This is a genomic window from Mesobacillus maritimus (assembly GCF_023715205.1).
In the GTDB taxonomy this organism is placed as follows: domain Bacteria; phylum Bacillota; class Bacilli; order Bacillales; family Cytobacillaceae; genus Mesobacillus_B; species Mesobacillus_B maritimus_C.
Map to the genome: position 1 here is coordinate 57,672 of NZ_JAMBNR010000007.1, position 56,860 is coordinate 114,531.

The following is a 56,860-nucleotide window of genomic DNA, read 5'->3' on the forward strand; positions in this document are numbered from 1 at the left end:
CTTAATGGACTTTTCCATCGGACAATATGATACGTATACTCCAATGCAACTTGCTCAATATGTTTCGACGATTGCTAATGGTGGAAACCGAATTCAACCTAGAATGGTTAAGGAAATTCGCGAGCCTGCCTTGGACAGTGATGACCCAAGCTCCGTTCTAAAATCTTTTGAGCCTGTCGTGCTAAACACAATTGATTTGGAGGACGGCTGGATTGGGCGTGTTCAAGAAGGGTTCCGTCGGGTAATGCAAGAGCCAGGTGGTACAGCATATGGCACCTTCGGTAGTGCCAAATATAAACCGGCTGGTAAAACAGGAACTGCACAGTCCTTTTATGATGGTCCTGATCGTCATAAATTTGAAGAGGCCCCACCAGTAATGAATTTAAGTTTGGTTGGATATGCACCTTATGATAATCCAGAGGTTGCCATGTCTGTTATGGTACCTTGGGCATATGAGGGGAATAGTGGTCACACAGCCAATAGTACAATTGGCCGAAGAGTATTCGACACTTATTTTGAATTAAAGAAAGAACGTCTAACCAATCAAGAAAACGAAGAAAAAACTCAGTCTGATGCAGAATCAGAATAAGTAATAGTGATGTCCTCGAAGTTGTGCTTCGAGGACATCTTTTTTTGTCTCCTCTAAAAGCCTATGTTCGGTGAGTTTTTATTTATTTTGGAATTCCCTAAATATCTTTACTTAATTCGACAAATATACCTAAATTTCGTGTGAATTTACAAAACCTTTACATTCCTTTTATACAAGGTTAAAAAAAGGTCTGTATTCTTTTACTTGTAGGACAAAACAACGAATACTTTAGGGGGAATACGGAAATGAAATCTCTAAAAAAATTTAGTTTACTCGCTTTACTTGCTGCACTAATGATGTTTATCGCAGCTTGTGGAGGTGGAGAAGAGTCAGGTGGAAATGAAAACAGTGAAGGTGGATCGGATACTGAAGAATCTACAGAATTAGAAGGTAGTGTCGTAGTTGACGGATCCGGTACTGTTTACCCATTCATGGCGAAAATGGCAGAAAATTATATGACTAATGAACAAGAAAATGTTTCCGTTGAAGTAAGTCGTGCAGGTACTTCTGCTGGATTCCAAAAGTTCCTTGCTGAAGATGGGACAGACTTTAATGATGCATCTCGTTCTATTAAGGAAGAGGAATTGGCGAAAGCGGATGAATTAGGAATTGAAGTACAAGAATTAAAAGTTGCATTAGATGGATTAACTTTCGTAATCAATAAAGAAAATGATTGGGCAACAGAATTAACACAAGAAGAAATCATTGACATCTTCCTTGCAAGTGGTGAAAAGCAAAAGTGGTCTGACGTTCGTGCTGATTTCCCAGATGAAGAAATCAAAACTTACGGTCCAAATGAAAACCATGGAACTTATGAATTTATGTTTGAAAATATTCTTGAAGAACAAGATTTAGTTGATGGAATCAACCTGCAACAAGATTACTCTGTCCTTGTTGATCTTGTATCAAAAGATAAGAACGCAATTGCATTTTTTGGATATGGCTACTATGCGAGCAACACTGATAAGTTAACAGCTGTGAAAGTTGACTTTGGAAATGGTCCAGTTGAACCATCTGTTGATACAATTGCTGAAGATGGGGATTATGCACCATTTACTCGCCCGGTATTCACATATTTAAATGTGAATCATGCAAAAGAAAAGCCACAAGTATTAGATTACGCAATTTACACGATGGAGAACGCGAATGCAGTTGCTGAGGAAACAGGCTTTGCTCCACTTCCTGAGGAGGAAATTAAAGCAACAGTCGATACTTTGAATGGATTGAAATAAGTAGCATCAATCCATTGAAGGATGAGAAGTCTTCACTTCTCATCTTTTCCCTTTTATGAAAAATGATTTCAAATCCCCCTTCTTTTTATAGAAAAATTGAAAGGAGAAACAACCTTGCATAAACAAAATACAGCAGGTCAAATAAACACAAATGTTCGTGATTTAATTGCTGAAAAGAAAAAGAAAAAGAGTGTTGGAAATATCATGGAAAAGCTAGTGCCAGGCACATTATTAGCTATAGCTACTGTTTCCATCCTTACGACAATTGGGATTTTATTAACACTGATTACTGAAACTTTCCTCTTCTTTAAAGAGGTTTCAATAGTAGATTTCTTTACAGGTACGGAATTAAAGCCATTAGGAGATAATGCCGTCTTTGGGGTTTTGCCCTTATTAACAGGGACGTTAATCTCCACTGTGATAGCTATGCTTGTTGCGATTCCTATCGGGTTAATGACAGCTATCTATTTGAGTGAATATGCATCTGAGAAAGCACGCCGGATTTTAAAGCCACTTCTTGAAATACTTGCCGGGATTCCAACGATTGTTTACGGTTTTTTTGCATTTACTTTTGTCACACCATTATTAAGATCTTTTATTCCTGGATTAGAACCGACGAATATCTTGAGCCCAGGGATTGTAATGGGGATCATGATTATCCCAATGGTTGCCTCATTATCTGAAGATGCGATGAGTTCAGTTCCTAATTCAATGCGAGAAGGTGCGTTGGCATTAGGTTCAACGAAACTAGAGGTTACATTCAAAGTAGTTCTTCCAGCGGCGATATCTGGAATTATTGCATCTTTTGTCCTAGGGATTTCTCGAGCGATAGGTGAAACGATGATTGTAACCATTGCAAGTGGAAGTTCAAAAAATTTCACTTTTGATGTCACACAATCAATGCAAACAATGACAGCTTATATTGTTGAAGTTTCGGGTGGGGAAGCAGCAGCAGGGACAACTTTATACCATAGCCTTTATGCTGTTGCGTTTACGTTATTTGTCTTCACTCTGATTATGAATATGCTTGCGCAATATATTTCTCGTAGATTTAGGGAGGAATATTAATATGAAATCGATTGACCATAACCTAGTTCAGAAAAAAATGGGTTCACGATTACTCCGTAATAAAATGGCTAAGCTCTTATTTATGCTTGCAACATTATTTGGACTTTTAGTATTAATTGTTTTGATTTATCGAGTAATTCGTGATGGTGCAGCTTGGATTGACTTTGACTTTATTAATAATAAATTATCAACTGATCCGGAGAGAGCTGGTATTATGGGGGCCATCCTTGGAACGTTTTGGCTCATGCTTGTTGTGGCACCAGTAACAATGATTTTGGGGATCGGGACAGCTATTTACCTGGAGGAGTACGCAAAGAAAGGAAAATTACAAACAATTATCCAAACAAATATTTCTAATTTAGCTGGAGTACCATCTGTTGTGTTCGGTCTTCTAGGTTTAACGGTGTTTGTTCGTGGAATGGATCTAGGAAATATCGTCTTAGCTGGTGGGTTAACAATGGCCCTGCTTGTTCTCCCAGTTGTTGTTGTAGCAGCACAAGAAGCAATTCGAGCAGTTCCTGGATTTTTAAGGGAAGCTTCGTATGGTATGGGAGCAACCAAATGGCAAACGATTAAAAATGTTGTATTACCAGCGTCCTTACCAGGTATTTTAACGGGGACGATTTTAGCCCTTTCTCGTGCAATTGGGGAAACAGCACCGCTTGTTGTAATTGGAATCCCTGCTTTATTGATTCCACTTCCAGATGGGATTTTTGATAAGTTTACGATTTTACCAGTCCAAATCTATTATTGGACACTCGATTCGGCTTTAGTAGCTGAGTATACGAACTTGGCTGCGGCTACGATTGTCATTTTATTGGTCGTCTTGTTCCTAATGAACTCCGTTGCGATTTTCATTCGAAATAAATTTCAACAAAGATATTAATTCGGGAGGTTCGATATTATGTCTGTATTAGCTAAGAACAAAGGTTTTCAAGTTGTGACTTCTATGGAGGAGGCAAAAAATCCGATGTCTTCTAAAAAGATTGTTTATGATACCAAAGATTTAAATCTTTGGTACGGGGAAGATCATGCGTTAAAGAATATCAATCTGTCAATCTATGAAAATGAAGTGACTGCTATTATTGGGCCTTCTGGTTGTGGGAAATCCACTTATATTAAAACATTAAACCGAATGGTTGAATTGATTCCGGTAGTTCGGATTTCAGGAGAAATAATGTATCGTGAACGAAATATTCTCGACCATTCGTTTAAGGTAGAGGATTTACGAACAAGGGTTGGAATGGTGTTCCAGAAGCCAAATCCTTTTCCAAAATCTATCTATGAAAATGTTGCTTACGGACCAAAAATTCATGGAATTCGGGATAAAAAAACACTTGATGAGATTGTCGAGAAAAGCCTGAAAGGGGCAGCCATCTGGGACGAAGTTAAAGATCGTCTAAATGAAAATGCTTATGGTCTATCAGGCGGCCAACAACAGCGCTTATGTATCGCCCGAGCATTGGCGATTGAACCCGATGTCATTTTGATGGACGAACCAACCTCTGCACTTGACCCAATTTCTACCTTGAAAGTTGAAGAACTAGTTCAAGAGTTAAAAAAGGATTTCAGTATTATTATTGTGACTCATAATATGCAGCAGGCGGCCCGTATTTCGGATAAAACAGCCTTTTTCTTAAGTGGTGAAGTAGTAGAGTTTGGCAAGACGGACCAAATCTTCTCTACCCCTTTTGATAAGCGAACAGAAGATTATATCACAGGACGTTTTGGTTAAGACAATTCCTTTAAAAATATCCTATCGTGAGGTTAACAGGGGGTACAGGTATGGTAGTCAGAGAGAAATTTGAAGAAGAATTAAATCAGTTACAAACGAAGTTGATGGAACTTGGAAACTTTGCAGCAGCAGCACTTACTAAAGCATTAGAAGCTCTTGAAACAGGAAATGTCGAGTTAGCACTAAAAATCATTGAGGATGATGCATTAGCTAATATTCAAGAGGAAGAGATTAATGATCTAGCGATTCTTCTCATCGCTAAACAATCTCCTGTTGCAGTCGATTTACGCAGAATTATTGTAGCGATCAAAATTGCAAATGATATTGAAAGAATTGCAGATTTTGCCGAGAATATTGCCAAATCTGCCATTCGCATCGGGAAAGAACCTTTAGTCAAACCAATTGAACACATAAGACAAATGTACAACTTAACAACTAGAATGTTAGCTATGTCCTTAGAGGCGTTTGGTGAGGAAGATCTATCTAAAGCAAAACAAATTGCTGAATTGGATGACCAGGTAGACGATTTATATGGGCAAACCATCGTTGACTTATTGCAGCTAAATGCTACAAATCCACATCAGTCGCCGCAAATCACTCAGCTGCTATTTATCTGTCGATACCTTGAGAGAGCTGCAGACCATACAACGAATATTGCGGAGAATGTTTTTTATCTAGTTAAAGGCAAACGATATGATTTAAATAATTAAAAACATACTAGCATTTCACTTTGAAAAGTGCTATTATAGAAAAGTCGTATGAATGAAACAGGTTATGTTTGGAGGGAAATTAAATGCGTGTAAATATTACGTTAGCGTGCACAGAGTGCGGAGACCGTAACTATATTTCTAAAAAGAATAAGCGTAATAACCCAGATCGTCTTGAGCTGAAGAAATACTGCCCAAGAGAAAAGCGTGCAACTGTACATCGCGAAACAAAATAAGCAGCAGCGGGAATCTTCCCGGCTGCTTTTTTTATTGCCTTTTTTCGAAACTCTTTTCTTAAACTTATTGCTAATGTTTTGGCTTAATTTTAGACTGTAAATAGCAAACACCCACATATTTATTAATTTATTTTCACATTATAATGGTTTTCAAATTTACAACACTCTTTACGAGATGCAGTTTTTCGTAAAGAGTGTTGTAAAAACCTATAGCCGATTATAACGAAGTGGTATCCATTTCGTATGTCTAAAACTTGATTAGGGGGTTACATTAACAATGGATGGAAAATTGGAAATACGAGAAAAACTAAAGTCGGAATTAGCGAAGCTTGATTTACCGATTTATGAAGATTTATCCTACCAGATTGCTTTAAATCTATTTAATGATCTTGGTTGGAAGCAAGCAAAAACAATTGGAATTACTGTTTCAAGACCACCAGAAGTTGACACATTTCAAATTATCCGCAAAGCTTGGGAACAAGGAAAACAAGTAGTGATTCCAAAATGTTTACCAAAAACAAAAGAAATGGAATTTCGAATCCTTGAAAAGTTTAGTCAACTTGAAAGGGTTTATTTTAACCTGTATGAACCTATTGTAGATAAAACGAAAAAAGTGGATCCTAATCAGATTGATTTATTAATAGTGCCAGGTTTAGCTTTTAATTCAAGTGGTTACAGACTTGGGTTTGGCGGGGGGTATTATGATCGTTTTCTCAAGCATTATAATAATGAAACAGTTAGCTTAGCTTTCCCACAGCAACTGGTTGAAGAGATTCCAGTTGAAGCACATGATTTACCAGTTGGGAAAATTATCACTTCACAAGGAGTGTTCGTATGTGGAAGCTAGTTTAGGTTTAATATTCCTTGTTCTGATAGCGACTATGCTTGCTGTCAAATCTTCGTTTTTGAGCTGGTCAGGTGCTGCAATGGCTTTTCTTGTGGGTCTCTGTACAGCACTTGGCTTTGGAATAAAGGGGCTGTTGCTAATGGGGGCCTTTTTTCTAAGTTCTAGCCTTTTTTCAAAATATAAAAAGATAAACATGGTAGAGTTCCAACATATACATGAAAAAGGTTCAACTAGAGACTGGGCGCAAGTATTAGCGAATGGAGGTTTAGCAGCTTTAGCTGGTATTTGCTCCATTTTATCGTCAGATTCTATTTATTTAATGGCTTTTGGGATTGCATTAGCTAGTTCAAATTCGGATACTTGGGCTTCTGAATTAGGTTCATTAAGTAAGAAACAACCAATCTCAGTTAGGGGATTTAAAGTAGTAGCTTCGGGGACTTCTGGTGCAATTTCCTTTGTTGGAACAATGGCAGGTTTATTGGGTGCATTGTTTATTGCTGTACTTTCACTTCTTCTATTTGAAACCAATACTAAAATGTTTTTCTTTATTGTTGGTTTTGGATTTATTGGCATGTTAATTGATACTTTATTGGGTGCTTTTCTTCAGGCAGAGTATCGATGTGCTAGATGCGGCTGTAGAACAGAAAAATTACTTCATTGCCATCAAGAGACAACCTTATCCAAAGGAAAAGCGTGGATGAACAATGATGTAGTAAACTTACTCTCTGGGTTACTGGCTGTTTTACTAGGAACGGCTCTTTATTAGCTCTAGACACCAGTCATGAAAACTTTTATGAAGGGGAAAAGATAATACTAAAAGGAGGAAATATATGAAAAACCGCGTGAATCGAGTTGTTTTAATTGGCACAGGGTTTGTTGGATCGAGCTATGCTTTTGCCATGCTGAATCAAGGTGTGGCAGAGGAATTCGTTATGATTGACCTAAATAAAGAAAAATCAGAAGGGGATGCAATGGATTTAAACCATGGTATGCCTTTTGCTCCAGCGCCTACGAAAATTTGGTTTGGAGGCTATAATGAATGTAAACATGCTGATATTGTCGTCATTTGCGCAGGTGCCAATCAAAAACCGGGAGAAACAAGACTTGATTTAGTAGAAAAGAATACAAAAATTTTCAAGGGGATTGTGCATGATGTGATGGAAAGTGGGTTTGATGGCATCTTTATCGTCGCAACGAACCCTGTCGATATCCTTACATATGCAGTTTGGAAGTATTCAGGATTGCCAAAAGAACGGGTGATTGGTTCAGGAACCATTCTAGACACCGCTCGTTTGCGTTTTTTATTAGGTGATTACTTTCAGATTGATACTAGAAATGTTCATGCTTATATTATTGGAGAACATGGTGATACGGAATTACCGGTATGGAGCCATGCAGATATTGGCGGAAAACCAGTAAATACGATTATTAATGAACAAGAAGAATATATGCAAGCGGATTTGGATCAGATTTTTATAAATGTCCGTGATGCGGCTTATCATATAATTGAACGCAAAGGTGCAACCTATTATGGGATTGCTATGGGGCTTGTTCGACTTACAAAAGCAATCTTGCAGAATGAAAACTCTATATTAACTGTATCCGCATACATCGATGGAGAGTACAATCAAGAGGATTTGTACATTGGTGTACCGGCAATTGTGAATCGAAGTGGAATTAGGGAAGTTGTGGAATTGACATTATCGGATGACGAAATGAGCAAGTTCCGCCATTCTGCCGAGGTTCTTAGGGAAATAAAAAATTCGGTTTTTCCTTCATAATTGAGTCATCTTTGTTCAAGGCACTTTCTCAACCATGTTGCTTCTGAAGGAAAAAGACCACTAATTGAAATAGGGGATAAAAAAAAGCTAATTTTTTAAAAATGAGCTTCCAAACCCCGTTTGATCCAAAGAAACAGCTATTATTGCGTTAAAATCTGCTTAAGAATTTTAATAACCGTTTTTCCGGAAACAGCCTTCAAGAATAAAACATGAAATGGATAAAATATTAATTCTTTCCACAAAATAGTTGTGGAGGGATGAAAATAATGAAAAAAATGGTCTCGATTTTTCTTTTAAGCTTTGCAGGATATTTTATCTATCAAAACCGTTATAAGGTCATGAATAGCATCCTAGGGAACGCTTTAATTAGGAGGTTTGCAATTGGCTCTCTATTAGGAATCCCAGGGATACGACAGAAAATATTTCAAACAGTCTTTTCAGGACCAACTGAGTTTAGATAATGCAGTTATAAACGATTGTTGAATCACAAAGTTAAAATTGTTAGTGAACAGTTTCTGTAGCAAAATAACCTAATATAAGAGTTTAACTTAAGGAAAAGGCCTATTTGGGTCTTTTTCTTTGGAGTTTTTTTCAAACTTTGTTGCTAATTTTAAACATACAGAATCGCTAGTATATCGTTAAAATCGGCTTAAGGATTTTAACAACAATCTTTACGAAACAACCTTTTCTTTTATCTTTGTTTCGCTTAACGGTTCTTTCCTATTTAGTTTATAATAAGATTTAATTGAAGCGTACTGAGAAGAAGAAGGAGGGGAAAAGTTGAATTTAGAAACCGAAAAGCTATTCTGGCAGGCAGTCCACTTCTTAATCGTGAAAAAGCATTATCGAATCCTACAAATCTCAAAGAATCACCAAGAGGTCTGGTTGGAAAAAACAGAAAATAAAGAATCCCCGATTATACGGCTTTTACATACCGATCTGGATTGGAGCAATAGGCTTAAAACTGATATTGAAATGGTTGCATTAAATGGTGAGAGATTAAGAAAACGGTTGGTAAGAGGGCAACTGAACATTACGAATATATATTTTGTCCCACTCCCTCCCGTGGATGATTATGAACACTTATTAACAAATCCTTATATCCCCGCAGGAAAGCGTAAAATTAAAGTGACAAGCTTTATAGTGGATGAAGCGAAGCGGCACATTTCTTTAAATCACTTACGTTCTGTGTTCGGCAAAGAGCTAGTCTTTGATGAAAACCTTAATAACGATATTGAGATTGAAATACATAGGTTGAGGCATGAGGCAATTTCTATTGCTGCAACGCGTGCAAAGGCTGAAGAATCTGTTTTTGAATCTGGGAAACCTCTACTCACATATTTTTTTATTATCGTCCAGGTCATCATTTTTGCCTTAATGGAATTACAAGGTGGAAGTACACAAACTTCAACATTAATTCAGTTTGGGGCGAAATTTAATCCGTTGATCATCGAAGGTGAATGGTGGCGGTTTTTGACGCCGATGTTTTTACATATAGGTTTTTTACATTTATTAATGAATTCAATGGCTCTGTATTATTTAGGTCCTTTGGTTGAACGAATCTATGGGAATATTCGATTTTTGTTCATTTATATATTTGCTGGTTTTGCCGGTGTTTTAGGTAGCTTTATTTTTAGTACGAATCTTTCCGCTGGTGCGAGTGGAGCAATATTTGGTTGTTTTGGTGCGTTGCTTTATTTTGGTGTCGTTTTTCCTAGATTATTTTTTCGTACTTTGGGAGTAAATATATTAATTGTCCTCGCGATAAACTTGATGTTTGGCTTTACAGTGCCAGGGATTGATAATGCTGGCCATATTGGGGGATTAATCGGGGGCTTTGCCGCAGCTGGAATCCTACGCTTTCCTAAAAAAAGAAAGTATGGTACACAAATTCTTTATTTTGTTGGGACCGCTGTAATTGTAATGGCTATGCTTCAATATGGATTTAGCGGCTCTGCTTCCGTGGTTGATAAACAATCTATCATAATCTTGGCTCAAGACTATATTCAAGGGGAAGAGTACGATAAAGCTCATAAAGTTTTAAGTGAGTTTCATGAGGTAGAAGAGGATTCAACTGAAATCTTATTTCTCCTATCATTCACAGAGATTAAACGAAATAATCTTGATGATGCGAAGGATCAACTTCATCGAGTCATTGAGTTAGATCCTAATTTTCATGAAGCTCATTATAATTTAGCTTTAGTCTATCTAGAGGAAAATTCGTTGGAGAACGCGAAAACCTACGCTGAGAATGCAGTTAAGATAGAACCGAAACGTGATGATTACCAGGAACTTGTTGAAAATATTGATGCTTTTATTCAAGTGAATCAGGGAAATTAGGGAAAACAGGAGCAAAGACTGTCATATCTAGACACTCTTAGTTCCTGTTTTTTTGGTTTTTTATTAGCGATACTCATTTCTGTCAAGCTTCCATCTAGTCCAGTTCGAGAAGTATGTTTTTATTTCTGTGTGGCTATGATGGGAAAGGAGCATGGAAAAATTTAGTTAATGCTAGATAAATGAGACTCGAGGTGGATTATGGAACAAAAAAATAAACATCCTGTTCACGCGGATATCAAAAAAAATGTCGAGTTTTTAAAAGAATCACTAGGGGTAGATAAAAGCTTTGATATGATTCAACTCGATGTTAATTATGCGGATACGGATATGTCCTTATTTATGGTGGATGGCTTTGCAAAAGACGATATTATGCACTTATTAATGAAGTTCTTGGCCAAGTTAGAGCCTGGAGATTTAGATAATGATACTTTATATAAGCTTTTACATAGGTATATTCCGTATATTGAGCTTGAAACTTCTGACGATTTAGATGCGATTACAGATAAAGTATTAGCGGGACCTACCGTTCTCCTTGTTGATGGTCTGACTAAAGCTATTATCATTGATGCTCGAACATATCCTGTCAGAGGTCCTGAAGAACCGGATACGGAAAGAGTTGTCAGAGGCGCGCGCGACGGATATGTGGAAACCATTGTGTTTAATACAGCTTTAACAAGAAGAAGAGTACGTGACCGAACATTACGGATGGAATATATGCAGGTAGGTCGACGCTCCAAAACAGATATCGTGGTTTGTTATATTGAAGATATTGCCGATCCCGAAATGGTTCAGCAGGTTAAAGATTCGATTGGAAAAATTGATACAGATGGATTACCAATGGCAGAGAAAACAATTGAAGAGTATATTTCTGGTCGTCATTGGAATCCTTTTCCAACCGTTCGATATACAGAGAGACCTGATACAGCAGCGGTTCACCTTTATGAGGGACATGTTTGCATTATTACCGATGGCTCACCCAGTGTAATGATTACGCCAACAACTTATTGGCATCATATGCAACATGTTGAAGAGTATCGAAATAAACCATTTGTAGGTGCTTACTTACGGATGGTCCGTTATATGCTTGTATGGGCATCTGTTTTCCTATTGCCTTTATGGTACTTACTCGCTTCAAACCCCAATTTATTGCCTGAGCAATTTTCATATATTGGGATAAATGATCCTGGGAAAATTCCAATGTTTGTGCAATTTATGATTATAGAGATAGGTTTAGATGGTTTAAGGATGGCTGCTATCCATACACCGACCGCCCTTGCTACTGCGCTAGGTCTTGTTGCCGCATTAATGATTGGTCAAGTGGCTGTAGAGGTGGGTTTACTCACTAACGAAGTGATTTTATATTTCTCGGTCGCTGCAATTGGTACATTTGCGACCCCAAGTTATGAAATGAGTCTAGCGAATAGACTTGCAAGGATGTTTTTGTTAATTACTACAGCAGCCTTTGGAGTGGGTGGGTTTGTTGTAGGAGTTTTATTATTTATCATTTATTTAGTCCGAATGAATTCTTTCGGCATTCCATATTTATGGCCTTTTATGCCATTTAATTGGAAATCCTTCCGAGATGTTATTATTCGCGCACCAATCCCTTTGAAGAAGGGGAGACCAAAAGTTTTACACCCTAAAGACCCTGACCGTTAAAAACCCATCACTCTAGTTTCCTTACTTGAGAAGAAGGCTGGTATCGATTATACTTATTAAATGTAAAATTGTTCACAAGATGAGAGGAATGAACGTGAAGACAATCTACGATATCCAGCAACTTTTAAAAAGATTTGGTACTTTTATTTATATTGGAGACCGAATTGCAGACTTGGAACTTATGGAAGCGGAACTAAAAGAATTGTACAACTCACAATTAATTGAAACAGCTGATTTTCAGTCGGCCATAATGTTATTACGACATGAGATTCGATTGGAAAGAGAAAAACGACAAACAAGGAACTAGGTGGGCAAAATGACGGAAAAATGGTTAATTGGTGTGGATTTAGGCGGAACGACGATAAAAATGGCGTTTATCAATTTTTATGGAGAGATTTTGCATAAATGGGAAATACCGACGGATGTTTCCAATGAAGGAAAAAACATTACCACGGATATCGCCAATTCCATCGATGAAAAATTATCTGAGGTAGGTAAGACAAAGAGTCAGGTTCTTGGAATTGGAATTGGTGCACCTGGCCCAGTGAACTTGGATAACGGAAATATTTACGAAGCCGTTAATCTTGGGTGGAAAGAAGAATATCCTTTAAAATCCCTACTTGAAAGTGAAACTACATTACCAGTTGTTGTCGATAATGATGCCAATTGTGCTGCCTTGGGTGAAATGTGGACAGGGGCCGGAAATGGTGCTGGCGACATTGTTTGCGTGACACTTGGTACAGGCGTAGGTGGAGGAGTTATCACGAATGGAGATATCGTCCATGGAAAGAGCGGTGCGGCTGGTGAAATTGGCCATATCACTTCTATTGCCGATGGAGGTGCGCCATGTAATTGTGGGAAAACTGGTTGCCTTGAAACCATTGCATCAGCTACGGGCATTGTCAGAATGGCAATGGAAGAATTAAAACAGTCAAAATTAAATGGACGCTTGCGCTCGATTTTTAATGAAGAAGGGAAAGTTTCAGCAAAAGATATCTTTGATGCTGCAAGAGATGGTGACCAGCTTGCGAGTACTGTTGTTGATAAGGTCGCTTTCCATCTAGGGATGGCGCTGGCTAACATCGCGAACACTTTAAATCCTGAAAAAATCGTTCTAGGTGGTGGTGTATCTAGAGCAGGTTCAATTTTACTTGATGCTGTAACGGAGAACTTCCAGCGATTCTCTTTCCCGCGAGTGGCCAAATCAACAGAAATCTCAATCGCAATATTAGGAAATGATGCTGGTGTGATTGGATCTGCTTGGTTAGTGAAAAATAGAATAGCCGAATGATTCGACTATTAGAGTGTCCTTATTGGACACTTTTTTTGTGATGATACAAATATTGTTTTTGTAATCCGTGAGATAATTTCACTGTTAATAAAAGAAGATATATCTTAGCAAAATATTTTTTTGGAAACTTGAAACATTATTAACTTGTATACGTTATATATAAGTAATGGGAAAAAGGGAGGGGGACTGTTTGATTGAGCATTTAAATCGCCTCAACATAAAGGAAACTAGACGCTCTATATATTTTCTATGTTTGTTCTTAATGATAGGTATTTTAGTAGGATGTGAAAAAGAAAAAATAACGCACCCTCATGTAGAGTCTAGTCATCTTCCTTTTTCAAAGGTTAATCCAGGTCCCGCTTTTTTGGGGAAAGAGGTTATTCCAATTCAAACTTTAGAAGGTACTTTCTCTGAAATTGTTGGGTGGCTCTCAAATCAAAGTATTTTGTACATAACAAATTTGGGTCAAGAATCTTACTTATATGCTTATGATTTATCAACTGGTAAGAGTTCATTGGTTTATCAGACTGAATTTCCAATTGTAACTGCTGATATAAGTCCTCAAAGGAAAAAAATCCTCATTCATACTGCCCCTTCTAGTTATACAGGAAAATTGACAGTGATTGAGACTGATGGCAAGCTTTTATATGAAACGGACATAGAATCAATTGAATTATCTTTTTCATGGAATGGTGAAAGCGAGCAGAAACTTCTTGTTACAGCTTTCTACGAAGATTGGAGTTATCGTACATTTATTTTGGATACTGAGATCAAAGAGATCAGTGAAATCGATTTGCCACAACCGTTTTTAGAATGGCCTAAAGATAATGAGATTCTCTATTTGGATTGGGAGGAAGAAAATATCAGCTTGACCGCTCCCCTTGTTAAAAAGAATATAATTACTGGCAAGGAAGAAGTCGTCTTAGCAGCCGGACATTATCTTGACTTTATTGATCAAAGCGTTTTGGTTGTAAGTGCGGACCAAGATAATGACAAGCAAGCTAACTATGTTGTAATGGATCAAAACTATAATGAAATAAGCTCTTTTCATGCTCCGCAATTATCGGTTTTCTCTGGATGGCTAGTCCCTTATTACGACGTTCTAGAAAGTTTGTCTTCTCTCTTATACCTTCGGCCTTATAAAAGTGGGGAGGCTGATGTTTATAATGAAGGGTTCACTCTTACAGAACGTTCTTTTGAGGATGGAAATGAGACAATCCTAATGGAGCAAGTAGAAAATGAACCATTAGAATGTTCGCCGAATGGTGCTATGTGCCTTTACGGCTACCAATTAGAGAAAATCATTGATTTAAAAGAACGGGAAATAATAAATTTGCTTGATTACTAAACAAAGGAGATTGATTATGGCTATCGTAGATGTTACTGTTATTCCGATAGGAACAAAAACGCCAAGTGTGAGTTCGTATGTGGCAGATATTCAGAAACTGCTTATGCAATATGAGCAACAAGGAAAGATTCGGTTTCAGCTTACGCCGATGAATACGATTATTGAAGGAGAGCTTCCGGTTTTATTTGAGGTCATTCAAGCAATGCACGAAGCGCCGTTTGCTAAGGGGATTTTTCGAGTAGCAACCAATATCCGTATCGATGATCGCCGAGATGTTTCAAGGGAAATGGAAGATAAAGTAGCGAGGGTCAAGAGTTTACTTGAATAAGATAAAATACAAAAGGACTGCCTATAGGCAGTCCTTTTTAGGTTCGTAATTATTTACATAACTTTAGTGTGCAATTGGGTAACCGCTATAAATAACCGTCATAATTGTAAACCAACCAAAAACAAGCAGACTACCCCCGCCAAAAACAATTCCTAGTACGTTTTTGTTTTTTAATGCAGAGAAAGTGCCGTAAGCTGCAAGAATTGTTACTAATGCAAAAATAATGACCAGTCCCATTCAAAATCCCCCTTTTACATAATAGTAAGCTTCGTTAATGATGGTAAGGATTAACCCTTATGTAGATAATAGCTTATATTCGATACTATTTTATAGTTTTTTCTGCCATTTGTCGAGGTCTAAAAAGGACACCTTGCAATTATAAGCAGAAGCGATTCGCTCCATTAAGCCTGTGAATTGTCGATCAACAAAGAAAATTTCAACAAAATCTAGCGCCGTTTGTAGAACGAGATGTTCTTCAATCTGAATCTTAGCCATTTCGATTGCTTCCAAATCATCGCCAAACAGAGTGAATGCGGCAATTAATTCTTCATATAAGTATACCCATTTTACACCTGCAAAACCATAGTCAAAAGAAGCATGAACTACTTGACCATTATGGATAAGAACAAGCGAGTGGATTGATTCTAATGCATCCGCTTCTTCGAGTATAGATTGTGCTATTTCTGCGTCTTCTTTGGTTTGGTAAATATAAACGGAGTCAACACTTTCAATTAATGATAAATTGTGGCTAAGAAGGTATTCAAATTCTTCAATTTCAGATATTAAAGGTTTCGCTTCTACACCATAGGCTCTTTCCATGAACCATCACCTTCCATTTGTTTTGTGACAAGGTTTATCTCTATGTTGGTAATAGTGTAGAATAGAAATAGGATTACATCAACACAAATGGAGGTATTCATATGAACTGGTTCCCAATGCCGTTAGGGCCTTTACAGACTAACTGTTATATTCTCTCTAATTCGGATGGCCGTTGTTTAATAGTTGATCCTGGTGAAGAGCCTAATAAAGTTATTCATTACATAAATCAAAAAAAACTTCAGCCAAAAGCAATTTTATTAACGCACGCACATTTTGACCATATCGGAGCTGTAGATGCAATAAGAGATCAATACTCTATTCCGGTTTATATCCATAACAAAGAAAAAGAATGGTTATCTGATCCGGAACGAAATGGTTCTCAATTCTTCTTACCAGGGCAAGGAATTACTGCTAGGGAAGCGGATCACATTATCATGAATGAAATGGAAATGAACATAGAGGGGTTTACGTTCAAGGTATTTGAGACACCAGGACATTCTCCAGGCAGTATTTCGTTTTATTTTAAAGATGTTGCTCTAGTTGTTTCGGGGGATGCATTATTCCAGGCTAGTATTGGTAGAACAGACCTACCAGGAGGGAATCATGATGAATTATTAAGAAGCATACATAATAAACTTCTTGTTTTACCAGAAGAGACTGTTGTCCTTCCAGGTCATGGTCCAGCAACGACAATTGGACATGAAATGGATTCGAACCCATTTTTAAACGGATTTTAACGAGCGTGATACTTTAGTTACTTCTCCTTAATAGCGGAAATACTTTTCGTGAAAAAATGGGGGATAAAAGGCAAATAAAAAAACCCTTCAGGCGGAAGGGTTTTTTTAGGGATTAACTGTTTAAATAGGGAAGGATAAGCTTTTGTAACTAAATTTAGGATACAATACACAAAACACTACGTCAATAGTGGAAAATGAACAGGGAGTTATTTTTTATGATTGCGATTCTAAAAGAGTTCATTGACAAAAGTCCCAATAGATTGATTTCTTATGCAGACTTTATCGAATATGCCCTTTATCATCCTCAACAAGGCTATTATATGAAAGACGAATTAAAGATTGGGCGTTCGGGAGATTTTATCACCACGAGCAATATTTCTTCGATTTTTGGTAAAATCATTGCGAAATGGTATGCGAGCCATTATCAAAAACTTCACTTGCCTGCTCGTTTTTGTGAGATTGGTGGAGGAAATGGTAGATTTGCGAAAGCTTTCATTGAAGCGTGGAGGCAGTATGCGAATGAACCGATAGAGTATATAATTATTGACTCAAGTCCTTTTCATCAAAAACTGCAAAGAGAATGTTTACAAGAATTTAGAGAAGAGGTATCACAACTTAAGAATGTCGAAGAGCTCGATCACTTTGAAGGGCTCGTTTTTTCAAATGAACTATTTGATGCACTTCCCGTGCATGTCATTAAGAACGAAGATGGTATTCTCTTCGAGGTGATGATTACTAATAAGGAAGACAAGCTAGTGGAGGTGCTAACACCACTTGAAAATTCGAACATTTTAGCTTACATCCAAAGACATAGCTTAAAGCTAAAGAACGGATATCGTATTGAAATTCCACTCGTAATGGGAGAAATGGTGCAACGTCTTAGCCAAGCGGTTACTACAGGTCTTGTGATGACGGTTGATTATGGGTATACCGATGAGGAGTGGCAACAGCCAGAAAGAAGAGATGGGAGTTTAAGAGGTTATTATCAACATCAAATGTATTCAGATGTGCTACAAAACCCTGGATTAATGGATATTACAAGTCATGTTCCATGGAGCCTTTTTATTCGTGAAGGAGAAGAGAGTGGGTTTGAAATAATAAATAAATATCGACAAGATGAGTTTTTGTTAAAGCTAGGCATTCTGGATGAATTAGCGGAAAGTTTTGACCCTAATCCCTTTTCAGAAAAAAGTAAGCATAATCGGGCAATTAAAAGTTTGATTTTACCTGGTGGAATCAGTAGTTCATTTCAAATTTTGTTTCAGGGGAAAGGGTTAAAGTTTGCTGAATCGGAGTTATTTTAGAAAATGAAAAAGCGATGGATAAGCTCCATCGCTTTTGTTGGGTCTTAATGTCCTGCTCCTGGCACCATCAAGAAAGTGGTGTAGTAAGTAAATCCTGCGAAGAAAATCGTTAAGTATGCTCCGAAGATATAAAGATACGTTCGTTCGGAAAGTTTTAAATAACTTAGAAGCAGGAAGAACCCTGTTTGCCCAAAGAAAAGCAAGGACGCTGTATACATATCCCCTACAAAAAACATGACTGCGAAAATACCTGTCCAGAATCCTAGCACTCTGTACATCCGATCCATAGCCATCCCTCCTTTTACCTTACAGTCCAACACATACCAATTATAATGGAAAGAGGAGGGAAAAGTAAATAAACTTTGTTAATGCGTGACCAATGCTTGATAGGTACAGGATTCACAGCCCGCAATTAGGTTCTCTTTCTCGATTAATTCAATATCCCCAAATAATGATTCAAACATTCCCCGAAGGAACTCTACATGCATATTGCACACTGTTTCAGGATGTTCCTCAGCAACTTCTTTAAATGGGCAGTTAAAAATTTGAAAATAAATTTTTGTTTGTTCTTCGTTTGCCTCAAATTCTGGATAAAAACCAGCTAAAGTAGCCGCACCTTTAACGATATTTAATTTTTGCTCAAAAGAGAGGTCTTTCGTTTGTTGGTGTTGACTGGCAAGTTCTTGATCAATAAGTTCAGCACCGAGACGTTTTCCTGTCATATACAGCGCCTTTTTTCCTTCAGTTCCAAGAGACATCATGGTAATCATCGCGATTTTTGAGAGCAGTTGATAATCACGGTAAGGGAAGTTTAGTTGAATCACATCTTCTGATAATCGGTATAGTCGACTTGGACGACCACCTTTACCGGTTTTTTTCGTTTCTGAAACGAGCATGTTCACATCCTCGAGTTTTGATAAGTGAAGCCTTGCGACGTTAGGATGTATCTCAAAATTTTCGGCGATTTCTTGGACTGTTACGTCTTTGTGTCGTTTTGTAATATACTGATAAATATAATAGCGTGTGGGATCTGATAAAACACTTGTTATTTTCAATGTTTGTTCCACTATGCTCACCTCAGAGAACTTGAATTTTCTTTATTATAATACAGTGTAAAATGAGGTTAACACTGTTTCCACTATATGTTTAGAAAATGTTCACAACTAAATGGCAAATTGATGAACGGTACTTGATTTTTAATTGTCACTATTTAGTCAAAAATATTTAAAAAGGAGCGCAGGAAGGGAGGAGGAAAAAGTAGAATTTATCGGTATCAAAGAGAGGTGGTGTTTATAATTGCTCAACCAATTCAAGCTTTAGCAGATCAAATTATAAAAGATGCAATCGAAAAAAGAGCATCGGATATCCATATTGTCCCACTAGGGAAAGATATGGTGATAAAATTTCGCCTCGGAAATCAACTCCTGCAAAGATTCACCTTGAAAAAAGCTGTATGTGACCGTTTAGTTTCGCATTTTAAGTTTATCTCCTCGATGGATATTGGCGATAAACGCCGACCGCAAAGTGGTGCATACACATATAGCTATGAAGGTACAGAAGTTGGACTTCGAATATCGACCCTTCCAGCAGCTAAGAGCGAGAGCATGGTCATTCGTCTTCTTCCTCAACAACAGCAAATTCCCTTTTATCAATTAAGTTTATTTCCAACTACCTCAAGAAAGCTAATATCCCTTATTAAGCATGCACATGGATTAGTGATTTTCACCGGTCCAACAGGTAGCGGGAAGTCAACGACTCTCTATTCTCTTCTTTCTGAAGCTTCAAATTTAATCAAACGACATGTTATTACCCTAGAAGACCCAATTGAATTGCATAGCGACCAAATACTCCAAATCCAAGTTAATGAAAAGGCCGGGATATCTTATGCCTCTGGTTTAAGAGCAATCCTTCGTCATGACCCTGACATTATTATGGTGGGAGAAATTCGCGATCAAGAAACGGCTGAAATTGCTGTACGCGCTGCACTCACTGGCCACCTTGTGTTAACTACTATGCATACTAGAGATGCTAAAGGGGCTATTGCTCGTCTTCTCGAATTTGGGGTGAATTGGCTGGAAATTGAACAAACCTTGATTGCAGTAACTGCACAAAGGCTTGTCGAACTTACATGTCCATATTGTAAAGAAGAGTGTCCGCCATACTGTTATTCATTAGGAAGTGGCAAAAGAGGGAGTGTCTTTGAAATCCTTAGCGGCCGTTCTTTGACAGCTGCTTTAAATCAAGCCAAAGGAATCGTGGAAGATGCTCCGCATAAGACGTTAAAGGATGCGATATTAAAGGGAATAGCACTTGGTTTTATTAAGGAGGAAGAATATCAGAGGTGGGTTTTAGATGAGCAGAGTTACTAAATGGTCTGTGCAGGAGCAAGCCCAATTTTTACGAAGAGTAGGCGAACTATTATCCAGAGGCTATCCAATTGCCGAGGCAATTGATTCTTTATCTTTTTATCTTGAGTCTAGACGTCAAGTGGAAATTAGACGATGTCTGGGAAATCTAAAAGAAGGGTATCCATTCTATCAGGTACTAGCGGAATTAAAATTCAATAAAGAACTCATTAGTTATGTCTATTTTGCTGAGCAACATGGTGGACTAGCTAATGCTTTTATCGAGGCAAGTAGGCTTATTTCAAAAAGAGATGCTGATTATCGTAAGTTAAGAAATCTTTTGTCATATCCTCTGTTTCTTTTTATTTTAACTAGTCTCTTGTTTTATTTTGTTCAGGAGAGCCTGCTTCCCCGATTTTCAACTCTATATCAAAATATGAATGTTGAAGCTACAATCTTTAGTGAAATCCTTACCGTTGTTGGCTCTTCTATCCCTCTTCTTTTTTATTTCTCCTTGCTTCTTGTTGCAATTGGGATGATTTATTTTCATTTTGTTTTTAAAAAGTTTCCCATTCTTGTTCAAAGAGCAAGGCTTGTACGTACCCCTTTACTAGGAAAGCTATTGCGCTTGTTTTATTCTCATTTCTTTTCTTCACAATTGAGTTATTTACTAACTAGTGGAATGTCTGTGATGGAGGCATTGCAGGTGTTCGAAAACAACAATCATGAACGGTTCTCACTAGAAATCGGTAAAGGGTTAAAGGAACAACTTGCAACAGGAGTGGAGTTGGATTGCGCAATCAGAATGTATTCTTTTTTTGAGGAAGAGCTCGCTCGCATTGTAAGACATGGACAAGAAAACGGGAAGGTTGATTTAGAATTATCGATTTATAGTCATTATTGTCTCAGTCAGCTGGAAGTGAAGATGGAGAGAGGGATGAAAATTGTTCAGCCATTGCTGTTTAGTGTAATCGGTATTTTGATTGTTTCTCTTTATTTAGCCATCATGCTCCCGATGTTCCAGCTGATTCAAGGTATCTAAATAAAATCCAAAGGATGATGAATAATGAAAAATGAACATGGGTTCACTCTAATTGAAATGATGATTGTGTTACTTGTTATTTCGGTGTTGTTAATGATAACCGTGCCTAACATAACGAAGCATAATGCAACAATCAATAAAAAGGGTTGTGAAGCTTATGTAAAAATGGTAGAGGGCCAGGTACAAGCTTATAATATTGACCATAAAAAGTTACCAACCTCCATAACTGAGTTGGTATCAGGTGGCTACTTAAATGAAGGGGAAACCACTTGTCCTGATGGAAAAGTAATTTCCATTTCTGCGGGGAAAGTAGCAGTCGTTGACTGATTTGAATGATGAACAACAACAATGGCTTTACTCTAATCGAAACTTTAATTGTGCTTTCGGCATTTCTTGTTATTTCATTTTCTCCAGTCCTGATCTTTAAGCCTTCACAACAACTTCTCGAAAGTCAGTCGTTCCTTGCTCAATTACAATCGGACCTTTTATATGCTCAGCAATATGCAATCTCCCATCAAGTTGAAGTGAGCGTACATATTGCTCATGAGTCTAATTATTACTATATAAGGACAAAACCAACCAGTCCGGCATTAATTGAAAGAACTTATCCCGCAACTATTCGAATTCAGCCTGATACTTTAAGGCAACTCTATTTTCAATATATGCCTGACGGAAACATTAATCGCTTTGGTTCATTTGTTATTGAAGTTGGACCAAAACGATACAGAATGATGTTATTACTAGGAAAGGGGAGGTTTTATGTTATCGAGGCATGAGGGCTTTTTTCTAGCTGAACTCCTTCTTTCCCTATCTGCATGGCTTGTTATGGCAAGTGTAGTTCTGCCAATAACAATTCATTTAATTGGTCAATCGGTTGATTTGCGTAGAGAAACAGAGGCTCTTCATCTATTGTATGATCGCTTAAAATTGATGAAGGTACAAGGGCATAATTATGTTGAAGCTGAGGTCACGGAGTTAAACGGTGTGATTTATCGTTTTCATAATGTTGAGACTATAGATGGAATGGAAACAGAGGTGTGCGTGGATTTTGATGGTAATTTTCGCGAAGTCAAAACAAAATGCGTGCTTGCAAAATGAAAAGGGTTTTACATTGGCAGAAATGCTCATTTCCTTTATGGTGTTTTGCATGCTAATGTCTTTTTTCCCTCCCGCCATGAAGCTTTTATTAAATTTTAATAGCATCGATCAAAGTATTCAAAGGTTAGAATGGGAAGTATTTCATAGTCAAGTAAAAAAAGAAGTGCGCTCTGCTAGTATTATTACAGTTGAGAGAGACAAGGTTCTTCTACAACTGAATAATGATACTATTTTATACGAAAAATACGGCTCCAACCTGAGAAGAAGAGTAAACTTCGCAGGGCATGAGATTCTGCTTCAAAATGTTAAAACGGTAAATTTTGAGAAGGTAGCTAAAGGGTTTCAAATTCATATCCAGGATGTTCATAATACAACTTATTCTGGAACCGTTTGGTCCTACGTTCAGATGGAGTAAAGGATGTATAATGAAAAAGGATACACTTATCCATTATCGCTAGGTGTTTTAGCGTTGTTTAGTTTTTTGTTACTCATAATGATGGAGCAATATTTAATGGAGAAAAGGTTTTATCAAGAAACTGAGACGATCCTATTGGGGGAGTATTATTTACAAGTTGCGATTATAGAGATCGAGGACCTATACAATAAGGGAGATTTTCCTCAATCGGGGCAGATTGCTTTTTCAAGTGGGAAAGTGAATTTTGTCCGACGGGACCTTTCCCAAGTATTAATGGAGGTTACGTTATCATTAACACTAGATACAAATGAACAGTGGACTGCGATTGCTCATTATGATAAGGAAAAACAAAAAATTGTGAAGTGGTATGAAAAGAATTAATTAGTAGCTTATGCACTCAGTTTAATTAAGGGGTTTTTGGTTAAACTGTTAAGGAATAAGGTAGGTGCATTGGGTATGAAAACAAATGATTATGTAAAATATTTAACAGAGACAGTTGTAAAGTATGCGGATCAGCCGAAAGAAGAAAGAGTTAAATTAAAAGTAGAGCGGAAATTGGAGAAATCTCCATTTCTTTTTCGGTGGTTTGGAATATTACCATATGCATTTTTGCTATTAATCAAGCGCCGTAAACATTAAAACTCATCTAAAAACCCGGCTTTTTCCACAAAAGCCGGGTTTTTTATGGTTGTTTAAAAATTAAAATCGTTGTTGACCAGTCGAAGCGCTCCAGGCCATACGCCGCTGGGCAGGTTGCTTCCGCTTTTCTTTTTATATTGCTTGGTCTGTTAGGTAGAAGAGGCCTCCGTTAATGACGGATATATTGATTTTTGGTTCATATTGTAGCTTTAAGGCTTGCTTTTCAATTTCGTAACTGTCTGTATCGTCGATTTCTTTGTAAAAATGATCTAACAAGTCTTTGTCCTTCTTCCAGCGCTGTCTAGCTTCTTCAGCCCAGGTATGGTCTTCTTCATTAATTTGTGTTTTTAATAAATTTTCAATCCTCATTACTCCACTTTTAGGTTTTATTAAAGGGGAGAGGGTGAACGCATAATCTGGTATTTTTGGCGTTAATGATAATGATAGAATTTGGTCATGAAAGTCAGGAACCATCCGTCCATTGATCATCTGCAAGCCAATCGATTGATATATATCCCGTTTACGATCACACTGATATGAAATTTTGACATTTAAACAAAGCCAAGGAAGCAAAGGGGTCTGCCTACCTGGAGACCCTTGTTTGTTTTCGTATAATCGGATATAACCTGCAAGCTTCTTTGTTGATGTGAAAATTTGATGGAGCCGAGGAGAGCCAAAGTGTATGTTCTCGCCTTTCACATCTTCAGGAGTTTTTGGCGCGTCCGTTACAAGAGTTAGTTGCATCGGTTGGGGAATGCCACCTGTTTTCTCTAAATAATGCCAGTAAAAAGGACGATTCATTAACTCCTTATCCATTTCTTCCGTTAGTTGGACTGTCATATAGCTTGGTTCTGACTTTACAAATTCGCAATGGTTAGCTTCAAAGTATCTAAGGAGAAAATCATGTATTTCCTGTTGCTGCATGTCCATCCCCTTCTCTCATTTCTTCTGCAAATTGGATCATTGATGTAAGGTTGTCCATTTTAATTTTTATTTCACCTTCAGAAGAAGACTGACTGAAAATGTCAACTAAATGGTCTTCGACTTTCCCAACATCAAGTCTTGTTAGGATATCGTCCAAGTCGCCAATGACTTTTTCAAATAAGTTGATTTTTTCATACAGGAGTTTAAGGATATGATCTTCCACAGTGTTTTTGATGGCAAAATTATAAATTTTTACATCCTTTTCTTGACCAAGACGGTGAATTCTCCCAATTCTTTGTTCAAGTCTCATTGGGTTCCATGGTAAATCAAAATTTATAATATGATGACAGAATTGCAGATTGATTCCTTCTCCTCCAGCTTCTGTGGCAATTAACACCTGTGCTCTTTTTTCAAATAACTCTCTCATCCAATCTTTTTTTCCACGCTTGAAACCACCCCGGAATGGGACAGAGCTAATGCCATGTTGTTGAAGAAACCATTGAAGATACAATTGGGTTGCTCGGTATTCTGTAAATATAATGACTTTGTCACCAATTTCTTGTATTAACTCTAGTGTTTTTGCAGCTTTCGAATTTGTTGTGACGGCTTCCACTTTCTTGATAATCGATGCGATTTTTCCTTCGAAAATTGCTGAAGGAGTTTCCTGGCGTTTAATCATATTCTTTAGAGTGTAGTAAACAGCTTCCCGGCTGCTACACGCTTCACGTTGTAACGTCATTATTGAAAAAGAGCTTGCAGATGGTAAATGTGTATCTTCTGTTAGCGTTCGGATACTGTTGTATAGATCTTGTTCTTCTTTAGTAAACTCAATTGGGATTGTCTCTACATGACGTTTTGTCCATTCGATCCCTGTATCTTCACGTCTGTTTCGGATCATAACCTTATTTACAAGTTCTCTTAAGTGCTCATCATCATCAATTGATCGTGCATCCTTTTTATATTTACCATAGAAGGCGGATTCACTTCCAAGATGACCAGGCTTTAATAAACTGACCAGGTTGAAAATTTCTGACACTCGATTTTGGATAGGAGTGGCGGTTAACAGCAAACAAAATTTCTTTTTTAAATTTTGGACAAACTCATAGTTTTTCGTTTTACTGTTCTTCAGTTTGTGGGCTTCATCAATGATGACCATGTCATAATTTTGTTCGTAAATAATATCGCGATGTGGATTCCGTTTAGCGGTATCAATTGACGAAACGACAACGTCGCAACTTTCCCATACATAGCTTTTCCTTTGAGCCACCGCTGGAATAAAGAATTTTGAATTAAGCTCCATTACCCATTGTGAAACAAGGGAGGCAGGTACAAGGATTAAGGCCTTCTTCACCAAACCTCTAATCATATATTCTTTTAATATAAGTCCTGCTTCAATTGTTTTTCCCAATCCCACTTCATCAGCAAGAATGGCTTTTCCATTCATGTTTTCGACTACTTGTTTCGCAACTTCAAGCTGATGAGGTAAAGGAGTTAGTTGTGAAAGGTGCTTTGGTGCTTGTAAGCCTTCAAATTCAGGAATGATGGTTTGTTTTTCTACTTCAATAGCAAGCTTATACAATTCCCAGCTCCCCCATGGGCCATCATTATCCATTCTGTTTAAAAGTTCATCTTGCCATGAGGAATCAAAGGTTATTTGAACCGTCAAAATGCCCACTCCTTTTTAATAGAGAATTATATTGCCGAAACTAGCTTAAAAATGGTAGGATGGGATTAGATTTAATGTTTTGAAATTTACTACAATATGAAAATGAAATAGCTGAAGATTTGGTGTTTATTTTATAGCATACCCTCATAGAGGGGAATTTATAATTGCGGATGATGGCAAGGGGAGAGACTACAATTGTAGCGCCGAAGGAGCAAGCATGAATGTGTGAATCTCTCAGGCAAAAGAACACTTGCTTGACGCAGCTCTGGAGAGTGCTCCTACTATAAGGAGCCACCAAAGGGGAAAGCCTTCTAAAAGGTAAACTTTCAGGTGAAAGGACAGAGACCTTCTTAAGAACAAGGGGGTGCTCTGTCCTTTTTTGATGCTTGTGAGCTTAGAAACACTAAAATTGATTCAGTCTAAACAAAATGGAGGGGGTAGTCTGATGGGGGAATTAAAACGAACTCCGCTATTTGAGGTTTATAAAGAATTTGGTGGAAAAACAATTGATTTCGGTGGTTGGGAATTGCCTGTTCAGTTTTCAGGAGGAATTAAGGAAGAACATGAAGCTGTTAGAACAAGGGCGGGTCTCTTTGATGTTTCTCATATGGGAGAATTTGAACTAAAAGGTGCAGATAGTTTAGCCTTTCTCCAAAAAATGATGACAAATGATGTTTCCAAATTAAAGATAAATGGTTGTCAATATACTGCGATGTGTTATGAAAATGGTGGTACAGTTGATGATCTGATTATTTATAAACTAGCGGAGAATCATTATCTACTTGTTGTAAATGCTGCGAATATCGAAAAGGATTTTGACTGGATAGAAAGTCATCTAGCTGGTGATATCCAGCTGAAAAACATTTCTGAAACTATTTCTCAGCTAGCTATTCAAGGACCTGCTGCGCAACAGATTCTCCAGAAACTTGCTGGCGATTATGATCTTGGCGAGATCGGCTTCTTTCAATTTAATAAAGAAGTATCATTGAATGGAAAAGTCGCTCTCCTTTCAAGAACGGGTTACACAGGAGAAGATGGTTTTGAGATTTATTGTAATCCTGAGGATGCGCCAAGTTTGTGGAGAGAGATCATCGAAGCTGGACAAGATGAAGGAATTCTTCCTTGTGGACTAGGTGCAAGAGACACGCTTCGCTTTGAAGCGAATCTTGCATTGTACGGGCAAGAACTTTCTCCGGAGATATCTCCATTAGAGGCTGGTATAGGGTTTGCTGTTAAATTGAATAAAGAAGAAGACTTTATTGGTAAAACGGCCTTAAAGCTTCAAAAAGACGATTTGCCAAGAAAACTCGTTGGCATTGAAATGTTAGAACGAGGAATCCCTCGTCATGGATATACTGTGCTTAAAGATGGAAACAAGGTTGGCGAAGTGACTACAGGTACACAATCTCCTTCGCTAAAGAAAAATATAGGTTTAGTTTTATTAGAAAAAGATTACACTTCAATTGGTACTGAGTTAGAAGTGGAAATCCGAGGTAAAAGGCTAAAGGCCGTTGTAGTGAAAACACCATTTTATAAACGTGAGAAAAAATAAACCACGGGAGGAGAAACGAACATGAAGCATCGCTATCTACCGCTTACTGAAAGTGATAAGCAATCTATGCTTGAAACAATAGGCATAGAAACGGTTGATGAGTTATTCAGTGATATTCCAGAAGATGTACGTTTTAAAGGAGACTATAACATTAAACCAGCAAAATCAGAACCAGCCTTAATGAAGGAACTGACTCGATTAGCTGGAAAAAATGCTGATTTAAAATCTCATTCTTCTTTTTTAGGTGCAGGTGTTTATGATCACTATATGCCGGTCATTGTAGACCATGTGATTTCTAGGTCTGAGTTTTACACAGCCTATACTCCATATCAACCTGAAATTTCTCAAGGTGAATTGCAAGCGATTTTCGAATTCCAAACAATGATTTGTGAATTAACGGGAATGGAAGTTGCAAACTCCTCCATGTATGACGGGGGAACAGCTCTTGCGGAAGCTGCAATGCTTAGCGCTGGACAGACAAAGCGAAAGAAAGTGCTCATTTCTGCGGCCGTTCATCCTGAATCAAAGGCCGTTCTCAAGACTTATGCGAAAGGCCAATATATTGAAGTTGTTGAGGTTCCTTATAAGGACGGAGTAACAGATATAGAGGCTCTAACAGAATTGTCAGGAGATGATGTTGCCGCTGTAATTGTTCAATATCCAAACTTCTTTGGTCAAATTGAACCACTAGCTGAAATCGAAAAGTTGGCACATGAACATAAATCCTTATTTGTGGTTTCTAGTAATCCATTGGCTTTGGGTGCTTTAACTCCACCAGGCAAGTTCGGAGCAGATATTGTTGTTGGTGATGCGCAGCCATTCGGAATTCCTACGGCTTTTGGAGGACCACACTGTGGATATTTCGCTGTGACCAAGAAGTTAATGCGAAAAACACCTGGGCGTCTTGTCGGACAATCCACTGATGATGAAGGGCGTCGTGGATTTGTATTGACGCTTCAAGCGAGGGAACAGCATATCCGTCGAGATAAAGCAACGTCTAACATTTGTTCAAACCAAGCCTTAAACGCTCTCGCAGCTTCTGTTGCGATGACAGCTCTTGGGAAAAAAGGTGTCAAAGAGATGGCTGCTGCAAATATACAGAAAGCTTATTATGCGAAACAGGTATTCAAACAGAATGGATTTGAAGTGGTGTTTGATGGACCAATGTTCAACGAATTTATCGTGAAGCTAAATAAACCTGTAAAAGTAGTAAATCAAAATCTTCTTGAAAAGGGGATTATTGGTGGATATGACTTGGGTCGAGATTATCCAGAATTAGAGCAACACATGTTAATTGCTGTAACGGAGTTAAGAACGAAAGAAGAAATTGATACATTTGTGCAAGAAATGGGGGATAGTCATGCATAAAGAAGATCAGCCACTCATTTTTGAAATTAGTAGTCCGGGGCGAATTGGGTATAGTTTACCGGAAATAGATGTACCGGAAGTTGATTTAGCGGATTTGCTTCCTGAGGGATATATTCGTGAAGAGGAACCAGAACTACCAGAAGTATCGGAGTTAGACATTATGCGCCACTATACAGCGTTATCAAGACGTAATCATGGCGTAGATTCTGGATTCTATCCGCTAGGATCTTGTACGATGAAGTACAATCCGAAAATCAACGAAAATGTTGCTCGTTACAATGGTTTTGCTCATATTCATCCACTTCAAGATGAGACCTCCGTACAAGGTGCGCTAGAGCTAATGTATGATTTACAACAGCATTTGATGGAAATTACAGGAATGGATGAGGTCACTCTCCAACCGGCAGCTGGAGCTCATGGTGAATGGACAGGGCTAATGATGATTCGCGCTTTCCATGAAGCGAATGGGGATACTCAGAGAACAAAAGTAATTGTTCCTGACTCCGCACATGGAACGAATCCTGCTTCGGCAACTGTAGCAGGATTTGACACGATTACCGTAAAGTCAAATGAACAAGGTCTTGTCGATTTGGAGGACTTAAAGAGCGTGGTTGGACCAGATACAGCTGCTTTAATGTTAACAAATCCAAATACACTTGGTTTGTTTGAAGAAAACATTGTGGAAATGGCCGAGATTGTCCATGGCGCAGGTGGCAAGTTGTATTATGATGGAGCGAACTTAAATGCTGTTCTTGCCCAAGCACGACCTGGTGATATGGGATTTGATGTCGTTCACTTAAACCTCCATAAAACTTTTACTGGCCCACACGGTGGAGGTGGACCAGGATCAGGTCCAGTAGGTGTGAAGGAAGATCTAATTCCGTTCCTTCCAAAGCCAATTGTCACAAAGAGAGATGATCAGTTTGTATTCGATTACGACCGTCCGCAGTCAATTGGCCGTGTAAAACCGTACTATGGCAATTTTGGAATAAATGTTCGTGCATATACTTATATCCGAAGTATGGGGCCAGATGGTCTTCGTGCAGTAACGGAGAATGCTGTGCTTAATGCAAACTATATGATGAGAAGATTAGCGGAATATTATGGTCTTCCATTTGATAAACATTGTAAGCACGAGTTCGTACTAAGCGGAAAACGCCAGAAAAAGCTGGGTGTTCGAACACTTGATATTGCGAAGCGATTATTAGATTTTGGTTACCATCCACCGACCATTTACTTCCCATTAAATGTAGAAGAGTGTATCATGGTGGAACCGACTGAGACTGAATCAAAAGAAACATTGGATCATTTTATTGATGCAATGATTCAAATTGCAAAAGAAGCGGAAGAGAACCCAGAAATCGTTCAAGAAGCTCCACATACGACCGTAATTGGGAGAATTGATGAGGCAACAGCGGCGAGAAAGCCTATATTAAGATACCAAAAAGAAGCTTGAGTAAATCTATAAATTAGTTAGGCTATTTTCTCAAATTTGTTGCTTATGAACAAAAAAGACAACTGAATGAGCTAGGTTTTACTAGAAAATCGCTTCATTTATGAGAAAAGAGCTTGCTGACTTAATTTATACTTACGAAATGGCTGCTAAAGCGTTAAAATCGGCTTTAGGATTTTAACAACAATTTTTACGAAAACAGCCATTAGTAAATTGCAATAGCAATAGCAACCCCCCCCCTTAGAATCTTCCAAGGGGGGGTATTATGCTTATTTAGCTTTGATTTTTCCAGACCATTTTTTAAATCCACCTTGCAGGTGTGAGAGTTCTTTGTATCCTTTACGATGTAGCATTTGTGCTGCACGAGCACTTCTAGCACCACTTTGACAATACAAATAAACAGGCTTGTCCGGACGAATTTCTTTCATTCTCATTTTTAATTGTGATACTGGAATATTGCGTGCTCCAAGGATATGTCCGGCACTATACTCGTTCGGCTCTCGAACATCAATTAATTGGGCTTTACGGTATCCTGCTTTAAATTCTTCCTCTGTTAAGGTCTTCAAGAACCTGCGTTGGTAAAAGTAATTAAAAGCTGAGTACGCAATGATAACACCGATTAGTGCAAGAATAAAATATAATACTTCCAATGCTCCTTCTCCTTTCTTGCTTCCTAGACACAATATATTATATAAGTGATTGGCTTTAAGGGCAAAGGAATTTATCTGGAAACCGCAGACTAACTTCTGGGTGTTCTAGTTTAATTTTTGCTTTTATTTTGATAGACTAGTGAAGTGGAAAATTTATCTTTGAGCAATTATTAAGTTTGTCTAGAAAAATAAAAAATGGGGTTAGGTAATGGAGAAAGAAGTATGGAGATATATTGATTCCGGATATGGCTCAGCATCTTTTAACATGGCTTTAGACGAGGCCTTACTGGATTGGCATAGTGAAGGGAAAATCCCCCCAGTCATTCGTTTTTACGGGTGGAATCCTGCTAGTTTATCGATTGGCTACTTTCAAAGGATTGAACGTGAGATTGATATGGAAGCAGTTAAGAAACATGGGTTAGGGTTTGTGAGACGACCAACTGGAGGACGCGGAGTTCTTCATGAACATGAGCTTACCTATAGTGTTATTGTTTCTGAAGAGCATCCGGAAATGCCAAAAACCGTTACTGAAGCTTATCGAGTCATTTCAGAAGGTGTTTTAAAAGGTTTTCAAAATCTCGGGCTGGAAGCTTATTTTGCAGTGCCACGAACAGATGAAGAAAAAAATGCATTAAAAAGTCCTCGTTCTGCAGTATGTTTTGATGCGCCGAGTTGGTATGAGTTGGTAGTAGAAGGCAGAAAAGTTGCCGGAAGTGCCCAAACTCGACAAAAAGGAGTTATTTTACAACATGGTGCAATTTTATTGGATCTAGATGAGGATAAGCTTTTTAGCTTATTTAAATATTCGAATGAACGAGTGAAAGAGCGAATGCAAAAAGCTTTTAAAACAAAGGCTGTCGCGATTAAGGAACTGAGTGGACGAACCGTAACGATGGATGAAGCGATAACTGCATTTCGAGATGGCTTTGCAGAAGGGTTGAATATTAAGTTAGAGCCGTATACTCTTACTGATGAAGAAATGGCATATGTTCAACATTTAGCGAAAACGAAGTATGAGTCTGATGAATGGAATTATAAAAGGTAGGGAAGTTTCTACTTACTTCTCTATCTTTTATTTTGATGTTTAGAAAAAAATGCAAGTGATGAAATTTGTTGAAATTTATCAATTAAGCGTATATATCATTCTTTCTCTCTTTATCTCTCAATTTTATAATGACTTTTGTGTTTGACAAAATAATATTCGCTTGACCTAAAATCAATATGTAGTGTTGTCGAAAAAATAATAAACACTATATATTGATTTTAGGTGTTTCGGTATGATAACGTAAGAGTAATTCGTAAGTACATCCAGAATCAACGCTTAATCTATCAGCCTTGTAAAACTGGACGGTATTACTGAATTTTACTAGAAGGAGATGTGACCATGTCTGTTGAGCTAGGCCAAAAAATGAGTATTAATATTGAAAATCTGAACAAGGACATTCGTTTGTTTCCGCAGGTACATCCAATTACCCCTGATATGAAAACAACCCATAAAGGGGTATCGCGTCTTGTGATGCTGGATCGTTATACATTCAAGGACACAGAAAAAGTGACATTGAGCGAAGGCGACTTTGTCGTTCTTACGATTAAAGAAGATCCGAAATTCCCAGCACGAGGTTTGGGATTCATTTTAGAATTAGATTGGGAATCTAAAATGGCAACCGTGTTGGTAGAAGAAGAGTTTCGCGGCGTACTGGATGACCCAGAAGAAGCGAAGACTGGGATTATCAGAAAGTCACTTGATGTAATTGAGAAGCCTTTGGAAGTGTTCTATGAGCAGATTGCGAAACGAAATGCAACTGGCTTAGCTTCAGTTGAAAAAACAGAGGAAAAGCGGAAAGAGTGGTTCGAGAAGTTTTACCAAGAGCTTTCGAGCTTAAACTTTATTCCTGCTGGACGAGTTCTATACGGTGCAGGTGCAGACACGGATGTAACGTACTTTAACTGTTACGTTATGCCGTTTGTTCAGGATTCTCGTGAAGGGATCTCTGAACACCGCAAGCAAGTGATGGAAATTATGAGCCGCGGTGGTGGTGTTGGAACAAACGGTTCTACGTTGAGACCACGAAATACGCTTGCAAAAGGGGTTAATGGAAAATCATCTGGATCTGTTTCATGGTTAGATGATATTGCGAAATTGACACATCTTGTTGAGCAAGGTGGGTCCAGACGTGGTGCCCAGATGATTATGCTGGCTGACTGGCATCCTGACATCATTGAATTCATCATTTCAAAGATGCAAAACCCGAGAATTCTACGTTTCTTGATTGAAAATACAGAAGACGAAACGATAAAAAAGCATGCAAAAGAAAAATTAAAATTCACACCATTGACTTTGCAAGAAGAAGCAATGTATCAAGGAATTGTGAATTATAAAAATATACCAGGCTACGGTGGTTTTAGTGCAGAAATCATCAAGAATGCAGAAGAAAAATTGCAAACAGGCGGAAATTATGCAGTGCATAATCCTGAGTTCTTAACTGGAGCTAATATCTCAGTTACCTTAACAAAGGGATTCATGGAAGCTGTCGAAAACGACGCGGAATTTGAACTTCGTTTTCCAGATGTTGAATCCTACGATGCCGAAACAATGAAAATTTACAATGAAGAATGGCATAAAGTTGGCGATGTTCGCGAATGGGAAAAGCTTGGATATAAAGTTCGCACATATAAAAAGATAAAGGCGAAAGAACTTTGGAACTTAATCAATATCTGTGCAACCTACTCCGCTGAACCAGGTATTTTCTTCATAGACAATGCGAACGACATGACTAACGCTCAAGCATATGGTCAGAAAGTTGTTGCAACAAACCCTTGTGGTGAGCAACCACTTGCACCATACAGTGTCTGTAACCTTGCAGCTGTTAACCTTGCAGAAATGGCTGATAAAGAAACAAAGACTGTGGACTTTGAGAAACTAAAACGTACGGTAGAAGTAGGGGTTAGAATGCAGGATAACGTTATCGATGCAACCCCATATTTCTTACCAGAAAACAAGAAGCAAGCATTAGGTGAGCGTCGTGTTGGCCTTGGTGTCATGGGTCTTCATGATTTGCTTATTTACTGTGAAACAGAATATGGTTCTGAAAAAGGCAATGAACTTGTTGATAAGGTATTTGAAACGATTGCAACAACGGCATATCGTGCTTCCATTGAACTAGCAAACGAAAAAGGAAGTTTCCCGTTCTTAAAAGGTGAAACGGAAGAAGAGACAAACCGATTAAGACAAGCATTTATTAATACTGGTTTTATGAAAAAAATGCCCGAAGATGTACGTGAAGCAATCCTTAAAAATGGAATTCGCAATTCACACTTGCTAACTGTTGCTCCGACTGGATCTACTGGTACCATGGTTGGCGTTTCAACAGGACTTGAGCCTTACTTCTCGTTCTCATACTTCCGAAGTGGGCGTCTTGGCAAGTTCATCGAAGTAAAAGCAGATATCGTTCAAGAATATCTCGATCAAAATCCAGAAGCTGATGCAGAAAACCTGCCTGAATGGTTTGTAACTGCTATGGAACTAGCACCAGAGGCCCATGCGGATGTACAATGTGTCATCCAACGCTGGATTGATAGTTCCATCAGTAAAACGGTCAACGCACCAAAAGGATACAGTGTTGAGCAGGTTGAAAAAGTGTACGAGCGTCTCTATAAGGGTGGAGCGAAAGGTGGAACAGTCTATGTTGATGGTTCCCGTGACACGCAAGTCTTAACTCTTAAAGCGGAAGAGAATAGCTTTGAAGAAGATAAAGAAACAAAGAAACAAAAAGCAAAACAACATGTTGTATTAGTTGATACGATTAGTGAACTCCGATCTACTAACGTAACAATCGGTTCTGAAGTTGGAAATACTTGCCCTGTATGTCGAAAAGGTGAGGTAAAAGAAATCGGTGGCTGTAACACATGTACGAACTGTAATGCTCAATTAAAATGTGGTCTATAATTTAAATAGTTTTCTAAGAGGGTGGAAATATTTTTCCATCCTCTTTTCTCATTTCTCAGACCATACTAACAAATAAGCAGCAACGAGAAATGGGGGAGAAAAAATGAAGCCATTTGTACCACAGCTTGTTTATATTGAACCTCGAGCCCTTGAGTACCCGCTTGGGAGAGAACTCAAAGAAAAATTTGAAAACATGGGCCTGGAAATTAGGGAAACCACTTCCCATAATCAAGTCAGAGGAATCCCAGGTGACAACGAACTTCAACAATACCGAAATGCAAAATCAACTCTAGTTGTTGGGGTGAGGAAAACATTAAAATTTGATACTTCCAAGCCTTCTGCAGAATATGCAATCCCACTTGCAACTGGGTGTATGGGTCATTGTCATTACTGTTATCTCCAAACTACGCTTGGTAGTAAGCCGTATATTCGCACCTATGTTAATCTTGATGAAATCTTTGAACAAGCGGAAAAGTATATGGAAGAAAGAAAGCCTGAGATCACGAGATTTGAAGCAGCATGTACTTCAGATATTGTGGGTATTGATCATTTAACACATTCCCTTAAGAAAGCAATTGAGTATTTTGGGGAATCGGAGCATGGACAACTTCGATTTGTGACGAAGTTTCATCATGTCGACCATTTGCTAGATGCTAAGCATAATGGGAAAACCCGATTTCGCTTTAGCATTAACTCAAGATATGTGATTAAAAACTTTGAACCTGGTACCTCATCCTTTGACGAACGGTTAGAGGCAGCCCGAAAGGTAGCAGGTGCAGGATATCCTCTCGGGTTTATTGTAGCCCCTATCTACCGGCATGAAGGATGGGAAGAAGGATATCGAGAACTATTTGAACGTTTACATCAATCATTAGATGGCGTGAACCTTGAGGATATCACGTTTGAACTAATTCAACATCGGTTTACAAAGCCGGCGAAACGGGTCATCATGAAACGATATCCAAAAACAAAACTAGAAATGGATGAAGAACAGCGGAAATATAAATGGGGGCGTTATGGCATTGGTAAATACGTTTACCAAACGGACGAAGCAAAAGAGTTAGAAAATACGATTCGTGAGTCGATTCAAACCTTTTTCCCAAAAGCTGAAATCCAATATTTCACATAAAAGAAGAACATTTTGAACTTGTACGCCGTACTATTTTACATAAAGAACGCTTAAAGATGTAACAAGCAAGTTACTGATGGGAGTGGACTTGTATGTATATAGACGGGGTATTTTCTGGGGGAGGAATTAAGGGATTCGCATTAGTCGGGGCATGCCGAGCAGTTGAGGAAAAAGGTTTTCGCTTTAAACGGGTTGCCGGGACAAGTGCGGGTTCCATTATTGCTGCACTCTTAGCGGCAGGTTATACAAGTCGGGAAATGGAGCAGCTTGTAGACGAGCTTAATTTAAAAACCTTTTTAGACTCACGGAATACTTTCCTGCCGACAGCATTGGCTAAATGGTTGTTTATCTATTGGAGACTAGGACTTTACCGTGGGAAAGAGTTTGAAAAATGGCTTGAAGAAACACTTGCAGCTAAGGGGTTAAGGACTTTTGGTGACCTTCAACCAGAAAGCTTAAGAGTGATTGCCTCAGATTTAACCAATGGAACCATGCTTATTTTGCCAGATGATTTACCTAAATATGGGATTAACCCACAGACTTTTTCAATTGCAAAAGCAATCCGAATGAGCTGCAGTTTGCCGTTTTTCTTTGAACCAGTAAAAATAAGGGATTATCAAGGGAAAAACATTATTGTTGATGGAGGAGTCTTGAGTAATTTTCCAATGTGGTTATTTGATAAGGAGAATGTGAAAAAAGTTCGGCCTGTTTTAGGTGTGAAGTTGAGTCATAATTTGAAAGAGCATCCCCGTCATGAAATTCGGAATGCAATCAATATGTTTGAAGCTTTATTTGAGACAATGAAAGATGCGCATGATGCAAGATACATCTCTAGGAAGCATGAGAAAAATATAATTTTTATACCGACTGAAGGGGTATTGTCTACTGAATTTCAACTAACAAATGAAAAGAAACGAGAGTTGATCAATTGGGGGCAAACCTGTGCGTCAAATTTTTTCAAAAGATGGGGATATTAAAAATCGAGCCTAAAATGAGGCCCGATTTTTTTTCTTGCCTTTTTTTCCTTCGATCACTGTTAAATGGGAAGTATCCCTTTTCTTGCGCGCGGCAGAGAGAGACTTAACCGAAGAGCGTTTTGGAGAGTGTGTACTCTCTTTTGTTTGGAACCGTTTTTTAGACCTTTTTGCAGCTTTTTTAAAGGCACGTTGCTCATGATTTTGTGCAGGGCTAGCTTGAGAAAAACGTCTGATGACAAAAAAGATCACAGCTACAATTAGGGCCGTTCCCACAATCATTTTAATAAATCCACTCGGATCTTTAACGAGGTTTGAAATGATTCCAATTGCAGCGAGGATGATAAGTCCCGTTACTATATAAAATGAAGTTTGTTTTTTCAATACAGCCACCTCCCTAAAAGCATCATGAGCATATTTTTTAATTTTTAAACTTCGTCGGGTTATTAATATTTATATCTTTCTCCAGCGTAGGGATATTTTCCTGCTTAAACAAGTACAATCCATTTTTTATTCACAATCACTAAGAAAAAAGTCGATGTTTTTTAAAATTCTTCCATCTATATTTTACCAAAAATCTGAATAAACCTCTAGTCAATTTAAGTGAACACTATACAAATTTAGTGGAGATTTTATGAAAGGAAAAATAGCCTATGGACATAATAAACATAGGAGGTGCTAATTATGGAAGAGAATAAACAGCAACTTGAACAAAATAAGCACGAAAAGCCGATGTCGTTTATCAGTATAGTTGTCGTGACAGGACTCATCGGGGGTATATTATGGAGTTCGATTGCGTTATTAGCCTATTTCTTAAATTTTACAGATGTAAGGCCGAATTTGATTCTTGAACCTTGGGCATTGGGTAATTGGAAAAACGGGTGGATAGGCACGGTTTTTTCAATACTCGTTATCGGATTACTTTCTATTGGTGCTGCTTTGGTTTATTATGCTTTATTACGCCGTTTTAATAATATTTGGGTGGGTATGGCATATGGTCTTGTATTATTCTTTCTTGTGTTTTACGTTTTGAATCCGATTTTTCCTGGTATTGAATCCTTTTGGAAATTATCAAAAAATACCTTAATTACCACAGCTTGTATATACCTTTTATATGGAATATTCGTAGGTTATTCAATCTCGTTTGAGGCATCTGAGCGTAGTGTGAGAGCAAATCAATCGAATGAAAATCCAGCGTAAATTCCTTAAGTAGTGTGAACAAATCGAGTTATGGTAGAATGTTCATATTGAACATTCTTTTTTTAAGTAATAAGGGAGGGGTTATACGATGGAAAAATTACAAAGAATCCAACATCGGATAGAGGAACTGGGACTTGACGGTTTCTTAATAACAAGTAGCCATAATCGGAGATATATGACAGGATTTACTGGATCTGCAGGTGCAGTTTTAATTACACCAGTAAAAGCTCTATTTATTACAGATTTTCGTTATACTGAGCAAGCTGAAAAACAATGCGCAGGCTATGAAGTGGTTCAACAAAAAGGTAGCATTGCGAACGAAGTGGGCGTGCAAGTGAAAAATCTGGGTATTAAGAAGCTTGGTTTTGAGGAAGACCATGTTACCTTTTCAACTTATAAATTGTTTGATAAGGAAATTAGTGCAGAACTTGTGCCAGTTTCAGGTGAAATTGAAAAGTTACGCTTGATTAAGACAAAGACAGAGATTAAGATATTAAAGGAAGCTGCAGACATCGCTGATGCTGCATTTAAACATATTCTAGACTTCATTCGCCCTGGTAAAACTGAATTACAGGTATCGAATGAGTTAGAGTTTTTTATGAGATCTTTAGGAGCAACTTCCTCTTCATTTGATATTATCGTCGCTTCTGGATATCGTTCGGCCCTTCCTCATGGAGTTGCGAGTGAGAAAGTAATTGAATCAGGTGATTTTGTTACCCTTGATTTTGGTGCGTACTATAATGGCTATGTTTCCGATATTACGAGAACGGTTGCTGTTGGGCAGCCATCAGATAAATTACAGGAAATATATGAGATTGTACTCGAAGCGCAACTTCGTGGTGTTAACGGAATCAAACCCGGTTTAACAGGCAAACAATCGGATGCCTTAACACGTGATTATATTACGGAAAAAGGATACGGAGAAAACTTCGGACATTCTACTGGACACGGTATCGGTTTAGAAGTTCATGAGGGACCTGGGTTATCTGTTAAATCAGATGTTGTCTTAGAACCAGGAATGGTCGTGACAGTTGAGCCTGGGATATACATACCTGGCCTTGGCGGTGTAAGAATAGAGGATGATATTGTTATTACAGATAACCACAATGAAAGGCTAACGCATTCACCTAAAGAACTAATTATTCTTTAAAGGCTAGGAGGATTTTTATTAATGATTTCAGTTAATGATTTTCGTACAGGATTAACAATTGAAGTAGACGGTGGCATTTGGCGTGTCATGGATTTCCAACACGTTAAGCCAGGAAAAGGTGCCGCGTTTGTTCGCTCGAAGCTTCGTAACCTACGTAATGGTGCGGTTCAAGAAAAAACATTCCGCGCTGGTGAAAAAGTTGCAAAAGCACAAATCGACAATCGTAGAATGCAATATCTATATGCTAGTGGTGACCAACATGTCTTCATGGATAATGAATCTTATGAGCAAATTGAACTACCAGCAACCTCTATTGAATACGAACTAAAGTTCTTGAAAGAAAATATGGAAGTTTCAATTATGATGTATCAAGGTGAAACTCTAGGTGTTGAACTCCCTAATACAGTAGAACTTGAAGTCACAGAAACTGAACCAGGAATTAAAGGAGATACCGCTTCAGGTGGGACAAAGCCTGCTATCCTTGAAACTGGGTTGAGTGTCCAAGTTCCGTTCTTTGTTAATCAAGGGGACCGTCTAATTATCAATACCACTGATGGATCATATGTTTCTCGTGCATAATGACTTTTCTAAAAAAACCCGCTAAAAATATTTAGCGGGTTCTGTTTCCTAATCAAGGTAAAAATGAGTGTCAATTTGCATATGAAATTGACACTCATTTTTATTGGTGTAAAGCCAGTTAGCTGAATAGTTAAAATTTATATAGGGAAATGCACACCAAATTGCAGAGTCTGTTATGCCCCTACTATTTCACTCTCAATTTGATAGACAATTTAGCTTACATTAAATTAAAGGTAAGTGGAGATTTTCCTGTCAGACTGCCGAATAGAGCCTGGTTCTACGTTATATAAAAGGATATTTTCCGACTAAGCAAAGCAAAATTACTCATTTTCACTTTTTAGTCAGTAGTCGGAATATTTCCGTCTGTTTAAGTTACTTAGTGTAAATTTCATAGTTAAGAGAAAATTCTTCACTAATTTATCAAATCACTCATCTTTGTCCGCTCTATTATGGCCATCTTATTATTAATTGCAAAAACAGTTAGAAAAGGTGGATCAAATAGGCCACATTTTCGATTGCATTTTTGGGTATGCGAATCTTCAATTTACTACTTTTTTAATGTCGACGTGCTGTAGAAAGTATTAGCTTTTGGGCAATAGTGATTTGTCCTTCACCGTTGGGCTCGACAAACACCCAGACTTCCTTTTTTATTATTGAATCTCTCCATCCCACTCATTCATCCCACCGGTCATGTAATATATTTCTTTAAACCCGTTTTCAGCTAGTATGGCACTTGCTTAGGAGGAGCGATTCCCACTTCTACAAACGACCAGATAACTTGTCTCTTTATTTAAGGTTTTCAATTCTTCTAGGGATTGAAGAGGCATCAATGTTGCGTCAGGAATATGTCCTTCAGCGAATTCCCCCTCTGTTCGAACGTCTACACTTCTACTTCTCCGTTTGCAATCATTTCTTTAGCATCCTCGATTGTGACATCTTGATAAGTACTTATCCCACAACCGCTTATGATAAATAAAAGAATTGCTAAAAAAATATACTTTTTCATTTGCTTACCACCTCTTATACCTATATAGGTACTTTAACTTAATATGTCTCGAAAAAATTTGGAGATTTTATGGCAAATGGCCTTAATCAATCTTTAAAACTCCCCAATGAGGAAATTCTGATTTTTTAAAACGAATGGAGAAGCAAAAATCTATTCGTAAGAGTTAAAAAGGCGTTTTGTTTAAAATTCAACCTACATGAAAAGGAACAAGGGCCAAAAATGGCCCTTGTTTTAATATATCTTTTCATTGGGTTTTAAAAAAAGTGATTTACCTAAATTTCACGTCCAGTAGCACCTGGGGACATATCAGTGTTTCGACCATTATTATAGTCTTGGTCTTTAACCTCTGTACGATTGTTTTTGTCATCACCAATATATCGATTTTTTAAATCTCTTTGCTTTTGTTGGAAACGTTTGTGATCCTTATTCACTATTTTAACCTCCTTCCGTTAGGAAAACTTATAAATCCGACACTAACGAGTCATGAGAATCTTCTAGCAGCGGTTGCCTATGGGTAAAAGACTTAATCCAGTAAAAAGCACCTTTTAAAAGGGTGCGTCTTATGCTTAACGTGCCTAAACAGTGCCTCCGCTTTTCTATGTCTAGCTCCAACGGCTAACTCCTCGGGTCATAAGTCACCCCTGAAATAAAGGCAAAAAGCGCCTTTTATTCAGGTGCGCCTTATGCCTGTCAGAGTTGAACGAGCCGTTTTCGCTTTTCTTATTATCTCCTCTTTCTAACTTGTAAGTCATATTGTGTCCAAGCCAGCATACATTTTAAGTAGTGAGAGGGATTAATCAGGAGGAGTAGATTATGCAGGATATTTTATCATTTTTACCAAAGAAAATTGTGGTTGCACTCGAAGCGATTCCCTCAGCAGAAAAAGAAATGGTTGAAGAAATAAGAGTCCGCCTTAATCGGCCTCTAGAGGTGATTGCTAGAGGATTCCCAATCTATTTACCTTATATCGTGGCACCAGAGGACGGAATCCAGCTCTTAAATAAACTTGGGAACTTTTCGATGTACACTCTTGAAGAAGAGCTTAAGCGGGGTTATATCACGATTGCTGGCGGTCATCGAGTAGGACTTGCTGGGAAAGTCATCCTTGATGGTGGAAAGGTAAAGGCAATTAGGGACATCTCTTCATTTAACATTCGGGTTGCAAGAGAAAAGATAGGAATTGCAAATCCGTTGCTGCCGTTTCTATACAACAAAGAGTGGCACCATACAATCATTATTGGACCACCCCAAACTGGGAAAACTACGCTGCTTCGAGATGTGGCCCGACTGATTTCGACAGGGGAACCTGGAAAGGATATTCCGGCTATGAAAGTTGGAATTGTAGACGAAAGATCTGAAATTGCAGGATGTGTCCATGGTATTCCCCAATTATCATTTGGCCCGAGGATTGATGTTTTAGATTCATGTCCGAAAGCAGAAGGAATGATGATGCTGATCCGCTCTATGAGCCCGGACGTATTAATCGTAGATGAAATAGGTAGAGAAGAGGATGCTGCTGCTATCATGGAAGCGGTGAATGCAGGAATTAAACTCATCATGACCACTCATGGTCAGTCACTTGAAGATATACGAAAACGCCCAACTTTGCAACCGATTCTCAAGTTGGAAATTTTCGAAAGGTTTATTGAATTATCGAGAAGCAAGGGGCCGGGTAGCATTGCTTGTATAAGGGACGGAAACGGTTCTGAAATATCTCGTAAAGTGAGCGTGAGCTAGATGATGAAAATAATCGGTGCCGCGTTCATTATAGTCGCAACATCTTGGACGGGCATGGAAGCAGCGAAACAGTTGAGTCTACGACCACAGCAGTTAAGGCATTTGAAATCTGCACTTCAGTCATTAGAAGCAGAAATCATGTACGGGCACACCCCTCTTCATGAGGCTTCGCGTAAGCTTGCAACTCAATTATCTAAACCCATATCCTTCCTCTTTGAGACGTTTGCCACTAAGCTAATGGAATCAGAGACGACGGTCCGAGATGCGTGGAAGGAAAGTTTAAACGACACTTGGAAGCTTACAGCTTTGAAACAAGGTGAGTATGAAATATTGCGTCAATTTGGAGAAACGCTTGGGCGTCATGATCGGTATTCGCAACAGAAACAAATTCATCTAGCAATTACACACCTTGAAAGAGAAGAAGGAGATGCTTATGATCGGCAAATAAAATATGAAAAAATGGTCAAAAGTCTCGGTTTTTTATCGGGATTATTACTAATTATCTTATTGATGTAAGAAATAGGGGGCAGACAAGATGGGTTTGGATGTAGATATTATTTTTAAGATTGCAGGTGTCGGTATTGTAGTGGCATTTTTGCACACGATTCTTGATCAGATGGGAAAGAAAGAATACGCCCAATGGGTTACCCTATTTGGTTTTATATATATATTGTTTATGGTTGCATCAATTGTCGATGATCTATTTGACAAAATCAAGTCAGTCTTTCTATTCCAAGGGTGAGGGAGGGCTAAGCGATTGAAATAGTACAAATTATTGGGGTTGCCTTAGTTGCTACCTTTCTTGCCCTTATTTTAAAAGAACAAAAACCTAATTTTGCCTTTTTGCTCATTGTTTTTACAGGATGTGCGATTTTTCTATTTCTTGTCGATCAGATTTATTTAATTATCAACATGATTGAGAGGCTAGCCTCCAATGCACAAGTCAATCTAGTTTACGTAGAAACGATTTTAAAAATCATTGGGATTGCTTATATTGCTGAATTTGCCGCCCAAATTACGAAGGATGCCGGGCAAGGGTCAATTGCTTCAAAAATTGAACTAGGAGGAAAGATTCTTATTCTTGCTACAGCGATCCCAATTTTAACTGTGATGATCGAAACAATTATTCAGTTAATCCCTGGCTAAACAGGGAGGAGGAAGTATTCATGTTGAGTAAAAGAATGAAGCAAAAGATGCGGCTAACGATCACATTTGTTCTTGCCTTCTTTTTTTTCATGAGTATGGATGTACAAGCTACCATTGAAGAGGGCAATCCAGAAGGAGAAGCCTTCCTCGATACGGAAACGATTGCTGAAGAACAGTTGGAGGCTTTAAATATCGATGAACTTCAGCGATTTTGGGAAGACGTATTAACAGAATACGGTGGCTTCTTACCGGAAAGTCAGAAAGGTAGTTTATACGAATTTATTAGTGGGGAAAAAGAGTTTAGCTTGAAAGAGTGGTTCAAAGGCATTCTAGGATTCATGTTTCACGAATTTCTTGCCAATGGAAAATTACTCGGTTCCATAGTACTCCTAACGATCTTTAGTGTCTTTTTACAGACTCTTCAGAATGCCTTTGAGAAGAGTACGATTAGTAAGGTTGCCTATGCGATTGTTTTTATGGTTCTGATTATTATGGCTTTAAACAGCTTCCATATCGTTTTAGATTATACAAGTGAAACAGTATCGAAAATGATCCACTTTATTTTAGCTTTAATTCCACTCCTATTAGCATTAATTGTATCTTCAGGAGGGGTTGTATCAGCGGCGTTTTTTCACCCTGTTATTTTATTTTTAATGAACACGAGTGGGATATTTATTCAATATATTGTATTGCCCCTATTAATGCTATCAGCCCTCTTAAGCATTGTTAGCATTTTAACCGAACACTACAAGGTAACTCAGTTAGCTGGTTTGCTCAGGAATTGGAGTATTGGATTACTAGGATTATTTCTGACGGTGTTCCTTGGCGTGATATCTGTGCAAGGAGCCGCAACTGCAGTTACGGATGGAGTAACCCTGAGAACAGCAAAATTTATGACGAGTAACTTTATTCCAGTAATAGGCAGATTCTTTACAGATGCAACGGATACTGTGATTAGTGCATCCGTTTTATTAAAAAATACCGTTGGGATTGCAGGTGTAGCCATTGTGCTGTTGATTGCAGCGTTTCCTGCGGTGAAGATTCTGCTAATTGCTTTTACCTATAAATTTGCTGCTGCCATTCTTCAACCTCTTGGAGGTGGCCCAGTAATCTCTTGTCTAGATGTCATTTCAAAAAGTATTATTTATGTCTTTGCAGCACTGGCGATTGTGTCTCTTATGTTTTTCCTAAGCATCACCGTAATTGTGGCTGCAGGAAATTTAACGATGATGGTTCGATAGGAGGAGCAAATCTTGGATTTTCTAAAAGAGTGGATTACGAATATTATCATTTTCATATTGCTTGCAACGATCATCGACATGCTCTTACCTAATTCGAATTTGCAAAAATACGTGAAAGTAGTCGTCAGCTTGTTGTTGATTTCGATCATTCTTTCACCAATTATAAAAATATTTACAAGTGATTTTGAAACAGCAATCGGGTCCCTTTCCAATGTTGAAGGTCAGGTTGACCAAAAAGAAATGGAAAATTTAATAGAATTGCAGAAAAAAGAAATACAAGCCTCCCAACATGCATATATTTTAGAACAAACGGCTGTCCAATTAGAAAAGGACGCAGAAGAGGAGTTGATGGAGAAGTACGGGATGGAAATCGCAGAAATCGAAATAGTGGCTGAGAAATTGGACGAGAACCTAGCTCCTGAAAACCTTCAATCGATTATGGTTGAAATAGTCCGCCAAGGAGAAGAGGATGATGCAGTGGCTGTAGTAAAAGAGGTGAAAATTGATACTTCCGAGCCCCTTCCATCAAAACGAGAATCATCACAGAACACCGATGAGATGATTACTTTTCTATCGGAAAAGTGGAATGTTCCGAAATCAACAATTGAAGTCATAGAAGGGGGGACACAGAGTAGCGATGGGCAACGATAAAGGTCCGTTAAGTTGGATTAAGAAACAGTTAACAAAAAGTGAAGATTCACAGGAAAAGAAGACGAGCAAATACCCTTATCTTCTAATTGCTGTCGTGTTTGGGGTTGCGGTTATGCTAGTAGGAAATCTTTTTACAAGCAATGGAACCGACTCTGAAGGAATTCCGACCTTTAGCTCAAGTACAGAACAAGAAGATGAGCCAGCTTTTGGGCAGAAAAAAACAGCTGAAAATAACATGATCGCAGATTATGAGGCAGAGTATGAAAATGAATTGAAAGAGGCTTTGGAGGCGATTGCTGGTGTAGAGGATGTAACGGTAGTCGTAAACGTTGATGCCACTGAAAAAAAGGTTTTAGAAAAGAATACAGTTACCCAATCCCAAACCACCGAGGAAACAGATCGGGAGGGAGGCAAGCGAGGGGTTGAGGACCTTTCGAAAGATGAACAACTCGTGATTATTCGCGAAGGAGAAAAAGAAACTCCTATTGTGATAGAAACAAAGAAACCTGCTATTAGGGGGGTGCTTGTTGTAGCAAAAGGAGCAGAAAATGTACAGGTTCAAAAATGGATTACAGAAGCTGTTACACGAACGCTTGAAGTCCCAAGTCACCGTGTTTCAGTCCTACCAAAAAAATCTAAGGGGGATTCTTAATGTTATTGAAAAAGCAAACTGTATGGTTGTTAACAATGCTTAGTTTAGTCGTGGTGTTATCTGTCTACTATATTACTTCACCAGAACCAAATCAGGGGAACTTGGCAACAGTTGATGAGCAAGAAGAGCAAACTGTAACTGAGGAACAAAAAGAAACAACTGAATCTCAAGATGGAGAGACAGTGATTTCTGGTGTTGCAAGTGACGAGCAATTTGAGGCTCTTCGGTTAAACCTTGAAGATCAGCGTAGTGAAATGAAGGAAGAGTACCAAGAAATTGTTGCTTCTACTGATCTTCCTGTTGAACAACGAAACGATGCTTATGAAAAAATGAAAGAATTAGATAGCGTTTCTCAGAAAGAAAGTGTATTAGAAACACTTATTAAGACAATGGGCTATGAAGATGCTTTAGTGCGAGCGGATGGTGAAAAAGTTCGTGTTACGGTAAAAGCAAAGGAACACTCTGCTGCTGAAGCCAATGAGATCATTCAAATGGTTCGAAATGAATTGGGTTCATTACAGGCTGTAGCGGTTACTTTCCAACCAGAAAAATAATCTTAAAAGACCAGTGCTTTTTGCACTGGTTATTTTTTTGGTTTCTTATGCCCATAAATAGTAACAGCTAAAGGTAGCCTACTCACTCTGCCTTCAGAAAAAAGTTCAACATATTAAGCATCTTAATTTGAATAAGGGACGACTAATTTTCATTAACCATTTCCATTTTGCTTCAAATAATATTAAAATAGAATTAATAGTTTGAATACTCTTTCAACATTTCGGGTCATATCGCTTATTGAACTTTCACATGGTATTATCGTATAGTATTAGTATCTAGTCATAAAACTTGTTACGTGTTTAGCGGGGTGAAAAGGTCGCTGAATAAAACTAGACAAGCAAAAGTCAATTTTATTATTTTCTTATTTGAATAGTAGATTTAAATCAATGTCTAGGTACTATCTATAATAGGCAATAAAAAACAAGATTTTCACGAGAAAAATAGCTAAGGGGTGTCTAATATGTTAAAAGTCCAAGAAATTCGCGAATTAATTAAACTTGTTGATCAATCTAGCATCGAAGAATTTACCTATGAGAATGAAGGTTCAAAAATTAAAATGAAGAAAAATGCAGGAAAGCAAGTGGTTGTAGAGCCTGCGAGAGTAGTACAGGAAACACCAGTAGCTCCTCAAGCGGTTCAAGTAGCAACTCCTGCACCTACTCCGGAAGTGCAAGTTGAAAGTCCGAAATTGGGAACTCAAGAGGTAAACGCTCAAGAAGAAGCCAATCTACATAAAATTACTTCGCCAATGGTTGGAACATTCTATCAATCTCCATCACCGGATGCCGATGCTTACGTTAAGCCGGGTTCAAAAGTAAATAAGAATTCGGTCGTCTGCATTGTTGAAGCAATGAAATTGTTCAACGAAATTGAGGCTGAAGTTGACGGTGAAATTGTAGAAATTCTAGTGAAGGACGGACAACTTGTGGAATATGGCCAGCCTTTATTCCTAGTGAAGCCTGAATAAGGGAGTGTATTTTCAATGATAAAGAAACTATTAATAGCGAATCGAGGAGAAATTGCTGTTCGCATTATTCGTGCTTGTCGTGAATTAGGGATTGAATCAGTGGCGGTATATTCTGAAGCGGATAAGGAATCCTTACATGTACAGTTAGCCGATGAGGCCTATTGTATTGGACCAAAGGCTTCTAAAGACAGCTATTTAAATTTTACAAATATTATTAGCGTTGCAAAATTAACTGGATGCGATGCCATCCATCCTGGCTATGGTTTTCTCGCTGAAAACGCTGATTTTGCTGAATTGTGTCGAGAAGTCAATATTATTTTTGTTGGTCCTACACCCGAGGCCATCCAAAAAATGGGGACAAAAGATGTTGCTCGAGAAACGATGCGTGACGCGAATGTTCCAGTTGTACCTGGTTCAAGAGGCATCATTAACCACACAGATGAAGCAGTTGAACTTGCAGGAGAGATTGGTTATCCTGTTATCATTAAGGCTACAGCGGGTGGCGGCGGAAAAGGGATTCGGGTCGCCAGAACAGAAGAGGAATTGATTAAAGGCATTAATATTACCCAACAAGAAGCGAACACAGCTTTTGGAAATCCTGGTGTGTACATTGAGAAATACATAGAGGACTTCCGTCATGTTGAGATTCAAGTCTTGGCGGATAATTATGGAAATACGATTCATCTTGGAGAAAGGGACTGTTCTATTCAGAGGAGGCTCCAAAAACTTCTCGAGGAAACACCTTCTCCTGCTTTGGACGGTGAAATGCGTAAAGAAATGGGGAGCGCAGCTGTAAAAGCTGCAAAAGCAGTTGCTTATACAGGCGCTGGCACGGTAGAATTTATATATGATTACCGTAATCGTCAATTCTATTTCATGGAAATGAATACCCGTATCCAGGTAGAACACCCAGTAACTGAAATGGTAACTGGAGTTGATCTAATTAAGGAGCAAATTAAAGTAGCCTCTGGCGAAAGGCTTACTCTATCACAGGATGAAGTTGAATTTAATGGCTGGGCCATTGAATGTAGAATTAATGCCGAAAATCCAGCGAAGAACTTTATGCCTTCTGCAGGTAAAATTCAAATGTATTTGCCTCCAGGTGGTTTAGGAGTTCGTGTTGACTCTGCTGCTTATCCGGGTTACTCAATTCCTCCATATTACGATTCGATGATTGCAAAGGTGATCGTTCACGGAAATTCTCGTGAAGAAGCAATTAGCCGTATGAAGCGAGCGCTGTCCGAATTTGTAGTTGAAGGAATTCATACAACAATTCCATTCCATTTAAAATTGCTAAGTCATGAGCAGTTTGTTGACGGACAGTTTAACACAAAGTTTTTAGAAATGTATGATGTCATGGCTGAAGAATAATTTGGAGGTGCAAGCAATGAGTGAACAGCGTGTACTTGAAATGAATCAAGGGGATAATAGCTTAGGTAAGGTTGAAATCGCTCCTGAGGTGATTGAAGTCATTGCCGGAATTGCCGCGTCTGAGGTTGAAGGTGTTTCTCAAATGCGTGGAAGTTTTGCGGCAGGTGTTGTTGAGCGTCTTGGTAAAAAGAACCATGGAAAAGGAGTTCGCGTAGAACTTTCTGACGAAGGAATTAAGGTCGATGTATACTGTATGATGAAATTTGGCCTGTCAATTCCGAGTGTCGCTCAGAAAATCCAAGATAATATTCGCCAAGCACTGCTTAACATGACAGCTCTTGAAGCTTCAGAGGTTAATATCCATGTTGTGGGAATTCAGTTTGAAAATCCAAAAGCTGAAACTGAAATTGAGGATGAAATCTAATCGATGGCCAAAGACAGTCTCTGTCTTTGGTTTTTTGTTTTAAATAAGGTAAGATAGAGAGCATGAAATTGAAATATTTTTTTGTGAAAGTAAAAATAATAAATGCTATACGCACATAGCGAATGGTATGCTATTATTTTGTTATCCCGACTGCCAGTAAAAGCCCGGTTAGTGAAATCGAAATTTTCTTTAGGAAGGCTTTGCCCTTAGAAAAACCAATCAGGCTTTGCGTAACTAGCATTCAGTGGGAATGAGAAAACCCCCACTGAATGAAGTTTCACTTTATTGAACGGTAATCGCAAAAAGGAGTTTTGACAGAATGAAAAGAAGAACAGCAAGAGAAAAGGCATTGCAGGCCTTGTTCCAGATTGATATGAGCAAGGTTGAGACGAACGAAGCGATTGAGCATGTCCTAGAAGATCAACCAAGTGATGCTTATTTGACAAAGCTTGTTGAAGGGGTACTAGAACATCAGGATGAAATTGATCAGACAATCGTAAATCACCTAGAGAAGTGGAGCATTGAGCGACTTGCACACGTGGACCGAAGTTTACTTCGTCTTGCTATCTATGAGTTGGTTTATTGTAAAGAAGAAGTACCGGCTAATGTTGTTTTAGACGAAGCAATCGAAATTGCAAAATTATATGGGGATGACCAGTCAAGCCGTTTCATTAATGGTTTACTTTCAAAAGTAAAGCAGGCTTTATAAGCTATATGTTTAATGGCTAGTCGAACCTTAAAACATAAAGGGAGATGAGCAAGGTTGGTACATATCATTGATGGAAAAGAGATTGCCAAGAAACGAAAAGGGGAAATCGCACAGCAGGTAGAAGTCCTTAAGAAATCAGGAATCACTCCTGGTCTGGCAGTTGTGTTAGTAGGAGATAACCAAGCATCTAGGACTTACGTTAGAAATAAGCAAAAAACGTGTAAAGAACTCGGAATGCATTCAGTCTTAATTGAATATGCAGAAGATCTACCTGAGGAGGAACTTCTCGGAAAGATTGACGAATTAAATCAAGATGAATCCATTCATGGAATCCTCGTGCAACTTCCACTACCAGCACATATCAGTGAAATGAAAGTGATTGAAGCAATTTCACCAGATAAGGATGTGGATGGTTTCCACCCTATAAACATTGGTAGAATGATGATTGGACAAGACTCATTCTTACCTTGTACACCTTATGGAATCCTTGTGATGTTAAAAGAAACGGGGATTAACCTTGAAGGGAAGCATGTTGTTGTCGTAGGGAGAAGCAATATTGTAGGAAAGCCAGTTGGGCAGCTTTTGCTTAATGAGAATGCTACTGTTACATACTGCCATTCCCGTACAAAGAATCTTGAGGAACATACTCTTGCTGCAGATATCGTCATTGCAGCAGTTGGACGCGCGGGCTTTATAAAACAGGAACATATTAAGCCGGGGGCTATTGTTATTGATGTGGGGATTAACCGTAATGAAGAAGGAAAGTTATGTGGTGACGTAGCCTTCGAAGAGGTTAAGGAAAAAGCAGGATACATTACTCCTGTACCTGGAGGGGTTGGACCAATGACAATTACAATGCTAATGGACAACACTCTAAAATCAGCACGAAACTCACTAAAAACACTTCAAAGCACAAAATAAAATACAACTGCCTATATCTGCTGAGTTTTACACCTTCGGTTCGTCCTTGCTGATGACGAATGGGGTTCTAAAACTTATAATGGATATAGGCAGTTTTTTACTATGAAGAAGTAATGTAGTAGAAATTGCCATAACCAGCAGTCAGCACTAAGCGATAGGCAGGGGTTTTAAAGTGAAGGATAACCGTCATTTAACAGTATTTGCATTAACCAAATACATAAAAAGGAAGTTCGATGCAGACCCGCATTTACAGGGGATGTATGTAAAAGGTGAAATTTCAAACTTTAAGCAACATTCTAGTGGACATATGTATTTTACGTTGAAAGATGAAAAGGCTCGAATTTTGGCTGTAATGTTTTCACGTTATTCTCGTAATATGAAGTTTTTACCTGAGAATGGCATGAAAGTCCTCATTAAAGGGGATGTAACCGTTTATGAACCGACGGGGCAATACCAGATCTATGTGAAGGAAATGCAACCTGATGGAATTGGGGATTTATTTTTAGCGTACGAACAGTTAAAAAAACGTCTGGAAGAGGAAGGGTTATTTTCTAAAACTGCAAAAAAAACTCTCCCACCATATCCCAGGACTGTTGGAGTCATCACGTCACCTACTGGTGCAGCAGTAAGAGATATTATTACCACAATCAAACGAAGATACCCAATAACGAATATTCTCCTTTTTCCAGCTCTGGTACAGGGCGGGCAAGGGGCAACTTCAATTGTCAAATCGATTGAATTAGCTAATCAGAGGAAAGAGATTGATGTACTCATTGTTGGTCGTGGTGGGGGTTCCATCGAAGAACTTTGGAATTTTAATGAAGAAGCAGTAGCAAGAGCCATTTTTGCCTCGAAAGTTCCAATCATTTCAGCTGTTGGACATGAAACGGATTTTACGATTGCCGATTTTGTTGCGGATATGAGGGCTCCTACCCCAACAGCGGCAGCTGAACTAGCTGTGCCTAATATCGATGATTTGCTAGAGAGAGTGTTGAATCGTCAAGTAAGATTGGTACGAGCAATGAAAGAGAAAATCGGTTTCCAACAGCAACGGTATCATCGACTAAAGCGGTCATATGCTTTCCGATATCCGCAGAGGCTTTATGAACAAAAACTAGAACAAGTCGACCGAGTTACAGAGGCCTTGAGAAAGAGTGCCTCAAAACTATCAGTAACAAAAGCCGAAGATCATTTAAAGTTGTTAAGGAGATTAGAAAGAAAACATCCTGACGAACTAGTCAAAGTCTCTAAAGAGAATCATTTTCGGTTAACGAAAAGATTAGAGAGGTCAATGGGCGCTACTCTTTCTGAAAAACAAAAAGAGTTTGCAGGAATGCTATCTACGCTTGAGGCTTTAAGTCCTTTAAGAATTATGGAGCGAGGTTATAGCCTATCTTATAATGAAGACGGAAAACTCATTAAAACGGTCTCTAACGTGAACAAGGATGATAAAATACAAGTACAATTACCTGATGGAAGAATTCATTGTGTTGTTAGCAATATAGAGGAGAGTGAAGGAAATGCCTGAAGAAAAGGAATTAACATTTGAAGAGGCTATGGAAAAATTAGAAGTAATTGTTGAAAAGCTTGAAGAAGGAGACGTCCCTCTCGAGGAAGCCATTTCTTTTTATAAGGAAGGGATGGAGCTTTCAAAGCTATGTCATAATAAGTTAAAACATGTTGAAGGGCAACTCACAAAAATATTAACGGATGATGGCCAAACGGTTGACTTCGTGATAAATGAGGAGGAATAAGTTTGCAACAGGATTTATTAAAGTCGTTTATGAGCAAATATAAGCCTCTTCTAGAAAATAGACTCCGTGCATTCATACTTCCATTAGAGGCCCCTGAAGCATTAAAAGAATCAATGTTATATTCATTAGAGGCAGGTGGCAAGCGAATTCGACCAATGTTGCTAATGGCCACAATCACAGCGTTTGGGAAAGACCCTAATATTGGTTTAGATGCAGCGGCTGCCATTGAAATGGTTCATACTTACTCGCTAATACATGATGACCTCCCAAGTATGGATGATGATGATTTGAGAAGAGGAAAGCCTACCAATCATAAAATATTTGGGGAAGCAACAGCTATATTAGCTGGCGATGCACTTTTAACATTGAGCTTTAAAGCAATTGGAGAAATGTCTTCGGAAGTTGCAAGTGCAGAAACAAAATTATCACTAATTAACAAACTCTCTCAAGCCTCTGGAGCTGAAGGAATGGTTGGCGGTCAAATAGCGGACATGGAAGGGGAAGGGAAAAAGCTAACCTTAAGAGATTTAGAATATATTCATGCCAACAAAACGGGGCGTTTACTTTCTTATTGTGTATCTGCAGGTGCTGAATTAGCAGGAGCTTCAACCACAGTTCAAGAACAGTTAGAAACATTTGCTTTTCATATTGGACTGGCCTTTCAAATAAGAGATGATATTCTTGACCTAGAAGGAACAGAAGAACAGATAGGGAAGCCTGTTGGTAGTGATACAGATAATGAAAAAAATACCTATCCATCCCTTTTAACAATTGCTGGAGCTAAAGAAGCTTTAGAATATCACATAGGGCAAGCTAAACAAGCGTTGGATAATACTGGTTTGGAGACAAGTCTTCTTGACCAAATTACGGATCTTATTGGGTTGAGGACATCTTGAAAGCCCGAATATTGAGCCTTGAAGCTGTTTATGCTATAATCCATCCTGATTACCTAAATGTACGTGTTTATTAAGTCAGAAATGAAAGTGAGTGATCCGGCATGGATCTTTTATCGATAAAAGACCCTTCATTCCTAAAAAATCTTTCTATTAAAGAGTTGGAATCACTAAGTAAAGATATCAGGCATTTTTTAATTGAGAAACTATCGAAAACCGGAGGGCATATTGGTCCTAATCTGGGGGTCGTGGAATTAACGATTGCTCTCCATAAGTGCTTTAATAGTCCAACAGATAAAATTCTTTGGGATGTGGGGCATCAATCCTATGTTCACAAAATTCTAACTGGGCGTGCTTGTCAATTTGATACATTAAGGAAATATAAAGGCCTTTGTGGGTTCCCAAAAATGATTGAAAGTGAACATGATGTTTGGGAAACTGGTCACAGTTCAACATCCCTTTCTGCTGCCATGGGGATGGCGGTAGCTCGCAATTTAAAAGGTGAAAAATCCCATATTGTACCTGTTATCGGCGATGGTGCTTTAACGGGTGGGATGGCTCTAGAGGCTTTAAATCACATTGGTCATGAAAAAGAAAAAATGATTGTGATTTTAAATGATAATGAAATGTCAATTGCTCCTAATGTAGGAGCCATTCATAATGTATTAGGGCGTTTAAGAACAGCTGGTAAATACAACAAGGCGAAAGATGAACTAGAAATGATCATCAAGAAAATACCTGCTTTTGGAAATCAACTAGCAGGTACAGCTGAACGAATTAAAGATACATTTAAATATATGTTGGTGCCAGGAATGTTCTTCGAGGAACTTGGTTTTACCTATCTTGGTCCTGTTGACGGCCATAATTATGAAGACTTACTTGAAAATCTAGCATATGCCAAAAAATACGATGGTCCAGTTCTACTGCATGTACTAACGAAAAAAGGAAAAGGCTACCGTCCTGCTGAAAATGATAAAATTGGGGCATGGCATGGGACAGGCCCGTATAAGACTGAAACCGGAGATTTTGTTAAAAGCAAGACGACAGCTCCAGCATGGAGCTCATTAGTGAGTGAGACAGTTAGAAGAATTGCTCGGGAGGATAAACGCGTAGTAGCGATTACTCCTGCAATGCCTGTTGGTTCTAAGCTAGAAGGGTTTGCGAAAGAATTCCCAGACAGAATGTTCGATGTGGGAATTGCGGAGCAGCACGCTGCTACATTTGCAGCTGGTCTTGCGACACAAGAAATGAAGCCATTTTTGGCCATATATTCAACCTTTTTGCAACGTGCATATGACCAAGTAATTCACGACATCTGTCGCCAAAATTTAAATGTATTTATTGGGATTGATCGGGCAGGTCTAGTAGGGGCTGACGGAGAGACACACCAAGGAGTTTTTGATATTGCATTCCTTAGAAGTCTTCCAAATCTAGTGTTGATGATGCCGAAAGATGAAAATGAAGGACAACATTTAGTCTATACTGCGATGAAGTATGATGATGGACCGATTGCGATGCGCTATCCACGTGGTAATGGTTTAGGAGTTGCAATGGACGAGAAACTTCATGAAATACCAATCGGAAGCTGGGATGTTCTGCGAGAAGGCGAGGACGCAGCGATTTTAACGTTCGGAACGACGATTCCAATGGCATTAGAAGCAGCTGAAGCACTGGAAAAGCAAGGGACATCTGTGAAGGTCATAAACTGTAGGTTCTTAAAGCCACTTGATATCAAGATGCTGAAGGAAATAATTGGAAGCGATATGCCGATTTTAACGATTGAAGAGGCTGTACTTCAAGGTGGATTTGGAAGTTTCATCATGGAGTCCGCTAATGACCTAGGATTCCATGGTGCGCGAATTGAACGAATCGGAATTCCGGATAAGTTCATAGAACATGGAAATGTGGACGAACTATTAAAAGAAATAGATCTAACAGCAGAAGCTGTGATTGCAAAAGTTTCAAAACTAGCAAGGCAAAAAGAAAAAAGGGCGTAATCCATGAAAAGCAAAAAAGAACGATTAGATGTCCTTCTTGTTGAAAGAGGGCTTGTGGAAACACGTGAAAAGGCGAAGCGAGCTATTATGGCTGGTCTCGTTTATACAAATGAACAACGTCTTGATAAAGCAGGCGAAAAAGTTAATGCTGATCTCCCACTAACTGTAAAAGGAAATGTTCTTCCTTACGTCAGTAGGGGAGGTTTAAAGTTAGAGAAAGCATTGAAAATATTTGATTTAAATGTAAAGGATAAAATTATTCTTGATATTGGTGCATCTACAGGAGGCTTTACTGATTGTGCTTTGCAACATGGAGCAAAAATGTCTTATGCCTTGGATGTTGGCTACAACCAGCTTGCATGGAAATTAAGGCAAGATGAGCGGGTGGAAGTTATGGAAAGAACGAATTTCCGTTATGTTACACCAGCTGATTTAACAAAAGGTATGCCTGAATTTGCAAGCATTGATGTAAGTTTTATTTCGTTAAAGCTAATCCTCCCTGTCTTAAAAACGTTGCTTGTTCAAGGAAGTGATGTGGTTGCATTAGTGAAACCACAGTTTGAGGCCGGGCGGGAGCAAGTTGGAAAAAAGGGGATTGTACGAGATCCGAAAGTTCATTTATCTGTCATTGAAAATATGATTGATTTTGCACTAAAAACTGGATTTGATGTAAAGGATTTATCCT

65 protein-coding genes, 1 pseudogene and 1 riboswitch (2 of these 67 only partly in view) are annotated in these 56,860 nt (G+C 38.4%); of the genes and pseudogenes, 55 read left to right on the plus strand and 11 right to left on the minus strand.

The features are described from left to right. From M3182_RS11345 to M3182_RS11425, 17 genes and pseudogenes are all read left to right on the plus strand, one after another. Nucleotides 1–589: the final stretch of a peptidoglycan D,D-transpeptidase FtsI family protein gene (locus M3182_RS11345; RefSeq protein WP_251430477.1), read on the plus strand. Its footprint begins 1,526 nt before the window's first position; 589 of the gene's 2,115 nt are visible here — the last part of the coding sequence; its start codon lies beyond the left edge, outside the window; its stop codon occupies nt 587–589. A 245-nt stretch (nt 590–834) separates the two neighbouring features. Then, entirely contained in the window at nt 835–1,821 is a 987-nt protein-coding gene (locus M3182_RS11350) for a PstS family phosphate ABC transporter substrate-binding protein (RefSeq protein WP_251430474.1), read from the plus strand. Between the two features lie 114 nt (nt 1,822–1,935). Further along, complete coding sequence (pstC, locus tag M3182_RS11355) at nt 1,936–2,889, plus strand: phosphate ABC transporter permease subunit PstC (protein WP_251558149.1); 954 nt, start codon at nt 1,936–1,938, stop codon at nt 2,887–2,889. Between the two features lies 1 nt (nt 2,890). After that, nucleotides 2,891–3,775, plus strand: coding sequence for a phosphate ABC transporter permease PstA (gene pstA, locus M3182_RS11360; RefSeq protein ID WP_251430472.1), 885 nt, complete (start codon nt 2,891–2,893; stop codon nt 3,773–3,775). 93 nt (nt 3,776–3,868) lie between these two features. Further along, nucleotides 3,869–4,624 (plus strand): annotated as a pseudogene (gene pstB, locus M3182_RS11365) (phosphate ABC transporter ATP-binding protein PstB); the annotation flags it as partial. A 50-nt stretch (nt 4,625–4,674) separates the two neighbouring features. Beyond that, nucleotides 4,675–5,334, plus strand: coding sequence for a phosphate signaling complex protein PhoU (gene phoU / locus M3182_RS11370; RefSeq protein ID WP_251430470.1), 660 nt, complete (start codon nt 4,675–4,677; stop codon nt 5,332–5,334). Nucleotides 5,335–5,417: 83 nt separating this feature from the next. After that, nucleotides 5,418–5,567: a 50S ribosomal protein L33 gene (gene rpmG / locus M3182_RS11375; RefSeq protein WP_251430469.1), complete on the plus strand. Its 150-nt coding sequence runs from the start codon at nt 5,418–5,420 to the stop codon at nt 5,565–5,567. Nucleotides 5,568–5,844: 277 nt separating this feature from the next. After that, nucleotides 5,845–6,414, plus strand: a complete 570-nt coding sequence (locus M3182_RS11380; protein ID WP_251430467.1) for a 5-formyltetrahydrofolate cyclo-ligase — start codon at nt 5,845–5,847, stop codon at nt 6,412–6,414. Then, the gene (locus M3182_RS11385) at nt 6,404–7,180 is read left to right on the plus strand and encodes a DUF92 domain-containing protein (protein ID WP_251558151.1); all 777 of its coding nucleotides are present in this window, start codon (nt 6,404–6,406) and stop codon (nt 7,178–7,180) included. The genes M3182_RS11380 and M3182_RS11385 overlap by 11 nt, the downstream gene beginning before the upstream one ends. A gap of 64 nt (nt 7,181–7,244) precedes the next feature. After that, the gene (locus tag M3182_RS11390) at nt 7,245–8,195 is read left to right on the plus strand and encodes an L-lactate dehydrogenase (protein WP_251558153.1); all 951 of its coding nucleotides are present in this window, start codon (nt 7,245–7,247) and stop codon (nt 8,193–8,195) included. A 266-nt stretch (nt 8,196–8,461) separates the two neighbouring features. Continuing rightward, nucleotides 8,462–8,656 carry a hypothetical protein gene (locus M3182_RS11395; protein ID WP_251430459.1) on the plus strand — a complete coding sequence of 65 codons (195 nt, stop codon included), beginning with the start codon at nt 8,462–8,464 and terminating at the stop codon, nt 8,654–8,656. 319 nt (nt 8,657–8,975) lie between these two features. After that, the gene (locus M3182_RS11400) at nt 8,976–10,535 is read left to right on the plus strand and encodes a rhomboid family intramembrane serine protease (protein ID WP_251558154.1); all 1,560 of its coding nucleotides are present in this window, start codon (nt 8,976–8,978) and stop codon (nt 10,533–10,535) included. Between the two features lie 198 nt (nt 10,536–10,733). Continuing rightward, nucleotides 10,734–12,194, plus strand: coding sequence for a spore germination protein (locus M3182_RS11405; protein ID WP_251430452.1), 1,461 nt, complete (start codon nt 10,734–10,736; stop codon nt 12,192–12,194). 94 nt (nt 12,195–12,288) lie between these two features. Then, entirely contained in the window at nt 12,289–12,501 is a 213-nt protein-coding gene (locus tag M3182_RS11410) for a YqgQ family protein (protein WP_251430449.1), read from the plus strand. Nucleotides 12,502–12,510: 9 nt separating this feature from the next. Next, complete coding sequence (locus M3182_RS11415; protein ID WP_251430446.1) at nt 12,511–13,485, plus strand: ROK family glucokinase; 975 nt, start codon at nt 12,511–12,513, stop codon at nt 13,483–13,485. Nucleotides 13,486–13,675: 190 nt separating this feature from the next. After that, nucleotides 13,676–14,833, plus strand: a complete 1,158-nt coding sequence (locus M3182_RS11420; RefSeq protein WP_251558156.1) for a YqgU-like beta propeller domain-containing protein — start codon at nt 13,676–13,678, stop codon at nt 14,831–14,833. Between the two features lie 16 nt (nt 14,834–14,849). Then, nucleotides 14,850–15,161, plus strand: a complete 312-nt coding sequence (locus tag M3182_RS11425; protein WP_251430440.1) for an MTH1187 family thiamine-binding protein — start codon at nt 14,850–14,852, stop codon at nt 15,159–15,161. Nucleotides 15,162–15,224: 63 nt separating this feature from the next. Here the strand turns inward: M3182_RS11425 and M3182_RS11430 are convergent, their stop codons facing one another. Together M3182_RS11430 and M3182_RS11435 are read right to left on the minus strand one after the other, a co-directional pair. Beyond that, on the minus strand, nt 15,225–15,398 hold the full coding sequence (locus tag M3182_RS11430) for a DUF2759 domain-containing protein (protein WP_251430437.1): 174 nt from the start codon (nt 15,396–15,398) through the stop codon (nt 15,225–15,227). A gap of 90 nt (nt 15,399–15,488) precedes the next feature. After that, on the minus strand, nt 15,489–15,980 hold the full coding sequence (locus M3182_RS11435; RefSeq protein ID WP_251430434.1) for a hypothetical protein: 492 nt from the start codon (nt 15,978–15,980) through the stop codon (nt 15,489–15,491). Between the two features lie 101 nt (nt 15,981–16,081). On the opposite strand from M3182_RS11435, the gene M3182_RS11440 reads away from it, so the two are divergent. Together M3182_RS11440 and M3182_RS11445 are read left to right on the plus strand one after the other, a co-directional pair. Beyond that, a complete protein-coding gene (locus M3182_RS11440; RefSeq protein WP_251430432.1) occupies nt 16,082–16,717 on the plus strand; it encodes an MBL fold metallo-hydrolase in 636 nt (211 codons plus the stop codon). A 215-nt stretch (nt 16,718–16,932) separates the two neighbouring features. Continuing rightward, nucleotides 16,933–18,021 carry a class I SAM-dependent methyltransferase gene (locus tag M3182_RS11445; RefSeq protein ID WP_251558158.1) on the plus strand — a complete coding sequence of 363 codons (1,089 nt, stop codon included), beginning with the start codon at nt 16,933–16,935 and terminating at the stop codon, nt 18,019–18,021. A gap of 44 nt (nt 18,022–18,065) precedes the next feature. Here the strand turns inward: M3182_RS11445 and M3182_RS11450 are convergent, their stop codons facing one another. Together M3182_RS11450 and M3182_RS11455 are read right to left on the minus strand one after the other, a co-directional pair. Then, complete coding sequence (locus M3182_RS11450; protein ID WP_251430428.1) at nt 18,066–18,308, minus strand: DUF2626 domain-containing protein; 243 nt, start codon at nt 18,306–18,308, stop codon at nt 18,066–18,068. Nucleotides 18,309–18,386: 78 nt separating this feature from the next. Next, nucleotides 18,387–19,088: a helix-turn-helix transcriptional regulator gene (locus tag M3182_RS11455; protein ID WP_251430426.1), complete on the minus strand. Its 702-nt coding sequence runs from the start codon at nt 19,086–19,088 to the stop codon at nt 18,387–18,389. Between the two features lie 225 nt (nt 19,089–19,313). On the opposite strand from M3182_RS11455, the gene comGA reads away from it, so the two are divergent. The 8 genes from comGA (at nt 19,314) to M3182_RS11495 (ending at nt 23,560) form a co-directional block, all read left to right on the plus strand. Beyond that, nucleotides 19,314–20,390, plus strand: a complete 1,077-nt coding sequence (gene comGA, locus M3182_RS11460) for a competence type IV pilus ATPase ComGA (protein ID WP_251430549.1) — start codon at nt 19,314–19,316, stop codon at nt 20,388–20,390. After that, entirely contained in the window at nt 20,374–21,408 is a 1,035-nt protein-coding gene (comGB, locus tag M3182_RS11465) for a competence type IV pilus assembly protein ComGB (RefSeq protein ID WP_251558160.1), read from the plus strand. The genes comGA and comGB overlap by 17 nt, the downstream gene beginning before the upstream one ends. Before the next feature lie 24 nt (nt 21,409–21,432). Continuing rightward, on the plus strand, nt 21,433–21,735 hold the full coding sequence (comGC, locus tag M3182_RS11470; protein WP_251430422.1) for a competence type IV pilus major pilin ComGC: 303 nt from the start codon (nt 21,433–21,435) through the stop codon (nt 21,733–21,735). 5 nt (nt 21,736–21,740) lie between these two features. Beyond that, entirely contained in the window at nt 21,741–22,184 is a 444-nt protein-coding gene (comGD, locus tag M3182_RS11475; protein WP_251558162.1) for a competence type IV pilus minor pilin ComGD, read from the plus strand. Then, nucleotides 22,168–22,506, plus strand: a complete 339-nt coding sequence (locus M3182_RS11480; protein WP_251430417.1) for a hypothetical protein — start codon at nt 22,168–22,170, stop codon at nt 22,504–22,506. The genes comGD and M3182_RS11480 overlap by 17 nt, the downstream gene beginning before the upstream one ends. Next, nucleotides 22,460–22,921, plus strand: coding sequence for a competence type IV pilus minor pilin ComGF (gene comGF / locus M3182_RS11485; protein WP_251558235.1), 462 nt, complete (start codon nt 22,460–22,462; stop codon nt 22,919–22,921). The genes M3182_RS11480 and comGF overlap by 47 nt, the downstream gene beginning before the upstream one ends. Before the next feature lie 3 nt (nt 22,922–22,924). Continuing rightward, a complete protein-coding gene (comGG, locus tag M3182_RS11490; RefSeq protein WP_251430414.1) occupies nt 22,925–23,302 on the plus strand; it encodes a competence type IV pilus minor pilin ComGG in 378 nt (125 codons plus the stop codon). Between the two features lie 75 nt (nt 23,303–23,377). Continuing rightward, on the plus strand, nt 23,378–23,560 hold the full coding sequence (locus tag M3182_RS11495) for a YqzE family protein (protein ID WP_251430411.1): 183 nt from the start codon (nt 23,378–23,380) through the stop codon (nt 23,558–23,560). A 132-nt stretch (nt 23,561–23,692) separates the two neighbouring features. On the opposite strand, the gene M3182_RS11500 is transcribed toward M3182_RS11495, so the two are convergent. Together M3182_RS11500 and M3182_RS11505 are read right to left on the minus strand one after the other, a co-directional pair. Then, nucleotides 23,693–24,484, minus strand: a complete 792-nt coding sequence (locus M3182_RS11500; RefSeq protein ID WP_251558164.1) for a YqhG family protein — start codon at nt 24,482–24,484, stop codon at nt 23,693–23,695. Beyond that, entirely contained in the window at nt 24,462–26,150 is a 1,689-nt protein-coding gene (locus M3182_RS11505; RefSeq protein WP_251558166.1) for a DEAD/DEAH box helicase, read from the minus strand. Before M3182_RS11505 ends, M3182_RS11500 begins: the two co-directional genes overlap by 23 nt. A gap of 170 nt (nt 26,151–26,320) precedes the next feature. Continuing rightward, nucleotides 26,321–26,410, plus strand: a riboswitch (glycine riboswitch). 185 nt (nt 26,411–26,595) lie between these two features. On the opposite strand from M3182_RS11505, the gene gcvT reads away from it, so the two are divergent. The 3 genes from gcvT to gcvPB are packed head-to-tail and all read left to right on the plus strand — an operon-like array spanning nt 26,596 to nt 30,526. After that, nucleotides 26,596–27,702: a glycine cleavage system aminomethyltransferase GcvT gene (gene gcvT, locus M3182_RS11510; RefSeq protein WP_251558168.1), complete on the plus strand. Its 1,107-nt coding sequence runs from the start codon at nt 26,596–26,598 to the stop codon at nt 27,700–27,702. Between the two features lie 21 nt (nt 27,703–27,723). Continuing rightward, nucleotides 27,724–29,070 carry an aminomethyl-transferring glycine dehydrogenase subunit GcvPA gene (gcvPA, locus tag M3182_RS11515; RefSeq protein ID WP_251558171.1) on the plus strand — a complete coding sequence of 449 codons (1,347 nt, stop codon included), beginning with the start codon at nt 27,724–27,726 and terminating at the stop codon, nt 29,068–29,070. Beyond that, a complete protein-coding gene (gene gcvPB, locus M3182_RS11520) occupies nt 29,063–30,526 on the plus strand; it encodes an aminomethyl-transferring glycine dehydrogenase subunit GcvPB (protein WP_251558173.1) in 1,464 nt (487 codons plus the stop codon). Before gcvPA ends, gcvPB begins: the two co-directional genes overlap by 8 nt. Nucleotides 30,527–30,792: 266 nt before the next feature. On the opposite strand, the gene M3182_RS11525 is transcribed toward gcvPB, so the two are convergent. Then, entirely contained in the window at nt 30,793–31,173 is a 381-nt protein-coding gene (locus tag M3182_RS11525) for a rhodanese-like domain-containing protein (RefSeq protein ID WP_251430393.1), read from the minus strand. Between the two features lie 208 nt (nt 31,174–31,381). Here M3182_RS11525 and M3182_RS11530 point away from each other — a divergent pair, with 208 nt between their 5' ends. The 4 genes from M3182_RS11530 (at nt 31,382) to M3182_RS11545 (ending at nt 37,225) form a co-directional block, all read left to right on the plus strand. Further along, on the plus strand, nt 31,382–32,218 hold the full coding sequence (locus tag M3182_RS11530) for a lipoate--protein ligase family protein (RefSeq protein WP_251430391.1): 837 nt from the start codon (nt 31,382–31,384) through the stop codon (nt 32,216–32,218). A 339-nt stretch (nt 32,219–32,557) separates the two neighbouring features. After that, nucleotides 32,558–35,119, plus strand: coding sequence for a vitamin B12-dependent ribonucleotide reductase (locus tag M3182_RS11535; protein WP_251430388.1), 2,562 nt, complete (start codon nt 32,558–32,560; stop codon nt 35,117–35,119). 103 nt (nt 35,120–35,222) lie between these two features. Beyond that, complete coding sequence (splB, locus tag M3182_RS11540; RefSeq protein WP_251430386.1) at nt 35,223–36,248, plus strand: spore photoproduct lyase; 1,026 nt, start codon at nt 35,223–35,225, stop codon at nt 36,246–36,248. A gap of 92 nt (nt 36,249–36,340) precedes the next feature. Continuing rightward, complete coding sequence (locus M3182_RS11545) at nt 36,341–37,225, plus strand: patatin-like phospholipase family protein (protein ID WP_251430384.1); 885 nt, start codon at nt 36,341–36,343, stop codon at nt 37,223–37,225. Nucleotides 37,226–37,234: 9 nt separating this feature from the next. Here the strand turns inward: M3182_RS11545 and M3182_RS11550 are convergent, their stop codons facing one another. Beyond that, complete coding sequence (locus M3182_RS11550) at nt 37,235–37,615, minus strand: SA1362 family protein (protein ID WP_349774448.1); 381 nt, start codon at nt 37,613–37,615, stop codon at nt 37,235–37,237. Nucleotides 37,616–37,906: 291 nt separating this feature from the next. On the opposite strand from M3182_RS11550, the gene M3182_RS11555 reads away from it, so the two are divergent. The 3 genes from M3182_RS11555 (at nt 37,907) to efp (ending at nt 40,151) form a co-directional block, all read left to right on the plus strand. After that, a complete protein-coding gene (locus M3182_RS11555; protein WP_251430378.1) occupies nt 37,907–38,422 on the plus strand; it encodes a YqhR family membrane protein in 516 nt (171 codons plus the stop codon). A gap of 88 nt (nt 38,423–38,510) precedes the next feature. Then, nucleotides 38,511–39,572 (plus strand): M24 family metallopeptidase, encoded by a 1,062-nt coding sequence (locus M3182_RS11560; RefSeq protein ID WP_251430375.1) that lies wholly within the window; start codon nt 38,511–38,513, stop codon nt 39,570–39,572. Nucleotides 39,573–39,593: 21 nt separating this feature from the next. Then, nucleotides 39,594–40,151, plus strand: coding sequence for an elongation factor P (gene efp, locus M3182_RS11565; RefSeq protein ID WP_251430373.1), 558 nt, complete (start codon nt 39,594–39,596; stop codon nt 40,149–40,151). Between the two features lie 737 nt (nt 40,152–40,888). Here efp and M3182_RS11570 read toward each other — a convergent pair. The 3 genes from M3182_RS11570 to M3182_RS11575 form a co-directional block, all read right to left on the minus strand. After that, nucleotides 40,889–40,978: a hypothetical protein gene (locus M3182_RS11570; protein ID WP_349775448.1), complete on the minus strand. Its 90-nt coding sequence runs from the start codon at nt 40,976–40,978 to the stop codon at nt 40,889–40,891. Nucleotides 40,979–41,031: 53 nt separating this feature from the next. Beyond that, the gene (locus M3182_RS26150) at nt 41,032–41,157 is read right to left on the minus strand and encodes a hypothetical protein (RefSeq protein ID WP_285867850.1); all 126 of its coding nucleotides are present in this window, start codon (nt 41,155–41,157) and stop codon (nt 41,032–41,034) included. A gap of 272 nt (nt 41,158–41,429) precedes the next feature. After that, nucleotides 41,430–41,588: a hypothetical protein gene (locus M3182_RS11575; protein ID WP_251430369.1), complete on the minus strand. Its 159-nt coding sequence runs from the start codon at nt 41,586–41,588 to the stop codon at nt 41,430–41,432. Nucleotides 41,589–41,970: 382 nt separating this feature from the next. Between M3182_RS11575 and spoIIIAA the strand changes: the two genes are divergently transcribed. The 18 genes from spoIIIAA to M3182_RS11665 all read left to right on the plus strand — a co-directional run. Then, entirely contained in the window at nt 41,971–42,894 is a 924-nt protein-coding gene (gene spoIIIAA / locus M3182_RS11580) for a stage III sporulation protein AA (protein WP_251430367.1), read from the plus strand. Next, on the plus strand, nt 42,895–43,410 hold the full coding sequence (gene spoIIIAB / locus M3182_RS11585; RefSeq protein WP_251430365.1) for a stage III sporulation protein SpoIIIAB: 516 nt from the start codon (nt 42,895–42,897) through the stop codon (nt 43,408–43,410). A 19-nt stretch (nt 43,411–43,429) separates the two neighbouring features. Beyond that, on the plus strand, nt 43,430–43,636 hold the full coding sequence (gene spoIIIAC, locus M3182_RS11590) for a stage III sporulation protein AC (protein WP_251430363.1): 207 nt from the start codon (nt 43,430–43,432) through the stop codon (nt 43,634–43,636). A gap of 14 nt (nt 43,637–43,650) precedes the next feature. Beyond that, nucleotides 43,651–44,040, plus strand: a complete 390-nt coding sequence (gene spoIIIAD / locus M3182_RS11595) for a stage III sporulation protein AD (RefSeq protein WP_251430543.1) — start codon at nt 43,651–43,653, stop codon at nt 44,038–44,040. A 35-nt stretch (nt 44,041–44,075) separates the two neighbouring features. Then, nucleotides 44,076–45,281: a stage III sporulation protein AE gene (gene spoIIIAE / locus M3182_RS11600; protein WP_285867943.1), complete on the plus strand. Its 1,206-nt coding sequence runs from the start codon at nt 44,076–44,078 to the stop codon at nt 45,279–45,281. A gap of 12 nt (nt 45,282–45,293) precedes the next feature. Then, on the plus strand, nt 45,294–45,932 hold the full coding sequence (spoIIIAF, locus tag M3182_RS11605; protein ID WP_251430361.1) for a stage III sporulation protein AF: 639 nt from the start codon (nt 45,294–45,296) through the stop codon (nt 45,930–45,932). Next, nucleotides 45,919–46,584, plus strand: coding sequence for a stage III sporulation protein AG (gene spoIIIAG / locus M3182_RS11610; protein ID WP_251430357.1), 666 nt, complete (start codon nt 45,919–45,921; stop codon nt 46,582–46,584). The genes spoIIIAF and spoIIIAG overlap by 14 nt, the downstream gene beginning before the upstream one ends. After that, nucleotides 46,584–47,138, plus strand: coding sequence for a SpoIIIAH-like family protein (locus tag M3182_RS11615; RefSeq protein ID WP_251430352.1), 555 nt, complete (start codon nt 46,584–46,586; stop codon nt 47,136–47,138). Before spoIIIAG ends, M3182_RS11615 begins: the two co-directional genes overlap by 1 nt. Before the next feature lie 461 nt (nt 47,139–47,599). Continuing rightward, on the plus strand, nt 47,600–48,106 hold the full coding sequence (gene accB / locus M3182_RS11620; RefSeq protein ID WP_251430349.1) for an acetyl-CoA carboxylase biotin carboxyl carrier protein: 507 nt from the start codon (nt 47,600–47,602) through the stop codon (nt 48,104–48,106). A gap of 15 nt (nt 48,107–48,121) precedes the next feature. After that, nucleotides 48,122–49,477 carry an acetyl-CoA carboxylase biotin carboxylase subunit gene (gene accC / locus M3182_RS11625; protein WP_251430346.1) on the plus strand — a complete coding sequence of 452 codons (1,356 nt, stop codon included), beginning with the start codon at nt 48,122–48,124 and terminating at the stop codon, nt 49,475–49,477. Between the two features lie 16 nt (nt 49,478–49,493). Then, nucleotides 49,494–49,901 (plus strand): Asp23/Gls24 family envelope stress response protein, encoded by a 408-nt coding sequence (locus tag M3182_RS11630; protein ID WP_251430343.1) that lies wholly within the window; start codon nt 49,494–49,496, stop codon nt 49,899–49,901. 319 nt (nt 49,902–50,220) lie between these two features. Beyond that, nucleotides 50,221–50,610 (plus strand): transcription antitermination factor NusB, encoded by a 390-nt coding sequence (nusB, locus tag M3182_RS11635; RefSeq protein WP_251430340.1) that lies wholly within the window; start codon nt 50,221–50,223, stop codon nt 50,608–50,610. 54 nt (nt 50,611–50,664) lie between these two features. Beyond that, nucleotides 50,665–51,531, plus strand: coding sequence for a bifunctional methylenetetrahydrofolate dehydrogenase/methenyltetrahydrofolate cyclohydrolase FolD (gene folD, locus M3182_RS11640; RefSeq protein WP_251430337.1), 867 nt, complete (start codon nt 50,665–50,667; stop codon nt 51,529–51,531). A 172-nt stretch (nt 51,532–51,703) separates the two neighbouring features. After that, nucleotides 51,704–53,059 carry an exodeoxyribonuclease VII large subunit gene (gene xseA / locus M3182_RS11645; RefSeq protein ID WP_251430334.1) on the plus strand — a complete coding sequence of 452 codons (1,356 nt, stop codon included), beginning with the start codon at nt 51,704–51,706 and terminating at the stop codon, nt 53,057–53,059. Then, nucleotides 53,052–53,285, plus strand: coding sequence for an exodeoxyribonuclease VII small subunit (locus M3182_RS11650; RefSeq protein ID WP_251430331.1), 234 nt, complete (start codon nt 53,052–53,054; stop codon nt 53,283–53,285). The genes xseA and M3182_RS11650 overlap by 8 nt, the downstream gene beginning before the upstream one ends. 29 nt (nt 53,286–53,314) lie before the next feature. After that, entirely contained in the window at nt 53,315–54,181 is an 867-nt protein-coding gene (locus tag M3182_RS11655; protein WP_251558237.1) for a polyprenyl synthetase family protein, read from the plus strand. A gap of 101 nt (nt 54,182–54,282) precedes the next feature. After that, nucleotides 54,283–56,175, plus strand: a complete 1,893-nt coding sequence (gene dxs, locus M3182_RS11660; protein WP_251558177.1) for a 1-deoxy-D-xylulose-5-phosphate synthase — start codon at nt 54,283–54,285, stop codon at nt 56,173–56,175. A 3-nt stretch (nt 56,176–56,178) separates the two neighbouring features. Beyond that, nucleotides 56,179–56,860, plus strand: the 5' portion of a protein-coding gene (locus tag M3182_RS11665; RefSeq protein ID WP_251430325.1) for a TlyA family RNA methyltransferase. 158 nt of this gene lie beyond the right edge of the window; the window shows 682 of its 840 coding nt (coding positions 1–682); it begins with the start codon at nt 56,179–56,181; its stop codon lies beyond the right edge, outside the window.

What these genes read in the sequence shown, in the direction of transcription:
- M3182_RS11630 (WP_251430343.1), top strand. Translation starts at nt 49,494, where the DNA reads ATGAGTGAACAGCGTGTACTTGAAATGAATCAAGGGGATAATAGCTTA.
- M3182_RS26150 (WP_285867850.1), bottom strand. Translation starts at nt 41,157, where the DNA reads ATGAAAAAGTATATTTTTTTAGCAATTCTTTTATTTATCATAAGCGGT.
- M3182_RS11390 (WP_251558153.1), top strand. Translation starts at nt 7,245, where the DNA reads ATGAAAAACCGCGTGAATCGAGTTGTTTTAATTGGCACAGGGTTTGTT.
- M3182_RS11425 (WP_251430440.1), top strand. Translation starts at nt 14,850, where the DNA reads ATGGCTATCGTAGATGTTACTGTTATTCCGATAGGAACAAAAACGCCA.
- comGF (WP_251558235.1), top strand. Translation starts at nt 22,460, where the DNA reads ATGGTAATTTTCGCGAAGTCAAAACAAAATGCGTGCTTGCAAAATGAA.
- dxs (WP_251558177.1), top strand. Translation starts at nt 54,283, where the DNA reads ATGGATCTTTTATCGATAAAAGACCCTTCATTCCTAAAAAATCTTTCT.
- phoU (WP_251430470.1), top strand. Translation starts at nt 4,675, where the DNA reads ATGGTAGTCAGAGAGAAATTTGAAGAAGAATTAAATCAGTTACAAACG.
- M3182_RS11570 (WP_349775448.1), bottom strand. Translation starts at nt 40,978, where the DNA reads ATGCCTCTTCAATCCCTAGAAGAATTGAAAACCTTAAATAAAGAGACA.
- M3182_RS11435 (WP_251430434.1), bottom strand. Translation starts at nt 15,980, where the DNA reads ATGGAAAGAGCCTATGGTGTAGAAGCGAAACCTTTAATATCTGAAATT.
- pstA (WP_251430472.1), top strand. Translation starts at nt 2,891, where the DNA reads ATGAAATCGATTGACCATAACCTAGTTCAGAAAAAAATGGGTTCACGA.
- M3182_RS11445 (WP_251558158.1), top strand. Translation starts at nt 16,933, where the DNA reads ATGATTGCGATTCTAAAAGAGTTCATTGACAAAAGTCCCAATAGATTG.
- M3182_RS11650 (WP_251430331.1), top strand. Translation starts at nt 53,052, where the DNA reads ATGCCTGAAGAAAAGGAATTAACATTTGAAGAGGCTATGGAAAAATTA.
- nusB (WP_251430340.1), top strand. Translation starts at nt 50,221, where the DNA reads ATGAAAAGAAGAACAGCAAGAGAAAAGGCATTGCAGGCCTTGTTCCAG.
- M3182_RS11500 (WP_251558164.1), bottom strand. Translation starts at nt 24,484, where the DNA reads ATGCAGCAACAGGAAATACATGATTTTCTCCTTAGATACTTTGAAGCT.
- accB (WP_251430349.1), top strand. Translation starts at nt 47,600, where the DNA reads ATGTTAAAAGTCCAAGAAATTCGCGAATTAATTAAACTTGTTGATCAA.
- M3182_RS11430 (WP_251430437.1), bottom strand. Translation starts at nt 15,398, where the DNA reads ATGGGACTGGTCATTATTTTTGCATTAGTAACAATTCTTGCAGCTTAC.
- M3182_RS11350 (WP_251430474.1), top strand. Translation starts at nt 835, where the DNA reads ATGAAATCTCTAAAAAAATTTAGTTTACTCGCTTTACTTGCTGCACTA.
- M3182_RS11655 (WP_251558237.1), top strand. Translation starts at nt 53,315, where the DNA reads ATGAGCAAATATAAGCCTCTTCTAGAAAATAGACTCCGTGCATTCATA.
- M3182_RS11545 (WP_251430384.1), top strand. Translation starts at nt 36,341, where the DNA reads ATGTATATAGACGGGGTATTTTCTGGGGGAGGAATTAAGGGATTCGCA.
- M3182_RS11555 (WP_251430378.1), top strand. Translation starts at nt 37,907, where the DNA reads ATGGAAGAGAATAAACAGCAACTTGAACAAAATAAGCACGAAAAGCCG.
- spoIIIAA (WP_251430367.1), top strand. Translation starts at nt 41,971, where the DNA reads ATGCAGGATATTTTATCATTTTTACCAAAGAAAATTGTGGTTGCACTC.
- gcvPA (WP_251558171.1), top strand. Translation starts at nt 27,724, where the DNA reads ATGAAGCATCGCTATCTACCGCTTACTGAAAGTGATAAGCAATCTATG.
- gcvT (WP_251558168.1), top strand. Translation starts at nt 26,596, where the DNA reads ATGGGGGAATTAAAACGAACTCCGCTATTTGAGGTTTATAAAGAATTT.
- comGC (WP_251430422.1), top strand. Translation starts at nt 21,433, where the DNA reads ATGAAAAATGAACATGGGTTCACTCTAATTGAAATGATGATTGTGTTA.
- M3182_RS11380 (WP_251430467.1), top strand. Translation starts at nt 5,845, where the DNA reads ATGGATGGAAAATTGGAAATACGAGAAAAACTAAAGTCGGAATTAGCG.
- rpmG (WP_251430469.1), top strand. Translation starts at nt 5,418, where the DNA reads ATGCGTGTAAATATTACGTTAGCGTGCACAGAGTGCGGAGACCGTAAC.
- accC (WP_251430346.1), top strand. Translation starts at nt 48,122, where the DNA reads ATGATAAAGAAACTATTAATAGCGAATCGAGGAGAAATTGCTGTTCGC.
- comGG (WP_251430414.1), top strand. Translation starts at nt 22,925, where the DNA reads ATGTATAATGAAAAAGGATACACTTATCCATTATCGCTAGGTGTTTTA.
- spoIIIAC (WP_251430363.1), top strand. Translation starts at nt 43,430, where the DNA reads ATGGGTTTGGATGTAGATATTATTTTTAAGATTGCAGGTGTCGGTATT.
- efp (WP_251430373.1), top strand. Translation starts at nt 39,594, where the DNA reads ATGATTTCAGTTAATGATTTTCGTACAGGATTAACAATTGAAGTAGAC.
- splB (WP_251430386.1), top strand. Translation starts at nt 35,223, where the DNA reads ATGAAGCCATTTGTACCACAGCTTGTTTATATTGAACCTCGAGCCCTT.
- comGD (WP_251558162.1), top strand. Translation starts at nt 21,741, where the DNA reads ATGATGAACAACAACAATGGCTTTACTCTAATCGAAACTTTAATTGTG.
- M3182_RS11405 (WP_251430452.1), top strand. Translation starts at nt 10,734, where the DNA reads ATGGAACAAAAAAATAAACATCCTGTTCACGCGGATATCAAAAAAAAT.
- M3182_RS11535 (WP_251430388.1), top strand. Translation starts at nt 32,558, where the DNA reads ATGTCTGTTGAGCTAGGCCAAAAAATGAGTATTAATATTGAAAATCTG.
- gcvPB (WP_251558173.1), top strand. Translation starts at nt 29,063, where the DNA reads ATGCATAAAGAAGATCAGCCACTCATTTTTGAAATTAGTAGTCCGGGG.
- M3182_RS11440 (WP_251430432.1), top strand. Translation starts at nt 16,082, where the DNA reads ATGAACTGGTTCCCAATGCCGTTAGGGCCTTTACAGACTAACTGTTAT.
- M3182_RS11615 (WP_251430352.1), top strand. Translation starts at nt 46,584, where the DNA reads ATGTTATTGAAAAAGCAAACTGTATGGTTGTTAACAATGCTTAGTTTA.
- M3182_RS11415 (WP_251430446.1), top strand. Translation starts at nt 12,511, where the DNA reads ATGACGGAAAAATGGTTAATTGGTGTGGATTTAGGCGGAACGACGATA.
- comGB (WP_251558160.1), top strand. Translation starts at nt 20,374, where the DNA reads ATGAGCAGAGTTACTAAATGGTCTGTGCAGGAGCAAGCCCAATTTTTA.
- spoIIIAE (WP_285867943.1), top strand. Translation starts at nt 44,076, where the DNA reads ATGAAGCAAAAGATGCGGCTAACGATCACATTTGTTCTTGCCTTCTTT.
- M3182_RS11480 (WP_251430417.1), top strand. Translation starts at nt 22,168, where the DNA reads ATGTTATCGAGGCATGAGGGCTTTTTTCTAGCTGAACTCCTTCTTTCC.
- M3182_RS11560 (WP_251430375.1), top strand. Translation starts at nt 38,511, where the DNA reads ATGGAAAAATTACAAAGAATCCAACATCGGATAGAGGAACTGGGACTT.
- M3182_RS11495 (WP_251430411.1), top strand. Translation starts at nt 23,378, where the DNA reads ATGAAAACAAATGATTATGTAAAATATTTAACAGAGACAGTTGTAAAG.
- M3182_RS11450 (WP_251430428.1), bottom strand. Translation starts at nt 18,308, where the DNA reads ATGGATCGGATGTACAGAGTGCTAGGATTCTGGACAGGTATTTTCGCA.
- spoIIIAG (WP_251430357.1), top strand. Translation starts at nt 45,919, where the DNA reads ATGGGCAACGATAAAGGTCCGTTAAGTTGGATTAAGAAACAGTTAACA.
- M3182_RS11530 (WP_251430391.1), top strand. Translation starts at nt 31,382, where the DNA reads ATGGAGAAAGAAGTATGGAGATATATTGATTCCGGATATGGCTCAGCA.
- spoIIIAB (WP_251430365.1), top strand. Translation starts at nt 42,895, where the DNA reads ATGATGAAAATAATCGGTGCCGCGTTCATTATAGTCGCAACATCTTGG.
- M3182_RS11395 (WP_251430459.1), top strand. Translation starts at nt 8,462, where the DNA reads ATGAAAAAAATGGTCTCGATTTTTCTTTTAAGCTTTGCAGGATATTTT.